At 69.5% G+C, this 57,539-nt stretch carries 52 protein-coding genes, 1 tRNA gene and 1 pseudogene (1 of these 54 running past the window's edge); 25 read left to right on the plus strand and 29 right to left on the minus strand.

Features of this window, described 5'->3' with window-relative positions:
* Positions 1-269: 269 nt before the first annotated feature.
* Positions 270-1,505, plus strand: coding sequence for an aminotransferase class I/II-fold pyridoxal phosphate-dependent enzyme (locus QM591_RS12390; protein ID WP_415132698.1), 1,236 nt, complete (start codon positions 270-272; stop codon positions 1,503-1,505).
* An 18-nt stretch (positions 1,506-1,523) separates the two neighbouring features.
* Here the strand turns inward: QM591_RS12390 and QM591_RS12395 are convergent, their stop codons facing one another.
* Complete coding sequence (locus tag QM591_RS12395; protein ID WP_415132699.1) at positions 1,524-2,351, minus strand: carbon-nitrogen hydrolase family protein; 828 nt, start codon at positions 2,349-2,351, stop codon at positions 1,524-1,526.
* Complete coding sequence (locus QM591_RS12400; protein ID WP_415132700.1) at positions 2,348-2,869, minus strand: DUF6328 family protein; 522 nt, start codon at positions 2,867-2,869, stop codon at positions 2,348-2,350. Before QM591_RS12400 ends, QM591_RS12395 begins: the two co-directional genes overlap by 4 nt.
* 91 nt (positions 2,870-2,960) lie before the next feature.
* Between QM591_RS12400 and QM591_RS12405 the strand changes: the two genes are divergently transcribed.
* Positions 2,961-3,034 (plus strand) — tRNA-Met (locus QM591_RS12405).
* A 79-nt stretch (positions 3,035-3,113) separates the two neighbouring features.
* Here the strand turns inward: QM591_RS12405 and QM591_RS12410 are convergent.
* Complete coding sequence (locus tag QM591_RS12410; RefSeq protein ID WP_415132701.1) at positions 3,114-3,611, minus strand: MarR family winged helix-turn-helix transcriptional regulator; 498 nt, start codon at positions 3,609-3,611, stop codon at positions 3,114-3,116.
* Positions 3,612-3,681: 70 nt separating this feature from the next.
* On the opposite strand from QM591_RS12410, the gene idi reads away from it, so the two are divergent.
* The 7 genes and pseudogenes from idi to QM591_RS12445 all read left to right on the plus strand — a co-directional run.
* Positions 3,682-4,233 carry an isopentenyl-diphosphate Delta-isomerase gene (idi, locus tag QM591_RS12415; protein ID WP_415132702.1) on the plus strand — a complete coding sequence of 184 codons (552 nt, stop codon included), beginning with the start codon at positions 3,682-3,684 and terminating at the stop codon, positions 4,231-4,233.
* Positions 4,230-5,285, plus strand: coding sequence for a polyprenyl synthetase family protein (locus QM591_RS12420; RefSeq protein WP_415132703.1), 1,056 nt, complete (start codon positions 4,230-4,232; stop codon positions 5,283-5,285). Before idi ends, QM591_RS12420 begins: the two co-directional genes overlap by 4 nt.
* Complete coding sequence (locus QM591_RS12425; protein ID WP_415132704.1) at positions 5,282-6,133, plus strand: phytoene/squalene synthase family protein; 852 nt, start codon at positions 5,282-5,284, stop codon at positions 6,131-6,133. Before QM591_RS12420 ends, QM591_RS12425 begins: the two co-directional genes overlap by 4 nt.
* The gene (crtI, locus tag QM591_RS12430) at positions 6,130-7,692 is read left to right on the plus strand and encodes a phytoene desaturase family protein (protein WP_415132705.1); all 1,563 of its coding nucleotides are present in this window, start codon (positions 6,130-6,132) and stop codon (positions 7,690-7,692) included. The genes QM591_RS12425 and crtI overlap by 4 nt, the downstream gene beginning before the upstream one ends.
* 1 nt (position 7,693) lies before the next feature.
* Positions 7,694-8,065, plus strand: a complete 372-nt coding sequence (locus QM591_RS12435; protein WP_415132706.1) for a lycopene cyclase domain-containing protein — start codon at positions 7,694-7,696, stop codon at positions 8,063-8,065.
* Positions 8,062-8,367, plus strand: a complete 306-nt coding sequence (locus QM591_RS12440; protein WP_415132707.1) for a lycopene cyclase domain-containing protein — start codon at positions 8,062-8,064, stop codon at positions 8,365-8,367. Before QM591_RS12435 ends, QM591_RS12440 begins: the two co-directional genes overlap by 4 nt.
* Positions 8,364-9,215 (plus strand): annotated as a pseudogene (locus tag QM591_RS12445) (prenyltransferase); the annotation flags it as partial. The gene QM591_RS12440 and the pseudogene QM591_RS12445, both read left to right, overlap by 4 nt.
* A 47-nt stretch (positions 9,216-9,262) precedes the next feature.
* Here the strand turns inward: QM591_RS12445 and QM591_RS12450 are convergent.
* Together QM591_RS12450 and QM591_RS12455 are read right to left on the minus strand one after the other, a co-directional pair.
* Positions 9,263-12,184, minus strand: coding sequence for a UPF0182 family protein (locus QM591_RS12450; RefSeq protein WP_415132708.1), 2,922 nt, complete (start codon positions 12,182-12,184; stop codon positions 9,263-9,265).
* Between the two features lie 71 nt (positions 12,185-12,255).
* On the minus strand, positions 12,256-13,377 hold the full coding sequence (locus QM591_RS12455) for a PDZ domain-containing protein (RefSeq protein WP_415132709.1): 1,122 nt from the start codon (positions 13,375-13,377) through the stop codon (positions 12,256-12,258).
* Positions 13,378-13,500: 123 nt separating this feature from the next.
* On the opposite strand from QM591_RS12455, the gene QM591_RS12460 reads away from it, so the two are divergent.
* Positions 13,501-14,895 (plus strand): zinc-dependent metalloprotease, encoded by a 1,395-nt coding sequence (locus tag QM591_RS12460; protein ID WP_415132710.1) that lies wholly within the window; start codon positions 13,501-13,503, stop codon positions 14,893-14,895.
* Between the two features lie 760 nt (positions 14,896-15,655).
* Here the strand turns inward: QM591_RS12460 and QM591_RS12465 are convergent.
* Positions 15,656-17,389 (minus strand): ATP-dependent helicase, encoded by a 1,734-nt coding sequence (locus QM591_RS12465; RefSeq protein ID WP_415132711.1) that lies wholly within the window; start codon positions 17,387-17,389, stop codon positions 15,656-15,658.
* Positions 17,386-18,291 carry an NAD(+) diphosphatase gene (nudC, locus tag QM591_RS12470; RefSeq protein WP_415132712.1) on the minus strand — a complete coding sequence of 302 codons (906 nt, stop codon included), beginning with the start codon at positions 18,289-18,291 and terminating at the stop codon, positions 17,386-17,388. Before nudC ends, QM591_RS12465 begins: the two co-directional genes overlap by 4 nt.
* A 63-nt stretch (positions 18,292-18,354) precedes the next feature.
* Here nudC and QM591_RS12475 point away from each other — a divergent pair, with 63 nt between their 5' ends.
* Positions 18,355-19,620, plus strand: coding sequence for an aminoglycoside phosphotransferase (locus QM591_RS12475; RefSeq protein WP_415132713.1), 1,266 nt, complete (start codon positions 18,355-18,357; stop codon positions 19,618-19,620).
* A 1-nt stretch (position 19,621) separates the two neighbouring features.
* On the opposite strand, the gene QM591_RS12480 is transcribed toward QM591_RS12475, so the two are convergent.
* Together QM591_RS12480 and QM591_RS12485 are read right to left on the minus strand one after the other, a co-directional pair.
* Positions 19,622-22,984: an ATP-dependent DNA helicase gene (locus QM591_RS12480; protein ID WP_415132714.1), complete on the minus strand. Its 3,363-nt coding sequence runs from the start codon at positions 22,982-22,984 to the stop codon at positions 19,622-19,624.
* Positions 22,981-26,085: an ATP-dependent helicase gene (locus QM591_RS12485; protein ID WP_415132715.1), complete on the minus strand. Its 3,105-nt coding sequence runs from the start codon at positions 26,083-26,085 to the stop codon at positions 22,981-22,983. The genes QM591_RS12480 and QM591_RS12485 overlap by 4 nt, the downstream gene beginning before the upstream one ends.
* Positions 26,086-26,232: 147 nt before the next feature.
* Between QM591_RS12485 and QM591_RS12490 the strand changes: the two genes are divergently transcribed.
* On the plus strand, positions 26,233-26,457 hold the full coding sequence (locus tag QM591_RS12490) for a DUF3107 domain-containing protein (RefSeq protein WP_415132716.1): 225 nt from the start codon (positions 26,233-26,235) through the stop codon (positions 26,455-26,457).
* Between the two features lies 1 nt (position 26,458).
* Entirely contained in the window at positions 26,459-26,749 is a 291-nt protein-coding gene (locus QM591_RS12495) for a hypothetical protein (protein WP_415132717.1), read from the plus strand.
* Between the two features lie 68 nt (positions 26,750-26,817).
* Here the strand turns inward: QM591_RS12495 and QM591_RS12500 are convergent, their stop codons facing one another.
* Positions 26,818-27,534, minus strand: coding sequence for a ferritin-like fold-containing protein (locus QM591_RS12500; RefSeq protein ID WP_415132718.1), 717 nt, complete (start codon positions 27,532-27,534; stop codon positions 26,818-26,820).
* A gap of 176 nt (positions 27,535-27,710) precedes the next feature.
* Here QM591_RS12500 and QM591_RS12505 point away from each other — a divergent pair, with 176 nt between their 5' ends.
* Positions 27,711-29,222: a DEAD/DEAH box helicase gene (locus tag QM591_RS12505; RefSeq protein ID WP_415132719.1), complete on the plus strand. Its 1,512-nt coding sequence runs from the start codon at positions 27,711-27,713 to the stop codon at positions 29,220-29,222.
* Between the two features lie 5 nt (positions 29,223-29,227).
* Here the strand turns inward: QM591_RS12505 and QM591_RS12510 are convergent, their stop codons facing one another.
* Positions 29,228-30,118, minus strand: coding sequence for a PHP domain-containing protein (locus QM591_RS12510; RefSeq protein ID WP_415132720.1), 891 nt, complete (start codon positions 30,116-30,118; stop codon positions 29,228-29,230).
* 57 nt (positions 30,119-30,175) lie between these two features.
* On the opposite strand from QM591_RS12510, the gene QM591_RS12515 reads away from it, so the two are divergent.
* Genes QM591_RS12515 through QM591_RS12525 form a run of 3 tightly spaced genes read left to right on the plus strand, consistent with a single transcriptional unit; the run spans position 30,176 to position 34,484 of the window.
* Positions 30,176-31,210 (plus strand): endonuclease/exonuclease/phosphatase family protein, encoded by a 1,035-nt coding sequence (locus QM591_RS12515; protein WP_415132721.1) that lies wholly within the window; start codon positions 30,176-30,178, stop codon positions 31,208-31,210.
* Positions 31,211-31,248: 38 nt separating this feature from the next.
* The gene (locus QM591_RS12520) at positions 31,249-32,673 is read left to right on the plus strand and encodes an aminopeptidase P family protein (protein ID WP_415132722.1); all 1,425 of its coding nucleotides are present in this window, start codon (positions 31,249-31,251) and stop codon (positions 32,671-32,673) included.
* Positions 32,670-34,484, plus strand: a complete 1,815-nt coding sequence (locus QM591_RS12525) for a gamma-glutamyltransferase family protein (RefSeq protein WP_415132723.1) — start codon at positions 32,670-32,672, stop codon at positions 34,482-34,484. The genes QM591_RS12520 and QM591_RS12525 overlap by 4 nt, the downstream gene beginning before the upstream one ends.
* Positions 34,485-34,545: 61 nt before the next feature.
* Here QM591_RS12525 and QM591_RS12530 read toward each other — a convergent pair whose 3' ends face one another.
* The gene (locus QM591_RS12530; RefSeq protein WP_415132724.1) at positions 34,546-35,226 is read right to left on the minus strand and encodes an alpha/beta family hydrolase; all 681 of its coding nucleotides are present in this window, start codon (positions 35,224-35,226) and stop codon (positions 34,546-34,548) included.
* A complete protein-coding gene (locus QM591_RS12535; protein ID WP_415132763.1) occupies positions 35,223-35,834 on the minus strand; it encodes a general stress protein in 612 nt (203 codons plus the stop codon). The genes QM591_RS12530 and QM591_RS12535 overlap by 4 nt, the downstream gene beginning before the upstream one ends.
* A 123-nt stretch (positions 35,835-35,957) precedes the next feature.
* Between QM591_RS12535 and QM591_RS12540 the strand changes: the two genes are divergently transcribed.
* Genes QM591_RS12540 through QM591_RS12550 form a run of 3 tightly spaced genes read left to right on the plus strand, consistent with a single transcriptional unit; the run spans position 35,958 to position 38,982 of the window.
* Positions 35,958-37,223, plus strand: coding sequence for a magnesium transporter MgtE N-terminal domain-containing protein (locus tag QM591_RS12540; RefSeq protein WP_415132725.1), 1,266 nt, complete (start codon positions 35,958-35,960; stop codon positions 37,221-37,223).
* On the plus strand, positions 37,223-37,777 hold the full coding sequence (locus QM591_RS12545; protein WP_415132726.1) for a DUF1003 domain-containing protein: 555 nt from the start codon (positions 37,223-37,225) through the stop codon (positions 37,775-37,777). The genes QM591_RS12540 and QM591_RS12545 overlap by 1 nt, the downstream gene beginning before the upstream one ends.
* The gene (locus QM591_RS12550; RefSeq protein ID WP_415132727.1) at positions 37,774-38,982 is read left to right on the plus strand and encodes an Mrp/NBP35 family ATP-binding protein; all 1,209 of its coding nucleotides are present in this window, start codon (positions 37,774-37,776) and stop codon (positions 38,980-38,982) included. Before QM591_RS12545 ends, QM591_RS12550 begins: the two co-directional genes overlap by 4 nt.
* A gap of 65 nt (positions 38,983-39,047) precedes the next feature.
* Here QM591_RS12550 and QM591_RS12555 read toward each other — a convergent pair whose 3' ends face one another.
* Complete coding sequence (locus QM591_RS12555; protein WP_415132728.1) at positions 39,048-39,470, minus strand: Sec-independent protein translocase TatB; 423 nt, start codon at positions 39,468-39,470, stop codon at positions 39,048-39,050.
* A 73-nt stretch (positions 39,471-39,543) separates the two neighbouring features.
* On the opposite strand from QM591_RS12555, the gene QM591_RS12560 reads away from it, so the two are divergent.
* On the plus strand, positions 39,544-40,191 hold the full coding sequence (locus QM591_RS12560; protein WP_415132729.1) for an O-methyltransferase: 648 nt from the start codon (positions 39,544-39,546) through the stop codon (positions 40,189-40,191).
* Positions 40,192-40,278: 87 nt separating this feature from the next.
* Here QM591_RS12560 and QM591_RS12565 read toward each other — a convergent pair whose 3' ends face one another.
* The 3 genes from QM591_RS12565 to dapE form a co-directional block, all read right to left on the minus strand.
* Entirely contained in the window at positions 40,279-40,452 is a 174-nt protein-coding gene (locus QM591_RS12565) for a DUF3117 domain-containing protein (protein ID WP_082406089.1), read from the minus strand.
* A 100-nt stretch (positions 40,453-40,552) separates the two neighbouring features.
* Positions 40,553-41,773 (minus strand): hypothetical protein, encoded by a 1,221-nt coding sequence (locus QM591_RS12570; RefSeq protein ID WP_415132730.1) that lies wholly within the window; start codon positions 41,771-41,773, stop codon positions 40,553-40,555.
* Positions 41,755-42,831: a succinyl-diaminopimelate desuccinylase gene (dapE, locus tag QM591_RS12575; protein ID WP_415132731.1), complete on the minus strand. Its 1,077-nt coding sequence runs from the start codon at positions 42,829-42,831 to the stop codon at positions 41,755-41,757. The genes QM591_RS12570 and dapE overlap by 19 nt, the downstream gene beginning before the upstream one ends.
* Positions 42,832-42,922: 91 nt before the next feature.
* Here dapE and dapD point away from each other — a divergent pair, with 91 nt between their 5' ends.
* On the plus strand, positions 42,923-43,867 hold the full coding sequence (dapD, locus tag QM591_RS12580; RefSeq protein WP_415132732.1) for a 2,3,4,5-tetrahydropyridine-2,6-dicarboxylate N-succinyltransferase: 945 nt from the start codon (positions 42,923-42,925) through the stop codon (positions 43,865-43,867).
* 45 nt (positions 43,868-43,912) lie between these two features.
* Positions 43,913-44,725, plus strand: coding sequence for a polyphosphate kinase 2 (ppk2, locus tag QM591_RS12585; protein WP_415132733.1), 813 nt, complete (start codon positions 43,913-43,915; stop codon positions 44,723-44,725).
* 2 nt (positions 44,726-44,727) lie between these two features.
* Here ppk2 and QM591_RS12590 read toward each other — a convergent pair whose 3' ends face one another.
* The 7 genes from QM591_RS12590 to QM591_RS12620 form a co-directional block, all read right to left on the minus strand.
* The gene (locus QM591_RS12590) at positions 44,728-45,099 is read right to left on the minus strand and encodes an SHOCT domain-containing protein (protein ID WP_415132734.1); all 372 of its coding nucleotides are present in this window, start codon (positions 45,097-45,099) and stop codon (positions 44,728-44,730) included.
* Between the two features lie 106 nt (positions 45,100-45,205).
* The gene (locus QM591_RS12595) at positions 45,206-46,501 is read right to left on the minus strand and encodes a citrate synthase (RefSeq protein WP_415132735.1); all 1,296 of its coding nucleotides are present in this window, start codon (positions 46,499-46,501) and stop codon (positions 45,206-45,208) included.
* Between the two features lie 102 nt (positions 46,502-46,603).
* Positions 46,604-47,707, minus strand: coding sequence for a succinyldiaminopimelate transaminase (dapC, locus tag QM591_RS12600; RefSeq protein WP_415132736.1), 1,104 nt, complete (start codon positions 47,705-47,707; stop codon positions 46,604-46,606).
* Positions 47,707-48,027, minus strand: coding sequence for a ferredoxin (gene fdxA / locus QM591_RS12605; RefSeq protein WP_067161086.1), 321 nt, complete (start codon positions 48,025-48,027; stop codon positions 47,707-47,709). Before fdxA ends, dapC begins: the two co-directional genes overlap by 1 nt.
* A gap of 95 nt (positions 48,028-48,122) precedes the next feature.
* Positions 48,123-48,506 carry a DUF6113 family protein gene (locus QM591_RS12610; RefSeq protein WP_415132737.1) on the minus strand — a complete coding sequence of 128 codons (384 nt, stop codon included), beginning with the start codon at positions 48,504-48,506 and terminating at the stop codon, positions 48,123-48,125.
* A 29-nt stretch (positions 48,507-48,535) separates the two neighbouring features.
* Positions 48,536-48,850, minus strand: coding sequence for an AzlD domain-containing protein (locus QM591_RS12615; protein ID WP_415132738.1), 315 nt, complete (start codon positions 48,848-48,850; stop codon positions 48,536-48,538).
* Complete coding sequence (locus tag QM591_RS12620) at positions 48,847-49,581, minus strand: AzlC family ABC transporter permease (RefSeq protein ID WP_415132739.1); 735 nt, start codon at positions 49,579-49,581, stop codon at positions 48,847-48,849. Before QM591_RS12620 ends, QM591_RS12615 begins: the two co-directional genes overlap by 4 nt.
* Before the next feature lie 65 nt (positions 49,582-49,646).
* Between QM591_RS12620 and QM591_RS12625 the strand changes: the two genes are divergently transcribed.
* A complete protein-coding gene (locus QM591_RS12625; protein WP_415132740.1) occupies positions 49,647-50,234 on the plus strand; it encodes a helix-turn-helix domain-containing protein in 588 nt (195 codons plus the stop codon).
* A gap of 15 nt (positions 50,235-50,249) precedes the next feature.
* Positions 50,250-50,594: a DUF2200 domain-containing protein gene (locus QM591_RS12630; RefSeq protein WP_415132741.1), complete on the plus strand. Its 345-nt coding sequence runs from the start codon at positions 50,250-50,252 to the stop codon at positions 50,592-50,594.
* A 39-nt stretch (positions 50,595-50,633) separates the two neighbouring features.
* Here QM591_RS12630 and typA read toward each other — a convergent pair whose 3' ends face one another.
* The 5 genes from typA to QM591_RS12655 form a co-directional block, all read right to left on the minus strand.
* Entirely contained in the window at positions 50,634-52,544 is a 1,911-nt protein-coding gene (gene typA / locus QM591_RS12635) for a translational GTPase TypA (protein WP_067161102.1), read from the minus strand.
* Positions 52,545-52,737: 193 nt separating this feature from the next.
* Positions 52,738-54,441, minus strand: a complete 1,704-nt coding sequence (locus QM591_RS12640; RefSeq protein ID WP_415132742.1) for an ABC transporter family substrate-binding protein — start codon at positions 54,439-54,441, stop codon at positions 52,738-52,740.
* A 56-nt stretch (positions 54,442-54,497) separates the two neighbouring features.
* On the minus strand, positions 54,498-56,609 hold the full coding sequence (locus tag QM591_RS12645; RefSeq protein WP_415132743.1) for a dipeptide ABC transporter ATP-binding protein: 2,112 nt from the start codon (positions 56,607-56,609) through the stop codon (positions 54,498-54,500).
* On the minus strand, positions 56,572-57,483 hold the full coding sequence (locus QM591_RS12650) for an ABC transporter permease (RefSeq protein WP_082829002.1): 912 nt from the start codon (positions 57,481-57,483) through the stop codon (positions 56,572-56,574). The genes QM591_RS12645 and QM591_RS12650 overlap by 38 nt, the downstream gene beginning before the upstream one ends.
* Position 57,484: 1 nt before the next feature.
* A protein-coding gene (locus tag QM591_RS12655; protein ID WP_415132744.1) for an ABC transporter permease crosses the window boundary here: on the minus strand, positions 57,485-57,539 show its 3' end. 929 nt of this gene lie beyond the right edge of the window; the window shows 55 of its 984 coding nt (coding positions 930-984); its start codon lies beyond the right edge, outside the window — the gene reads right to left on this strand; the stop codon is at positions 57,485-57,487.

Raw genomic sequence — 57,539 nt, forward strand, 5'->3', positions numbered from 1 at the left:
CGGCGGCTCCGGGCGCCGCCGCGGCGGGCTCGGGTGCCGCAGGGGCAGGTTCGGGCGCGGCGGTCGCGGACTCGGTGTGAGAGGCGGCGGTGTCGGATGCCGCGTCGCTCGCACCGTTCGGGAACGACCCGGCGTCGGGGACGGGGGTGTGGTCTTCCGGTGATGAAGTGCTCATGGCGGTTCCTTTCGAGACACCCTCAGCTTGACCCGCGATGCTGTGCGTTCCTTATGGCGAGGCCTCGATCAGCCTATGCGTGTACCCTGACCCGGTGCAGCGCATTCCGTCGACGCCGCCACCGCGCGGAGCCTGGCAGCGGGCCGCGCGGGGAGCGGGGCTCCTGGCGCCTGACGGCACGAGCGCGCCGACGATCTTCGCCGAGATGAGCGCCCTCGCCGTTCAGACCGGCGCGATCAACCTGGGGCAGGGCTTCCCGGACGAAGACGGTCCCGCCGAGGTGCTCGACGCGGCGCGAGAGGCGATCTCGACCGGGCGGAACCAATATCCGCCTGGGCGCGGCGAACCCGATCTCCGCCAGGCGGTGTCGGAACACCAGAGCCGCTTCTACGGGCTCGCGGTCGATCCCGATCGCGAAGTGCTGATCACGGCCGGCGCCACGGAGGCCCTCGCCGCGACCCTCCTCGGGCTCATCGACGGTCCCGGCGACGAGGTCGTCGTCTTCGAGCCGACCTATGACGCTTACGCCGCACTCATCGCCCTCGCCGGCGCGACGCCTGTGCCCGTCCCACTGCGGCCACCTCTCTTTCAGCCGGACGTCGAGGAGCTGCGGCGCGCGGTCACGGATCGAACTCGCCTCATCCTCGTCAACGACCCCCACAATCCCACCGGAACGACCTTCGGTACCGACGTGCGTGACGAGATCGTCCGCCTGGCGGAGAAGCACGACGCGATCATCGTGACCGACGAAGTGTACGAGCACCTCGTCTTCGGCTCCCCTCACGTGCCACTGGCCACCCTGGAGGGCGCGCGCGAGCGTACCCTGTCGATCTCCTCCGCCGGCAAGACGTTCTCGGTCACCGGGTGGAAGGTCGGCTGGATCACCGGCCCGGCGCATCTCATCGACGCCGTCATCGCCGTGAAGCAGTGGCTCACGTACGTCAACGGCGCGCCCTTCCAGCCGGCGGTCGCCGTCGGACTGCGCCTCCCCGACGAGTTCTTCCTCGGCGCGGCGGCGACCCTCCACGACAAGCACGCCCTCTTGTCCACGGGACTCGACGCCGCGGGGTTCTCCGTGATCGCGCCGCAGGCCGGCTACTTCACGGTTGCCGATGCCCGGGAGCTCTGCAAGGCGCACGGACGAAGGGACGCGGACGACCTGTGCCGGTGGCTTCCGGACGCTGCGGGGGTCGTGGCGATCCCCGTGACGGCGTTCGTCACGGCCGAGCACCGCGACGACTACTCCACGCTCGTGCGCTTCGCGGCGTGCAAACGCCTCGACGTCATTGCCGACGCGTCAGAACGGCTGGCTGCGATCGCGCGCCCGTAGCTCGGCGCGCGCCGTGCATCACTCGTGCGAACCCGCGGTCTCGCTCCCCCTCGGGATCACCGCGAACCGTCGCAGGGCAAGTGCAGGGTTGATGCGCCGCACTCGCGGCACGGCTGCAGGATCCAGATGAGCGACGGCGACCTCGGTCGCGGTGCCGACACCGGCGACCTCGACGCCGAGGGGATCGACGATCATGGAGGCGCCGACGCCCAGTGGCGGCGGATGGTCGGCCGCCGCCACGAAGAACGTGTTCTCGATGGCCCGCGCGTGCAGGAGCGTCCGCCACTGATGCTCCTTCAACGGCCCCCTCACCCACTGCGCCGGCACGAGAGCGAGCTCGACTCCGGCATCGGCCAGCAGCCGCCCCACCTCCGGGAAGCGGAGGTCGTAACAGGTCAGCAGGCCGCAGACCACGCCGGCGACCTCGAAGGTCTGCGGCGCCTCCAGATCTCCCGGCTCGATCCAGTCTGACTCGCGCTGTCCGAAGGCGTCGAAGAGATGCAGCTTCCGGTAGCGGGCGCGAAGGCCGTGGGAGTCGACGGCGACGACGGTGTTGCGCACCCTCCCCTGCCCGGCCTGCTCGAGGAGCCCCGCCACGATGGTGAGGCCATACTCGCCGGCGAGACCGGTGAGCGCAGTGACGAAGGGCCCGTCGAGCGGTTCGGCGTTCTCGGCGAGTGACCCATCGAACGGATCCACGAAGTAGCTCGAGTACTCCGGGAGCACGAGAAGGTGGGCTCCGCGCTCGGTCGCGCGCTGGGCGAGATCGCCGATGGTCTCGAGATTGGCTCCGCGGTCGGCCGACGGTGCGAATTGTCCGACCGCCACCCCCACCGACGCGGTCACGGCGCGCCCGCCGATTCGCGAGCCGCCGCCATCAACCCGGGCACGACGATCCACAGTATGCCGATGACCACGCCCAGGGCACCGCCGGAGATCCAGGCGGCGCCCGAGCCCACGACCACGTCGAAGACGAACGCGACGACGCCCATCATCATGAGCGAGACCGTGAAGAGCGCGGTGATCAGCGCCGCGTGTCCGAAGGCGACGATCATGGGTTTCGCGCCACGTCGAAACAGCATGCGATGCAGAGCGACGGGAGCGAGCGCGACGATCGCGCTGAGGGCGGCGAGGACGACAAGGACGAGGTAGAAGACGCGCTGGCGATGGTTCAGATCGGCGAAGGCGGGTTGGAAGGCGAGAGCCAGGAGGAACCCCGTGAGGATCTGGGTGCCCGTCTGCAGGACGCGAAGCTCCTGCAGTACCTCGTTCCAGTTGCGGTCGGCACGCTCGTTGACCGTCTCGGCACGTCCATCACCGGGACGAGCGTCCGCCGCATCGCCTCTGATCGCCGCTTCCGTCATGCCTTCATCCTCCTGCGCCGCGTCTGGCCGAGGCAAGAATCCGCGCCGATTCGCCCCCTGCCCCAGAGCGTGCTAGGCTATCTTCTTGTGCCGCGGGGTGGAGCAGCTCGGTAGCTCGCTGGGCTCATAACCCAGAGGTCGCAGGTTCAAATCCTGTCCCCGCAACAAAGAGAAGAAGGCGTCCCTCCACGGGGCGCCTTCTTCGCGTTCCCGGCGCGCGCGGGGCGGTCACGCCCTCGTCGCGTCAGACCTCTGCGCGATCCCGCGAGGAGGAGTCCCCCACCACGAGTTCCATGTCTCCGAGGAACCGAGCGATCGTCCGGAGTTCGTCGTCGGTGTAGCTCACCATCGCTTCGCGCATCCGCCTCATGCGCTCACCGAAGTGGCGGTAGAAGTCCACTCGCGCACCCTCGGACAGGACCACGACGCGGGAACGGCCGTCGTGCGGATGCGGCTGCCGCACGAGGTGACCGCTGGCGGTCAACCGGTCCAGCAGCTTGGTCGTCGAGGCCGTCGAGATCGCGAGGTGCCGGGCGATGTCGTGGGGCGAGACGAGCTCTCCTCGACCTTCGCGCACGATGAGCATGCGCAGGGCCGCCAAGTCGCTGGCATTCATGTCCATCTCCCCGCGGATGCCGCCGTGCATGTGGTCCATCGCGTCGGAGAAGGCACGCAGGGAGCGCATCACATCGAGGACCAGTTCCTCACGGGGGTTCTGCGGAACCCAGCGCTGGTCAACCATGTGGACACCCTCTCGTCACTTATGTAGTATCGCTGAAAATCGCTAGTTAAACTAGCAATAAGGAGATGACATGACTGTGACCGATCTCGTCGTGCTCCTCGATGACGACGGCCAAGAGATCGGTACCGCTCCTAAATCGAGTGTGCACGGCACCGACACCGCGCTCCATCTCGCTTTCTCGTGCCACGTGTACAACCGCCGCGGAGAGACACTCGTCACACGCAGAGCACTCGACAAGGGTACGTGGCCGGGGGTGTGGAGCAACTCGTTCTGCGGCCATCCGCGCCCCGCCGAACCCGTGATCGCCGCCGTTCATCGTCGCGCGGAGCATGAACTGGGGCTCGTGCTGCGCGACGTTCGGCTGGCCCTCCCCCTCTTCCGTTACCGTGCCGTGGACGCGAGTGGTGTGGTCGAGCACGAGGTCTGCCCCGTCTACCTCGCGGTCACCGATGACGAGCCCGACCTCAACCCGCGCGAGGTCGCGGAGGCGCGCTGGGTGGCGCCGGAAGCGCTGGGCGCGGGGATCGCAGCGACCCCCTGGGCCTTCAGCCCGTGGCTCGTGCTGCAGGCCGAGCAGCTGGGACTGTTCGAGGACGGCGACGCCCGCAAGAGGGCTTCGTGATCGATCTCACCCCCGACCAGCGATCGGCGATCGATGCTGCGATCGACCAGTCCGTCGACAGGCTCCGCGCCCGGACAGCCACACTCGGAGAGGGCGCTCACGCTCTGGGCGAAGCGTTGACCGCCGCGACGGCCGACGGTAAACGATTCCGCCCTGCCCTGGTCGTGGCCGCGTTCAGGGCTTTCGGTGGGGCGGAGTCGGACGTTCCGTCGCTGTGGCAGGTCGCCGCGGCTTTCGAGATCCTGCACACCGCGTTCCTCATCCACGACGACCTCATCGATCGCGACGTCGAACGACGGGGGATGCCGAACGTGGCAGGAAGATTCCACGCCCGCGCGATGTCCGCGGGCGCTGACGAGCGGGGGGCGCGGATCGTCGCCGACGCCGCGTCGGTGCTCGCCGGAGACCTGCTGCTGTTCGAGGCCGCGAGGATCATCGCCGCCGCGCCCGTCGACGAGGCCACCCGCGCGGCGCTCACGGATGTGCTGGACGAGGCGGTACTCGTCTCCGCGGTGGGCGAGCTCGCCGACGCGGAGCACGCGTCGCGTGCGGATTATCCCGACGCCCACGCCCTCCTCGCGGCTGCGCACGACAAGACCGCGGTCTACTCGTTCCGCGCCCCGCTGCGCGCGGGAGCGATTCTCGCCGGCGCGCCCTCCCACGCACCACTCGCAGAAGCGGCCGCCGAGCTCGGCCTGGCCTTCCAACTCGTTGACGACCTCATCGGCACGTTCGGGACTCGGCGGCAGGCGGGGCGCGAACCGGGCGCGGATCTCCGTGAGTCCAAACGCACGCCTCTGATCGCGCTCGCCCGGGAGACGCCCCAGTGGCCGCGGGTCAGCTCGGCCCTGGCGGTCGCCCACACCGGACCGATCGCCGTCAGACGCGCGCAGCAGGCGATCGAGGCCAGCGGCGCACGCGGTGAACTGGAACGCATGGTGTCGGAGAGCCTCGCCCGGGCGAGACTGCACGCGAGTTCGCCGGCGCTCCCCGCGGCAGCGGTCGATCTGCTCGAACGCCTGGCCGTCGCCATCGAGGCACGGATCCCGTGAGCGCCGCCACCCTCTACGACCGCTGCGCGCGGGAGGCCGCCTCGGTCGTGATCGGCGCCTACTCGACCTCGTTCGCTCTGGCCTGCCGCCTGCTGGGCACGCGCACCCGGCAGGACGTCCGCTGCGTCTACGCCCTCGTCCGCATCGCCGATGAGGTCGTCGACGGGACGGCCGACGCGGCCGGAGTGGCTGTTGAGCAGCAACGCGCGATGCTGGATGCCCTGGAGGCAGAAACCCTGCACGCCGTCGCGGACGGGTTCAGCACGAACCTCGTCGTGCACGCGTTCGCCCTCACGGCACGGGCGTGCGGGATCGGCGCGGACCTCATCGTCCCGTTCTTCGCGTCGATGCGCACCGATCTCGACACCTCACTCCACGACGGGGCCTCTCACGATGCGTACGTCTATGGATCGGCGGAAGTCATCGGCCTCATGTGCCTGCAGATCTTCGTGAACGCCGGCTCCCGGCGCCCGGCCGCACCCGCTCCAGAGCTCGTCGACGGCGCCCGCCGACTCGGGGCGGCCTTCCAGGACATCAACTTCCTCCGCGACCGCTCCGACGACGCGGAGCGCCTCGGCCGCGACTATCTGGGACTGTCCACGGGCGAGAACACCCGAGAAGGCGTCCTCGAACGCATTCGCGGTGACCTGGATGCCGCCGCGGCGGTGATCCCCCGTCTCCCCCGCGACTGTCGCCGGGCGGTCACCGTGGCCCACGGCCTGTTCGCCGAGCTCGCCCAGCGACTACAGACCGCCGACCCCGACACCCGCGTGAGCGTCCCCGGGCGCGTCAAGGCGCAGATCGCGGCACGCTCCCTCATTCGCCTCTCCCCTCGGAGCACATCATGAACGACACGGTCGCGGTGGTCGGTGGCGGCATCGCCGGGCTCGCGACCGCCGCGCTCCTCGCTCAGGACGGCGCGACGGTCACGGTGTTCGAGGCCCGAGACGAGGTCGGCGGACGCGCAGGATCGTGGGAGCGCGACGGGTTCCGGTTCGACACCGGTCCGAGTTGGTACCTCATGCCCGAGGTCTTCGAGCACTTCTTCGCTCTCCTCGGAACCACCGTCCAGGAGCAACTCGACCTCGTCCGCCTCGATCCCGCCTACCGCGTGTACGGCGAACCCACAGCCGCGGGGCCTGCGGAGCCCGTCGACGTCGTCTCGGGCAGGGACCATGCGCGAGCGCTCTTCGAGTCGCGGGAGCCGGGCGCCGGCGCCAGACTGGACGCCTACCTCGACTCCGCCGCCGACGCCTACGACCTCGCCGTGTCACGCTTCCTCTACGACACCTACGAGACCACGGAAGGGCTTCGAGACCGTCGTGTGCTGCGGCGCCTCCCCGAGCTCGTCCCGCTTCTGCTGCGCCCGTTGGCCCGGCACGCGGCTCGATCGTTCCGCGATCCGCTGCTTCGTCAGATCCTCGGTTACCCCGCGGTCTTCCTGGGAGCGTCGCCCTACCGTGCTCCGAGTCTTTACCACCTCATGAGTCACCTCGACCTCGACGACGGCGTCCTGTACCCGCAGGGAGGCTTCACCGAGCTCATCCGCGCGATCGAGAGACTCGCGCGGGAACGAGGAGTGGAGGTGCGAACCTCCAGCGCCGTCCAGGAGATCCTCGTCGAGGAGGGCCGGGCCACCGGCGTCCGACTCGCCGACGGCACGGTCCATGCGGCCGACCTCGTGGTGTCGGGTGCCGACCTCCACCACACCGAGACCCGTCTCCTGCCTCCTGCGCTGCGCTCCTATCCGGAACGCTGGTGGCGGCGGAGAACGCCGAGTCCCGGTGCGCTCCTGCTCCTCCTCGGGGTCGACGGAGAACTCCCCCGGCTACCGCACCACACGCTCCTGTTCGCCGAGGACTGGCACGAGAACTTCGGCGCGATCTTCGGCAAGGAGACCCGGGTTCCCGATCCGGCCTCGCTCTACGTCTGCCGCCCGTCGGCGACGGACCCCAGCGTCGCGCCCCCTGGCGCGGAGAACCTCTTCGTCCTGGTGCCGATCCCCGCCGACCCTTCCCTGGGTCGAGGCGGCGAGGATCGATCGGGCGACGCACGCGTCGAGGCGCTGGCCGACCGCGTGATCGCCCAGATCGCAGCGTGGACGGCGACACCCGACCTCGCCGAGCGCATCCGGGTGCGACGGACCATCATGCCCGCCGACTTCGAAGCCGACCTCGGCATCTGGCGCGGAAGCTCCCTGGGCCTTGCCCACACCCTGGGTCAGAGCGCGGTCTTCCGGCCCCGCAACGCCTCCAAGAAGGTGAAGAACCTCCTCTACGCCGGGTGCTCAGTGCTCCCGGGCATCGGACTCCCGATGTGTCTCATCTCGGCCGAGCTCGTCCTGAAGCGTGTGCGCGGGGAACGTGGCGCGGGCCGCATCGCCGCCCCACTGGCACCACGGCGCTGAGATGCCCGGGCTCTACCTCCTCTTCCTCCTGCTCTCCGTCGCGGGCGTCGCGGCGCTCGATGTCCGCTTTCGCCTCGCCTTCCCCGCCGCCCGCGCACGAACGGCGATCACCGTTGCCGTGGGAACCGTGTTCTTCCTCGCGTGGGACGCCGTCGGGATCGCCTCGGGCGTGTTCGTCAAGGGCTCCAGCCCCCTCCTCCTTGGCTGGGACCTCGCCCCGCATCTGCCCGTCGAAGAGCCCGTCTTCCTCGCGTTCCTCTGCTATCTCGGGCTCGTCGTCTGGCACGCAGCTCTCCGGCGCCTCCGTCGTCACCGAGGCATCGACGGGAACACCGCACCTCCGCCGCGCACCGATGACAGGCGCGCGCCGTGAGCTATCCCGTCATCGTCGTGCCGTTCCTGATCGTGACCCTCGCGGTCACCGCGTGGTCGGGGCGGAGACCGGGCGCTCGGCAGCGTCTTCTCGCCTCCGGCATCGCGGCGGCGGTACTCGTCGTGTTGACCGCCGTCTTCGACAACCTGATGATCGCCGCGGGGTTGTTCACCTACCCGGAGGAGCTCATCAGCGGTGTCCGCATCGGACTCGCACCCATCGAGGACTTCGCCTACCCGGTCTGTGCCGCCTTCCTCGTCCCCGCCGTGTTCGCCCTCCTGCCCGAAAGACGACCCGAATGACGCAGATCCTCGTGCAGCTGTTCGTCGCCTCCCGCCCGGTGAGCTGGATCAACACGGCCTACCCCTTCGCTCTGACCTACCTCCTCACCGCTCGGCAGATCGACCTGCCCCTCGTCGTCGGAACGCTCTTCTTCTTGATCCCCTACAACCTCGCGATGTACGGGATCAACGATGTCTTCGACTACGAGTCAGACCTGCGCAATCCGCGTAAGGGCGGGACCCACGGCTCGGTCCTCGATCGACGCTTCCACCGCATCACCCTCTGGGCTTCCGCCGTGAGCCTTGCGCCGTTCGTGGTGCTGCTCGTCGTCTGGGGATCGCCCCTGTCGACGCTCGTCCTTGCGCTGAGCCTGTTCTTCGTCGTCTTCTACTCCGCGCCGCCGCTGCGTCTGAAGGAGCGCCCGTTCGCCGATTCTGTGACCAGCAGCATCCACTTCTTCTCCCCGGCCGTCTTCGGGCTCGTCCTCGCGAACGCGACGTGGACCAGCGGCCTCGTGCTCGTCCTCGTCGCCTTCGCGCTCTGGGGCATCGCCTCACATGCCTTCGGGGCCGTGCAGGACATCATCGCCGATCGGGAGGCCGGGATCGCCTCCATCGCGACCGTCCTGGGCGCCCGGACCACGGTCCGGATCGCTCTGGCAGCCTATGTGCTGGCCGGGGTCGCCCTTCTCGCCACAGCCTGGCCCGGACCCCTTGCGGCCGTGCTCGTCGTCCCCTACATCGTGAACGCGTGGCCATCACGGAGCTTGCGCGATCAAGACTGCACGCAGGCGACAGCAGGGTGGAACCGCTTCCTGTGGCTCAACCAGATCGCCGGCTTCGGAACGACGCTCTTGGCGATCTGGTGGTGGTTCGTGTCGGCCTGCCCGCGGTCGGGCCCACACGAACCACGCGATCAGCCCTGGCTCGGGCTGAGCTCCAGAAGCGTCTCGACGGCCTTCGTGAGTCGCGCGTCCGCCTCGGCGAACTTCGTGAGGTCGCCCGCTTTGAGCGCCGCATCGCGGTCGAGCATCGCCTGTCGGGCATCGTTGAGCGCCGCCTGGTAGGCCACGTTGGTGTCGGTGCCACCGGGGGTACTCCCGCCGGGCGTCTCGGTCGCTCCAGGCGAGGGGCTCGGATTGGGCGTCGGAGTGACGTCGCCGTCGCCGGTGCTGGCCCCTGAATCACCCTGGAAGAGGGAGTCGAGCGCCTCCTGCAGGGTGTCTTCGAAGGCCAGCTCGTCACCGAACGCGACGAGGATCTTCCGGAGGGCCGGGAGCTGTGTCCCACTGGCCGGCTGGACGAACACCGGCTGCACGTACAGGAAGCCACCACCGACGGGGAGTGTCAGCAGGTTACCGTTGAGGACTTCGGACTGGCCGATCTTGAGAACGTTGATCTGCGAGGAGATGGTTTCGTCGGAGTTGAAGCGGCTCTGGACCTGACCGGGCCCGGGGACCGGTTGGTCGGCGCTGATCTCGAGCATGCGGAGCTTGCCGTAGCCCTCCCCGCGCACGCCCTTCTGGTTTCCGGCGTCGGCGTCCACTCCCAGGTATCCCATGAGGACGTTCCGCGCACCCGTGCCCTCGGAGGCAGGGATGAAGGAGCTGAACATCGAGTACGTCGGCTCGTCTTGGCCGGGCATCTGCATCGTGAGGTAGTACGGCGGCTGGAGGACGTCGTTCTTGGAGACCGGGTCGTTGGGGGTCTTCCACGCGTTGTCGCGAGCGTAGAACGACGCGGCGTCGTCAACGTGATACGTGCCGAGCATCGCCCGCTGCACCTTGAACAGGTCGCTCGGGTAGCGCACGTGGCTCATGAGCTGTGCCGACATGTCCGAGATCGGCCGCAGCGTGTTCGGGTAGACCTTCTGCCACGCCTTCAGCAGCGGGTCGGTCTCGTCCCACGCGTACAGCGTGACCGAGCCGTCGTAGGCATCGACGGTGGCCTTGACCGAGTTGCGGATGTAGTTGACGTTGTCCAGCGCAAGCCGGGACACGTTCGTCGTCGAGTCGCTGATCGCCTGACGCAGGCTCACGATCGACGAATACGGATAGTTGGCGCTCAGCGTGTAGCCGTCGACGATCCACACGATGCGCCCGTCCACGACACTCGGGTACGGGTCGTTGTCGAGCTCGAGGTACGGCGCCGCCTTCTGCACGCGCGTGAGCGGGTCACGGTCGTAGAGGATCTGCGACTTCTCGTTGACCGCGTCCGAGAAGAGGATGTCGGTCGACTGGAACTTCAGCGCATAGATGAGCCGGTTGAAGATGTTCCCGATGTCCGGCCCGCCGTCACCCGTGAAGGTGGTCTTGGTCTGTGCCGCGCCGTCCTCGGTGCCGCGGGGGTAGTCCAGCTCGATGTCGTCAGTGCCTTCCGGGGCGCCGACGATCGAGTAGGTCGGCGACGACTCGCCGAAGTACACACGAGGCTCGTACTTCTCCTCGGTGGTCAGCTGTCCCGACGTCGGGATGCCGCGCTCGATGAAGACGGGGTTGCCGTCCGCCGTCCGGTCGTTGCCTTTCGCCGCCACCATGCCGTACCCGTGCGTGTAGACGAGCGTGGTGTTGTACCAGGACGCCGCCTGACCGAGCTGCGGCAGGTCGAGCTCGCGCACCGAGACGACCGCGTCCTGCGTCTTGCCGTCGATCTCGTAGCGGTCGACGTCCAGCGGATCGGCGAACTTGTAGTAGGAGCGGTACTGCTCGAGCTGACGCACCGTGGGCGGAATGATGGCCGGGTCCATGATGCGGATCGACGCCGTGGTCTCGGCGTCGGCGCGCAGCTGCCCGGACTCGGCGGTCGTCACCGCGTTGTAGTCGATCTTCTCCAGGTCGTTGATGCCGTACGCCTTCTTGGTGGCGTCGATGTTGCGCTGGTAGTACGTGCTCTCCAGCCGCTCCTGGTTCGGCACCACCTGGAACTGGTTGACGAACCAGGGATAGGCGACGCCCACGACGAGCGATGAGACGATCAGCAGCGCGGTCGCGATGAGCGGGAAGCGCCAGCGTCCGATCACCGCGGTGACGAAGAACAGGGCCGCCACGATCGCCGCCACGACCGCGAGGATCGTGAGGCCAGGGATGATCGCGTGCACGTCGGTGTAGCCGGCGCCGGTGATGCGGTCGCCCTCCGACAGCAGCGTCTTGTAGCGGTCGAGCCACAGGCTGACCGCCTGCACGGCGAGGTAGAGGCCGGCGATGACGGCGAGCTGGATGCGGGCCGACTTGGAGATCCGCAGCTCGCGCTGGCCGACCCGCATCGCACCGTAGAGGTACGCCACGATCACGGTCACGGCGAGGCACACCAGGAGCACGGCGGAGGCGAACCCGACGACCGAGCCGTAGAAGGGGAGCTCGAACAGATAGAAGCTCGTGTCCAGCCCGAACTGGGGATCGAGGTCACCCGTGGGAACGCGGTTCATCCACAGCCACGCCGTCTCCCACTGTGCGGAGGCGGCGAAGCCTGCGAACGCGCCGAAGAAGACCGGAATGCCCCACATGGCGAGCCGACGCAGCGGCTCCACGACCTCCTGGTAGTGGTCGAGCTGCGAACTCAGACGCGCGTAGACCGGGCGTAGCCGGTAGGCGAGCTGGATGGCGACGAACACCGGAACGGCCATCGCGGCGAATCCGACGAGGAACATGACGACCCGCGCAGTCCACTGCGTGACGAGCACCCCGTCGAAGCCGAGCTGTTCGTACCAGAGCCAATCGGCGAACAGGCTCGCGAAGGTGAAGAAGGCCACCACGAGCGCGGCGATCACCGCGAGCGTGATGCCGATCGCTCGGCGGAGGGGACTGGGCGTGGCCTGGTTCGGCGCTGAGGTCGTGGTCACCCCTCCATCCTAAGCGGGGGCCGTCTGGGTGAGCGCCGTGGATCGGCGGTCACCGTGGCCGCCCCAGGCCGTCAGGAGCGACAGGTGGGGAGCGCGTCCAGGTCGCCGTTATCGCGCAGTGCCGACAACACGGCGAGGGAGTCGTCAAGGGTGGCGACCGAAAAGACCCGCAGTCCGGAGGGCACGTGCCCGACGACCTCGCCGCAGTTCTTCTCGGGGGCCAGGAAGTAGTCGGCTCCCGCTCGCACCGCCCCGTACATCTTCTGGCGGATCCCGCCGATGGGGCCGACGGTACCGGCCGCATCGATCGTGCCGGTGCCCGCGACATCGAGCCCGCCGTTGAGCTCCCCCTCCGTGAGCGTGTCGATGATCCCGAGGGCGAACATCATTCCGGCGCTCGGTCCCCCGACGTTGTCGAGCTGGATCGTGACGTCGATGGGAAAGGTGTAGTCGTGCATCGCGGTGATGCCGACGACCCACGAGGTCTCCCCGTCCACGTTCGCGTGGGCGGGCGTGACCTTCACCGAGACCGCCTTCCCGTCTCGATCCACATCCAAGGCGACGGGAGCACCGGCGGCGTCGTTGATCGCCTTGCGGAGCTCCGAGACGTCGGTGATCTCTTTGCCGTCGGCCCGACGGATCACGTCGTCGGGCTCCAGAAGGCCCTCGGACGGGGAATCGTCGGTGAGGGCGTAGACCCGGACCACGGGCTTCACGTCGTATCCGAGGGACGTCAACGCCGCCGCCGTCGCCTCCTTCTGCGAGTCGACCATCATCGCGGCGCTCTGCTCGTTTCGCTGCTCCGTGGTCTCCCCTGCCGGGAAGACCTGATCGATCGGGATCACCGCGCGAGAGGGATCGAACCACGCGGTGGCGAGTTCGAACCACGAGGGAGTGCGCTCGCGATTGCCGACCACCTGCACGGTGAGGAGATCGAGCGATCCCGCCGTCGGATACGTCTCCGCGCCCTTGATCGAGATGAGCGGGACTTCCTCTTTGTCCGCGTTCTGAGCCGTTCCGAGAGTGTTGAAGACGGGGCCGGCCTGCTGGATCACGAACGAGGTCGGCAGCACGGTCAGCGCGAGAAGGGCCGCCAGGGCGACCGTGACCGCCCAGATACCGGCCACCGCCGAGCGCGGCAGCCGACGACGGGGGGCGGGCGCGACCACGTCGCGGTCTTCGAACAGTGCCACAACGACCTTCCTGGCCGGACGTTCGCGACCGGCGTACACGAGACGGGCTCGCGCCGGACGGGGCGTGAACGCGTGCGACTAGCGTAGAACGCGATGTCATCATCCTGCTGAAAGGCCCCTGACATGAGCGACGACGACCGCCCCGAACCCGAGGACTTCGCCGAGATGCTCCGCAATCTGCTGGGGGGCCAAGGAGGCCTCGCGGGGCTGGATCCGGAGCAGCTGGAGCAGTTGCGAGGGCTCGGTCTCGATCCCGCGATGGTGCAGCAGATGATGCGGCAGCTCCAGGGCGCGTTCGCCGCGGGAGGGGACGGGTCGATCGACTGGTCGGCCGCGCGCACACAAGCGCTCCATCTCGCCAACAAGGACAGTCACGCCATCGACAGCGGAGTCCGTGCAGACTTCGACCGCGCCGTGTCTCTGGCCACCCTCTGGCTGAGCGAGGCGACCGCGATCTCCGAGCTCCCCTCGCCCGCCCGCGCCGTCACGCGCGGGCAATGGGTCGAGTCCACGCTTCCCGTGTGGCAGGAGCTTGCCGAGCCGGTGGCCACCTCGATCGCCGACGCGCTGACAGAGGCGATCGGAACGCAGCTGCCCGACGAGATGCGCGCCGCCGCGGCGAGCGCGGGACGCGTCATGCGGACGGTGGGCGGTTCACTGTTCGCCGCGCAGCTCGGTTCGGTGGTCGGCGCCCTCTCGCTCGAGGTCATCTCGGGGGGCGACGTCGGGATCCCGCTGATGCCCGACGGCGAGGCCGCACTCCTCCCCCAGAACTTCGCCGATTTCGGGAGGGATCTCGAGATCGATGAGGATCAGCTCGCCCTCTACGTCGCGACGCGTGAGCTCGCTCACGCCCGGCTGTTCCGTCATGCTCGCTGGCTGCGCCTGCACGTGATCTCGCAGGTGACGGAGTTCGCACGCGGGCTGCGGGTCGACACCGATGCGCTGGAGGACATGGCGACGCGCTTCGACCCGTCATCCCCCGAGGAGCTCCGCGACGCGCTGCAGAGCGGAGCCCTCCTCGATACACGGTCCGAGGCCCAGGTCGCCGCATTGTCTCGTCTGGAGAACCTGCTGGCGACGATCGAGGGCTGGGTGGATGTCGTCACGGCCGACGCCACTCACCGCCTCCCCGACGCGCCGCGGATCGCCGAGGCCGTGCGTCGCCGGCGCGCCGTGGGCGGCCCCGCCGAGCGCGCCATGGGATCCCTCGTGGGACTCGAGCTGCGCCCCAGGCGTCTGCGGGAAGCGGCGGCGATGTGGCGCGCTGTCACCGACGCGGTGGGCGCGACGGCGCGCGACTCGCTGTGGGACTACCCCGATCTGATGCCCACGGCAGGCGACATCGATGACCCGGCTGCGCTCGTGGAACGCCTGCAGGCGCGACAGCGCGGCGAGACTCCCGAGCGGGATGCGATGGACGACGCGCTGGACGCCTTGCTGGCCGAAGCCACCGACGACCGTCCCGACGCCGGCGCCGACGACGAGCTGCCGCCGGAGGGTCCGCGGCCGGTCTGAGCGGCCGCGGCCCGGCGGCTTGTGGACAGCGCATCACCGGCGCCCCCGCCGCGCACGAGAATCGAGCGCATGCTCCGGCTCGATCCCTCCCATCCGCCCCTGTGGCGAACGCCCTCCGACCTGCAGTTCGGCGTCGACGACGTGGCTCGCCTGCACGACGTCGCACCGTGGCAGGAGCGCGTGCTCGCCGCGCTGGAGAGCGGGGTCCCGGAGGGGAGGCTCGTCGGCCTCGCGAGCAGTTTCGGGGCGTCTCCGTCCGACGCGGAGGAGTTCGTGCGGGCGATTCAGCCGGCCTTGACCCAGGACCGTGGTGAGGATCGACCGGCCAGCTTGGAGCTTCCGCCCGACTTTCCGGCCGGAGATGCGGACCTCTTCCACGAGACACTCGACGGTTGCGGAGTCGACGTCACCGACGTCCGCCGCTGGCCGGACACCAGCCGCGCCCCGCTCGTCATCGTCGCCCACCACCTCGTCGAACCCGGGCACGCCGCGAGGCTGATGGCCGATGGGGTACCGCACCTGCCGATCGTCCTCGCCGGAGCGAGAGCGATCGTCGGCCCCCTCATCCTTCCCGGCCTCACCGCATGCCTGTCGTGCATCGCCGCGCATCATCGCGATCGCGACCCGCAGTGGCCCCTGCTGGTGAGTCAGCTGTTGGGACGCCCCGCACCGCCGACGTCGCGCGCAGTTCTCGTGGATGCTGCCACACTCGCCGGCCGGTTCCTTCGCGGCGCCGTGCGTCCGGGGGTCTCGGTCGCGGTCAGCGCCGCGAGCGTGCGTCGCCGGTGGCGCGCGCATCACCCGCACGCAACGTGTCTGTGCCGATCTCCTGAAGGAAACGCGACCGCTGACGTTCCCGCCCTCCGCTCCCGCCAGCCCAGGACAGAGCGAGGGTTCGCGCGGCCCGCGTGATTCCCACGTAGGCGAGCCGTCGCTCTTCGTCGATCTGCTCCAGCCCCGTCGCGTACGAGATCGGAAGCAGCCCCTCGGCGAGCCCCACGATGTGCACGTGGTCCCACTCGAGACCTTTCGCCGCGTGCAGGGTGGCCAGGGTGACCGTCCGCAGCGACGGCTCGTGCTGATCCTTCGCGCGCGCGTGCAGCTCGTCCGCGAAACGTCGCAGTGTCATGTCCGCCGGCGCTTCCTCGGCCAGACGGAGCAGCGCCGCGCGCGCCTCCCAGGTCTCCCGTAACGCTCCTCCGGCGGGCGGCGCCTCGTCGGTATGCCCGAGCGAGCGCAGCACGTCGCGGACGGCGGGGACGAAACCGGTCTCCATCGGCGCGACGGCGGCGCCCCGCAGCGCCATCAGCGCTTGACGCACCTCGGGGAGATCGAAAAAGCGCGTTCCCCCGAGCACGGTCGCCGGTATCCCCGCCGCGGCCAGCGCCGACAGCAGGGGCGCGGACTGCGCGTTCGCGCGATAGAGCACCGCGATGTCGTGCGGTGCGACGCCGGCCGACAATTGACGAGCGATCCGCTCGGCAACGCCAGATGCCTCCGCGGCATCGTCGGAGTACGCGTACTCCCGGGGCGCAGACGGCTCCGACGACCGCACACCGTCCTGGCCCGCCGCACTCTGCAGGCGAAGGGCCCCGGGCCGGCCGCGCATGAGCGCGTTGGCGACATCGAGAACGGCGGGGGCGGATCGATAGTTGCGCTCCAGCCGCACCAGACGGGCGTCAGGGTGGCGCGCCTCGAAGTCGAGGAGGTAGGACGGGTCCGCACCGGCGAAGGAGTAGATCGTCTGACTCGCATCTCCGACCACGCACAGATCCCGCCGGTCCCCCACCCACAGCTCGAGAAGCCGGTACTGCAGCGGCGAGACGTCCTGGAACTCGTCGACCGTGAAGTGACGGTACTGCTCGCGCACCTGCGCAGCGACGCGTGGCTCCGACTCGAGCATCCCGGCGCAGGCCAGGAGGACGTCTTCGAAGTCGAGCTGCCGACGCTCGTCCTTGAGCTTCTCGTACTCCCGCTGCAGCTCCGCGAGCGCGTCGGGGCCGACACCGCCGATCGATCTCGGCCGCTCGCGCGCGGCCTGCTCGATCGAGCGCATCGTGACCTTCCGCCACTCGATGTAGCCGGCGATGTCCCGGAGCGTCGCACCGTCCAGGCGGAGACGCAGCCCGTCTGCAGCCTGTCCGAGGAGGCGGACCTTGCCGGACACGATCGTCGGCGCGGTGTCGCCGGCGACCTGGGGCCAGAAATGGTTGACCTGCGCCAGAGCGGCGGCGTGGAACGTCCGGGCTGACACCCCGGGCACACCGAGACGCCGCAGACGGCCCCGCATCTCGCCGGCGGCTTTGGCGGTGAATGTGACCGCCATCACTCGGGAGGGCGAGTAGGCGCCCGTGTCCACGCCGTGGGCGATGCGGTGAGTGATGACCCGGGTCTTCCCGGTTCCGGCGCCCGCCAGCACGCACACGGGACCGCGGAGCACACTCGCCGCCTCCCGTTGTGCGTCGTCGAGTCCGGCCAGGGCGTCTTCGCTCACGCCGCGGCCCAATCCGTGATCAGGCGGCGTGCGATCGAGGTCTCCCCGGGCAGGACGAAGTCCGCCCGACCGTCGAGAGCAGAGGCGATCTCGGCGCGCGTGAACCAGCGCACATCGACGATCTCGTCCCCGTCGGGACGCGCCACCGACGCATCGTTGACCGTCGCGTGGAAGCCGATCATGAGCGATCTCGGATAGGGCCAGGGCTGTGATCCGCGGTATCGGATGTCTGAGACGCGGACCCCCGCCTCCTCCTCGATCTCCCGCACGATCGCCGCCTCCAGGGACTCGCCGGCCTCGACGAATCCGGCGAAGGTCGAGTACACGTTTCGACTGCGCCACTGAGCGTTCTGCCCCAGGAGAATCCGGTCACCCCCGGCGTCGGAGACCGCGACGATGACGGCGGGATCGGTACGCGGGAAGTGCTCACGTCCGCACGCGGGGCACGATCTCGCCCAGCCGGAGGCACGCACCACCGTGCGCGCGCCGCAGTGGGAGCAGAACGGTGCGTCGCGCAGCCAGCGCCCGAGCGCGACGGCAGCCACGAGCGCTGCCGCGTCCTCCCCCGGAAGCGCTGCGCCGATCTCGCGCAGCGACGCCCACTCCTGTGCGGGAAGAGCGGCGGCCTCCGGCTCCTCGCACGGGGCGACGAGTAGGGCGCGGCCTGCCGTGTCGCGCCCGAGGAAGGCCCAGTCTGACACCGCCGTCACCTCGGTCGGGCTGAAGGTCCGCAGGCGCAGGTCAGCGGTGACCGGAGTGCGGTCACCGCTGACGACGACGACCCGAGTCTCCGCGTCTGCCCGCAGCCGCGGGACGAGAGTCGGGTCCTCCCGTTCCTCGGCGGCACGGTCGAGGGCCGCGCGCGAGAGAGCGGGCGGCTGAGGTGTGTCCTGAGGCGTCATCGAGGACCTCTCTTGCGGGCGTGGCGCCGTAGCGCCCGGACGTGCCCCGCCTACCCTGGGGGCATGGCACGCTCACCTCTCACTCTAGCCGCGTCGGTGACCTCGGCCCTGCCCGGTGCGGTGGTCGTCGGCGTCGCCGCACTGTCGGAGGGTGCGGGCGGAAGATACGACTCCGCCGTGGCCACTCTGCACGACGGCGCGAAGGTCGTCATCCGAGTACCGGTCGATGCCGGAGCCGAGAACGACCTTCGCAGCGACGCGCGCGCTCTGGGCGCCCTCACGCAGGGCGTTCGCAGCGTCCTGCCGTTCCACGCCCCCTTCGTCGTGGGTGAGACCTCGGTCGGCGGACGCAACGCTGTCGTCCAGACCTGGTCCCCCGGGTACCGCGTCGATGCAGCACACGTGCCATCCGGTCCAGGCGTCGCATCTGCCCTCGGCACCGCGATCGCCGCCGTCCACGCGTTGCCCGCGTCGATCGTGCGGGATGCGGGCCTTCCGCTGCTGACGGCGGCTCAGGTGCGCGACGAGGCGGAGCGCCTCCTCGACCGCTGCGAGGCGACCGGACTCCTCCCGTTCGGGCTTCTCCGCCGCTGGAGCACGGCGCTGGGCTCCGACGCCCTCTGGCGCTTCGAGAGCACCGTGACCGCCGGCGGCGTCGACCCCGCATCATTCCTCTTCGAGGACGACGCGGAGGGAGTACCCCGGGTCACCGGGCTCCTTCACTGGGGTGGACTGAGCGTGGGCGACCCGGCGAAGGATCTGCGCTGGCTGGCTTCCGCGCCCGACGCGCGGACTGCGGTGCTCGACGCCTACACCGACGCCGCGTCGCACGCGCCCGATGCCGCACTGTGGGAACGGGCCCGGCTGCACGCCGAGCTCGAGTTCGCGGCGTGGCTCGTCCAAGGGCACGAAGCCGGCGCCGAATCGGTCGTCGCCGACGCGGTCGGGCTGTTGCACGCTCTCGACGAGAGCGTGCGGGATGCCCCGCCGCTGGCACAGGACTCGATCACGGTCGACGACGCGATCGCCGCCCTCGGGCGCGTCGCCTCCGACACCGCAGCCGTCGACACCTCGATGCAGACCGACACCTACGACGCAGAGGCGCTCGGCGAGTACACGGCGGACGACGCAGAGCCTGCCGCACGCACCTCTGCCGACGAAGAGACCGCTCCCCTCGAGTGGGAAGGGTGGGCAGATGCCGGCACGAGCAGTGCTGGCGCGACCGCCGGCGGCGACACGCACCCATCCGTACACGACGTCGAGCCGCGAGACGAGGACATCGACGAGGCAGCTCGGAACGCCCTTCGCCGGTGGACGGAGAGCGCCTGACTCACCCGCGGAGGACGACCCCGTCCGCGACGTAGAACAGGACGACGTCGATCTGGTCCAGCGGCGTTCCGAACTTCGCGTGATAGGCCCGCCGGTACAGTTCCACCTGGAACATCCGTTCCCGACGCTCCCGCGGTGTCCCCGGCGGTCGGCCGGTCTTCCAATCGACGATCTCGATGCGACCGTCACGTTCGTACACGGCGTCCAGTTTGCAGATCACGACGTGCGGCCGGCCGCTGCCTGCCTCCTCGGGGAACAGGTCGTCAGCGGTGAAGTCGATCTCCGTCTCCACGGCGATCGGCTGCAACGGCGCCCACTCGGAGGCGAGGAAGCGTTGCTTGAGCTCGTCGAGAGTGCGCTGATCCGCACCCGCATCCTCCGCCGGATCGCTCGCCTCCTCCCACAGGCCGTCATCTGTCGAGGGACCGAGCCCACTGACCCCCGAACGCTGCTCCACCCAGGCGTGGAACAGCGTGCCCACGCGCGTCTGCCGGTAGGGCCGTTCCGGGAGAGGACGCGCCGCGGCTGCGGCCGCCGCGGCGTAGTCGATGGCGAAGTCCTTGAAGCGCGACGCGGGGATCCGGGTGGGCGCGCGCGGTGACGTTCGTCGCGAACGCTCCTCGCGCTCGGCAAGGAGCAAGCGCAGGTCGCGCGAGGGCTCTGCTCGTCGCGCCTCGGCCGCCCTCCGCACGCGGGCGGCGGCCTCCTCCACTCGGGTACGACGGATGCCGAGGGGATCCAGCGGCCACGCCAAGAGCCGGCGGACGTCCTGATAGGGGTTCTCGCCCGGTTCGATCTCCCCCATCGGCTCACCGAGCGCCTCCGCCGCTTCGCGCAGGAACGTGCTGGGATCGCGCGGCCCAAGGGTTCCCGACCACGACGAACCACTCAGGAGAAGGTGCTCCCGCGCTCGGGTGACGGCGACGTAGGCGAGACGGCGTTCCTCGTCGAGCTGGCGGCGTGCGACATCGGTGCGGAACGCCCCCAGCGCGTCACGCAGGTCCTGCTGCGCCGGAGCGTCTTCGCGCCGCCATCGCAGGCGGGGCAACCACTCCCGATCTCCGCGGAAGTCATAGGGAAGGACGCCGAAGCGTACCCAGCCCAGGCCGTCGCGAGGCTTGGCGGGCAGCTCGTCGGTGACCATCCGCACGACGGCGACGGCGTCCCATTCCAGTCCCTTGGACCCGTGGACCGTCAACAGCTGCACGACGTCGGGCTCGGGCGGTTCGGTCCGCGGCGCGAACTCGTCGATCCGCTCGGCGCGGTCGAGCCACGCGAGCAGCGCCGGAAGGGAGCCGCTCTCCTCGGTCTGGAGGAAGCTCTGTACTTCGTCCACGAACGCGCGCAGTTGATCGCCGGCGGTGCGCGCCCGGCCGCGGGCCTCGTTCGCTGCGAGCTCGATGTCCAGACGCAACTCCGACTCGATCAGGCGCACGAGTTCGGGGACGGGGAGCGTCGATGCGCGGCGCAAGCCTTCGAACACCGCGCCCGCCTCGCGCAGGCGACCCAGGCCCTCGGGTGTGAAGCCGCTCAGCCAGCCGTGGTCGGGTTTCTGGCGGGCGAGGAAGTCGAGCGCATCGACGAGCGACCCCGCCTCTCCGCCCGATAGGCGGAGGTGATCGACCACATGCGGCTCCAGCGCCTGGAGCGATGCGTCGTGACGCGTGAGCCGCCGCGCGAGCGCGGCGAGCGCGCGAAGATCGGCAAGTCCCAGCTCCCATCGCGGGCCAGCGAGGAGCCGCAACAAGGAAGAGCCCGCCTGTGGATCGCTGATCACCCGGAGGGCGGCCACGACGTCCACGACTTCGGGCGTGCTGAGCAGCCCCCCGAGGCCGAGGATCCGATGCGGGATGCCGCGCCGGGCGAGCGCGTCGGCAAAGCGGACCATGTGCTTCTTGGCGCGAAAGAGCAGGGCCCCGGAGGTCGTCTCACCGCGCGCTGCACGCGCGTCACGCACGCCCGCGAACCAGCCCGCCACACGGTCGGCCTCGGCGTCGATGTCCGGATCGAATGCGATCTCCACCGCCCCCTCGGGGGCACCCGGCCGCACGCGCAGTCGGCCGACCGGAACCGGCGCGGTCTCGGCGAGCGGGGCGAGGATCGCGTTGGCCGCCTCCAGCACTCGCGCACTGTTGCGCCAGCTCGTGAGGAGGCTGTACTCGGCGGCCGAGGCGCCGTCACCGGGCCCCCCTCCCGCGAAGGCGCGAGCGAAACCGCCGAGGTTGCCCGCGCTGGCGCCGCGCCACCCGTAGATCGACTGATGCGGATCACCGACCGCCATCACCGGCGTGCCGGCGAAGAGAGCAGCGAGCAGGTCGGTCTGCACGACCGAGGTGTCCTGGTACTCGTCGAGGAGCACGACCCGGAAGCGGTCGCGCATCGACGCGCCGATGCCAGGATGAGCACGAACGGCCCGCAGTGCTCCCGCGACCTGGTCGGAGAAGTCGATGAGGCCCGCGCGCCGCTTCTGCTCGTCGTAGCGACGGGCGAGGTCGCTCAGCACATCGAGGCCCCCCACCCGCGCCGCCGCGGTTCGCACCTCGGCGTAGACCGTGGTCCGCTTGTCACGCGAAGGCCGCTCCAGCACATCGGAGAAGTCCGCGGCGAACGCCGCAAGCTCATCGAGGTCGACGAGGTTGTCGACGGCGTCGCGTGCCAGTTGGAGAGCGGCGTCGATGATGGTGCTCGGTCGGTACTCCACCGTCTCCAGGCGGGGGTCGTCGCTCTCGTGCACGACCCGACGCATGAGGAGCCACGCGGCCGACTCGGTCAGCACAGCCGCGTCCGCATCACGGCCGAGCAGGATCGCGTTCTCCCGCACGATGCCGTCGGCGAACGCGTTGTAGGTGGCGATCGTCGGACGATGGAGGATCACATCGCCCGGCAACGATGAGGGGCCGCTTTCCCCGCCGAGAGCCCGCAGGGCGGCACGTCGCTCGGCTGAGGACGCCCCGCGCTGCTGGAGCACGCGGAAGGTGTCGAGCGCGCCGGCGCGGTGCAGCTCCTCCAACCGATCCAGAAGACCATGCGCCTCGAACTCGGCCAACCGCTCCAGGCGGTTCTGGATGCGCTCGGCAAGCTCGCCCGCGGCTTTGCGGGTGAAGGTCAGCCCCAGTACCTGGTCACGGCGGACGAGCCCGTTCGCCACCAGCCAGACCACCCGGCCCGCCATCGTCTCGGTCTTTCCGCTTCCGGCTCCGGCCACCACGAGCGTCGGCGTGAGCGGCGCGGCGATCACTGCGGCCTGCTCGTCGGTCGGCGGGAACTGCCCCAGCGCTGCCGCGAGGGCGTGCGGTCCGATCAGCCTCCGGGAGGGCGCGGACGAGGACTCGGGAACCCCGAGCAGTTCGTCGGCGGTCGTCATGAGGCGCTCACCGCGCCGACGGTGTGGATACGGCACAGTCCGAAGGTGTGGTCGTCGCGACAGTGCGCTTCGTAGGGAGCCAGGAACTGCGATCCCCCCACCACCTCCACCGCGTCGCGGACACGGGCGAGGAACGCCGCGCGGGTCTCCTCGTCGAAGGGTGGCTGCGTCGGCGTGGCGTAGGGAGCTCCCCGCGTCGGCTTGAGGACCAGCAGCTTCGCGCCGCCGGAGGGCCGTCCGGACACCGCTGCGATGGCTCCCGACTCCACCGCGAGCTGGTAGGCGCTCAACTGCGGATTGGCGATCGCCGCACGCGGACCCGTCGACTCACTGCGACCCGTCTTGAGATCCACGATCACCACCGACCCGTCGCGGGCGAGCTCGACACGGTCGATCGTGCCGCTGAGGATGGCCGGGCGGGCGAGGCCTTCGACGGGAACCTCGCACTCGAATCGCGGTTCGGCGCTGACCAGCTGCACGCCGTCGGACTCGACATCACGCAGATAGCGGGCCAGGCGGGAGATGAGGTCACGCGCACGCGACCGCTCTGTGCGTTCGATCCAGTCGGCGTCGAACTCCAGCTCCCCCCACCGGCGCTCCACGGCGGTCCACAGCGACTCTTCGTCATGTCCGTCGGCGGTCTCGAGCGCCGCATGGATGAGCGTCCCCACCCCGGCGACCACCCCACCACCGTCGCCACCGAGCTCACCGATCACCCAGTTGAGCTGGCAGTCCTCGATCGACTGGAGCTTGGAGGGCGAGAGGCGGGCCTGCTCGACCTCCAGATCGAACAGAGGACTCGTCGAGGAGGGCCCGGCCATGCCGTACCAGGATGAGGGATCCGCGCCCGGGACCCCGGCTTCCGCGAGGAGCACGAGCTGGGCTGCGGCATGCGCCTTGTCCGCCTCTGCGGCGTGGAGCGCCGTGAGTGTCCGTCGATGCTCGGCCACGAGACCCCGCAAGGACAGCGGGTGATCGGCCGACGCCGGCACGGGCGAGGGCGAAGGAAGAAGCTCGAACAGGACGCTCGGTCCGTTGTCGTCGTCGTCGACCGCCGTGATCACGAGGTGGGAACGCGCTCGCGAGATCGCGCGTGCGAAGAGACGCAACTCATCGTGGAGCACGTCGCGCCGACGGTCGAGCGTGTCGGCCGTCACGCCCTCGACCGCCCCGAGTCGCCACGTCTCCAGGAGCCCCCCGCGAACGCGGAGATTGGGCCAGACGCCGTCCTGCAGCCCGGCGACCACGACGGTGTCGAACTCGGTCGCAAGCGCCCCCGCGGGCGTCATGACGCGCACGACACCGTCGCGCGCTGCAACGCTCAGCCGGTCCTCGGCCACGTCGGAGTGGAGTACCCCCCGGATGAAGTCGATCGGAGAGGTGCCGTCGGCGCGCTCCCCGTGCCGCTTCGCGGACTGGAACAGATCGACGACCGAGTCGAGGTCGCGACCGGCCTGATCGGCCAGAACGCCGCTGCCGCGCGCCGCTTCGACCAGATGCCGCTCGCGCCCCGAGCGTTCCCATGCCGTCCACAACAGCTCATGCGCCGTGGCCCCGTCCCGCAGTCCCGCGCCGAGCTGGACCAGAGTGTCGGCGACGCGTGCCGCGCGGCGACCCTCTCGTGTGTCGATGAGTTCGAACTCCAGGGGGTGCCGCAGGGCGGACACCAGCAGTACCGCCGCCGTCGCCGCGTCCTCTCCGTCACGGCGGACGGCGGCGTGACGCAGCGCCGAGCGCAGCCGTCGTGCCTCGACGATGTCCATCCCGGCCGCGCGCAGAGCGTCGTGCACCGTATCGAGATCCCACGTGTCGGGGTCGGTCGCGGCGATGTCCACCATGCGCAGCAGGTCCCGCACGGTGGCCGAAGACGCCAGTGTTCGCGCGGGGCCCGTGACACCGGTCGGCACGTCGCGCGCCGCGAGCTCGTCTTCGAGCGCCGCCACCTGACGAGTGTCATGCGCGATGACCGCGCACTCTCCCCACGGGACGCCGTCGTAGACGTGACGCTCCCGCAGCAGCCGCGCGATCGTGTCGTACTCCTCGGCGACCGAGCGCAACGTGAAGACAGCGACGGAACCATCAGGGTCAGCGCCGGTGGGCCGCTGTCGATGCGCGACCACACCACCCGCGCCGATGCGCGAGGTGACCTCGGCCACGAGGTCGCGCTGCGGCGGCGTCCCCCGGTGCGGTCGCCCGAGCACATAGACCGGGCCCGACGCGGAGAGGCGGGCGAAGTTCTGCGGCGTCGCGCCGCGGAACGCTCCCGAGCCGACGTCGGGATCGCCGAAGGCGAGCACGGACACTCCTCGCCGACGCAGGGCCTCGAGAACCTCGATCCCGCCGGCCGTCAGCTCCTGCGCGTCGTCGACCATCACGACCTCGAGATCGGACAGCGCACCCCACTCCGGCGCACCGACGGGGATGTCGGCGAGGAGCTCCGCAGCTTCGCGCACGAGACCGGCCGCATCACGGTGCGCGCCCCGCATCCGCGACCGGACGTCGTGATACTCCCGCGCGAACGACGCCATGGACCCCCACACCTCGACGTCGTCGCGTCGGGCGCGGCGGGAGAGCTCCGCCGCGGTCAGTCCGAGGCTCGTCATCTCGGCGAGGAAGGCGCGCACCTCGGCGCGGAAACCGCGGGTCGCCCTGACCTCGGCCGGGAGCGAGGCAGGCCACCGATGGATGCCGTCGCGCTCGTCCTCGGCGTCGCCCGCCAGGAGATCCTCGATCAGTCGGTCCTCGTCCGGCCCCGTCAACAGCTGGGGCGTCTCGGCCCGTCGATGCACCGACACGGCGCGGACCACCTGATAGGCGAAGGCGGCGACCGACCTGACGAGCGCACCTGTGGTGGCCGCCCCGACCGCCACCGCGACCTGGTCGCGAAGCGCCGTCGCGGCCGGTCGCGTCGGCGTGAGGACGAGGATGCGGTCCGGCGACGTGCCCGAGGCGACCAGCGTCGCGGCGCGCGCAACGATCGTCGCCGTCTTGCCGGTGCCGGGAGCTCCCCCGACGACACCCGATGCGCCGGCAGGCAATGAGATGATCTCGCTCTGCACCGCGTCCGCCTCTTCTGCACGCAGAGACGGAGCGATCGACATGTCCCCCACGCTAATGCTCTGCGCCGACATCGCGGCACGCTCGACGCAGCCGTCGGCAGGGCGTCGCGGCCGCCGGGCCGTCGACCCCTTCGCGTGTCGTAAAGTCGAAGCAGGTATCCGGAAGCCCGGGCCGGAAAGGCAATCATCGTGGAGATCCGCATCGGCCTCGCGAACACCGCGCGCGAGCTCAGCTTTGAGTCCGACGAGACGGCGGAGGCCGTCAAGAAGACCGTCACCGACGCGCTCGAGGCGGGCACCGGCCACTTGAGCTTCACCGACGCCAAGGGCAACTCCTACGTCGTGCCCACCACCGCGATCACCTTCGTCGAGGTCGGCACCGACCAGTCGCGTCGCGTCGGCTTCGTCGCCTGACATGCAGATCGTCATCGCCCTGGTCTTCGGGGCCGCGGTGGGTGGGCTGCTCCACTTCCTTCAGACCGGACGCGCCCTGCGCGGCGTCGCTCTCGCTCCGATCCTGGGGGCGTTCACCGGCGGAATCGTGTGGCTCGCGCTCACGTGGGTGGGCCAGACGACGCTCGACCCGTGGCTGTGGCTCGTCTCCCTCGCCGCGCCCCTCGTCGTCGTGCCGCTGGCGCTTGTGGCGCTCACCCGCGCACGAGCCGCTCACGATGACCGTGAGCGCGTCCGACTCGGTATCGCCTGACGCCCCGACCCGCGGGCTCACCGACCGCCCGGGCTCCTCCCGAGCCCCGTCCTGAGTCCCGATGCGCCTCAGGCGTCGAGGCCCAGCTGGGTCATCCGCCGCGAGTGCGCACCGAGGAGTTCGGTGAACACCGGCTCGACGCGCTTCTCCTCCGCGGCGTCGAGCGATTGGGGCCGCAGCGCGCCTCGCGCGATCAGCAGCGTGTCACCGACCAGTCGTCGTCCCCACAGCGCCAGCAGCGAGCGCCACTCGGAGTCGCTCGCGATGGCCGACGTGATGATCCCGACGAGGGCGTCTCGGTCATCGTCGCGGTCGAGGATGTCGGCGACGCGTCGACCCGTCGATGCGTAACTGGCCGACAGTGACCGATAGAAGTCGTCCAGCATCCCGGCCGTGATGTGCACCGAGAGCATCGTCTCCAGAGGACGCGCACCGTGTGTGGCGCGGCGAAAGGCGTCGAGCGGCTCGCGGAACGGCAGCATGAGGTCGAGCGGATCGTCGCCGCGCTCACGGATCACGCTGACCAGCTCGCGGTGCTTGAGGAGCGCGGCGCCGGCGGCGAGCGACAGCGACTCCTTCTGATTGAGGTCGGGCGTCGGCGCGATCAGCTCGCTGAGCGTCTCGAAGTAGCCGAGCTGGAGGTAGGCGGCCTGCCCGAGGAAGGTGTCGATATCGGGAGCGAGCTCCTCGAAATCCACGCGGGAGACGTCGCCCAGTTCACCGCGCGACCGCAGGCGCAACGTCCGTTCGGGCGTGCGCCCGCGCTGCCAGAACCACCTCACCACGGGCACCAGCCTAGAGGCACGGCGCGTGACGACACGGCCCATCACCCCGAGCGGCGACGGCGGCTCCGGTAGGCTGGTCGGGTCCCGGCGACGGATCGGGACCCCGCGCCTGTGGCTGAGTGAAGGGCGTGGACCTCAACACCGGCGGCTTCTCACCGCCAGACAGGCATGGAAAAGTGACGACATTCGTCGAACTCGGGGTGGACAGCGACATCGTCGACGCGCTCTCGGCGCGCGGCATCGTGGACGCCTTCCCGATCCAGGAGCAGACGATCCCGCTGGGGCTTCCCGGCCAGGACATCATCGGGCAGGCCAAGACCGGAACCGGCAAGACCTTCGGCTTCGGCATCCCGGTGGTCCAGCGTCTCGGCCTCGACCCGGCTCCCGGCGTCAAGGCCCTCATCGTCGTCCCGACGCGCGAGCTCGCAGTGCAGGTGTACGAGGACATGGACATGCTCACCTCGAACCGCTCCACGAGCGTCGTGGCGATCTACGGCGGAAAGGCCTACGAAGGTCAGATCGATCAGCTCAAGGCCGGCGCGCAGATCGTCGTGGGCACCCCTGGGCGCCTCATCGACCTCAACAATCAGCGACTGCTGGACCTCTCTCACGCCACCGAGGTCGTCCTCGACGAGGCCGACAAGATGCTCGACCTCGGCTTCCTCGCCGACATCGAGAAGATCTTCTCGAAGGTCCCCGCGATCCGCCACACGCAGCTGTTCTCGGCCACGATGCCGGGTCCGATCGTCGCTCTCGCGCGGCGGTTCATGTCCAACCCCATCCACATCCGCGCCACCGATCCCGACGAGGGCCTGACGCAGGCGAACATCCGTCACCTGGTTTACCGCGCCCACGCGCTGGACAAGGACGAGGTCATCGCCCGCATCCTGCAGGCGGAGGGACGTGGCAAGACGGTCGTCTTCACCCGGACCAAGCGCGCCGCGCAGCGCCTCGTCGACGAGCTCAACGACCGCGGATTCAACGCGGGTGCCGTCCACGGCGACATGAGCCAGGAGGCGCGCGAGCGTTCCATGGCGGGGTTCAAGGCGGGCAAGAAGGACATCCTCATCGCGACCGATGTCGCTGCCCGCGGGATCGACGTCGACGATGTCACCCACGTCATCAACCACACGATCCCCGACGACGAGAAGACTTACCTGCACCGCGCCGGCCGCACCGGTCGCGCCGGCAAGACGGGGATCGCGATCACCTTCGTCGACTGGGAAGACCTGCACAAGTGGGCGCTCATCAACCGGGCGCTCGAGTTCGGGCAGCCGGAGCCCGTCGAGACCTACTCGTCGAGCCCCCACCTCTACGAGGAGCTCGACATCCCCGCCGGCACCAAGGGACGGATCACGACGGCGCCCAAGACTCAGCCCGTCCGGACGGCTGCCCCTGCTCGCGCCGCGGACGCCGCCGCGGAGGGAACGGCCGAAGGCGGCACTCGTCGCCGTCGTCGTCGGCGCAGCGGCGCGAACGAAGGCCGCGTCGGCTCCACCTTCGCTGACGGATCCAGTGTCGACGGGGATTCCGCCGCATCGGAGGCGTCGACGTCCGCCGCCCGGTCCGAAGACGGCGCCGGGACGCACGACGGGGCCGGCAAGGAGCACCATGACGGCAAGCCCGCTCCGGCCCGGCGGCGTCGTCGGCGGCGCGGCGGATCGGGTGCGCCGGTCGCCGGAGCCTGAGCCGATCAGGACGGGAAGACCGGCGAGCTGCCGCGTCCCTGTTGGATGATCCGCGCGATCATCTCGACGCTCGTGGTGTTCTCGCCGGGCACATTCGGCTTACCGACGCCGTGGTAGTCGCTCGAGCCCGTGACGATCAGGTCCTCACGCTCGACGAGGCGTCGGAGTCGGCCCAGCGCCGGCTCGACGTTCTCCCGATGGCCCAGTTCGAACCCGGCCAGGCCCGCCTCGAGCATCTGCGCGGTCAGGTCGGCCGGCAACAGACCGGCCCGGCCCGCGGGGTGCGCGATGATCGGCACGCCACCCGCGCCCGTGATCGCGGCGACGGCGGTCACCGGGTCAGGCGCGTACAGATCGACGTAGTAGTCGCTGCTGGGGTGGAGGATGCCGGCGAACGCCTCGCCGCGGTCGCGTACGAGCCCCTTCGCCACGAGCGCATCGGCGATGTGCGGGCGCCCCACCGTCGCGCCGTCAACGGTCTGGGCCACGATGTCGGCCCACTCCACGTCGTAGTCGCGGGCGATCCGGTCGGTCATGGTGCGGGCACGCGTGAGGCGAGAGTCCCGGATCCGGCTCGTCAGGGCCCGGATGCGCTCGTCGTCGGGATCGAACAAGTACCCGAGCACGTGGACGCTGCGCCACTCGTGACGCGCGGACAGCTCCATCCCCGGAAGGAACGTCATCCCGAGCGAGGTGGCGGCTTCCGCCGCTTCGGCCCATCCCTCGGTCGTGTCGTGGTCGGTCAGGGCGACACAGCGCAGTCCCTCGCGGTGAGCGGCAAGCATCACGTCGGCCGGCGGCTCGGTGCCGTCGGACCAGTCGGAGTGCAGGTGCAGGTCTCCCGGACCGGCGAACGGGAGGCCTGTTTCCCCGCGCCCCTCGCCGTGCCACTGCATCCTCAGAGGGTATCGCGATGCCGAGAACTCCCAGCCTGCTGACATAGAGTCGGGCGCGTGGTGCGTGCGTTCGGAGTCCTGGTGACAGTGCTGTTCGCCATCGCCGCCGCGATCATCACCTGGCCGCAGTTCTTCCGCCTCGAGCGCACGTTCCCGGTCGCCCAGATCGTCTCGCTGCGCGGCGTCCTCGTCGCCGCATTCGCGGTGATCGCGCTGCTCTCGCTCCTGCTCCTGCTCGCCCGCTCCGCGAGGGCGTTCGCCGCATCCCTCCTGGTCATCGCGGTGGCCGCCGGCGGCGCCAACGCCGCCATCCTGATCTCGCGCGGCATCGGCACGACCTCGCTTCCGGACAAGACGGCGGACTCCCTGCGGGTGATGACCTGGAACACCGCGGGCTCGGCGACCGATCCCGCGATCATCGCGCAGACCGCCGTCGCCATGCGCGCCGATATCGTCGCGCTCCCCGAGACCACGATCGAGTCGGGCAAGGAGGTCGCCGTCGCGATGCGGGAGATGGGGCACCCGATGTGGGCCCACCACGAGAACTTCGGTGACCGTGACGACTACCCCGATTGGGATGCGAACTCCACGACGCTCCTCATCTCCCCCGACCTCGGAGACTACGCGCTGGTGGAGTCGACGGCGGGCGGCGCCAGCAACACCTCGGCAGTCCCGAGCGTCGTCGCGATGCCCGTCGACGGAGACGGCCCGATCGTGGTCGCCGTCCACGCCGTCGCCCCTCGGGAGGACGCGATGGAGGCCTGGCGCAGCGATCTGCAATGGATCGCCGATCAATGCGCCGCCGACAACGTCATCCTCGCCGGCGACTTCAACGCGACGGTCGATCACATGGACCGTCTCGGCGCCGACGGCGGCACGCTCGGCAAGTGCCTCGATGCGACCTCCGCCACCGGCACCGGCGGTATCGGCACCTGGTCCACCGACTGGCCGGGACTGCTGGGGGCCCCGATCGATCACATCATGGCGACAGACGCCTGGACGCCCCGCGCGTCCGTGGTGATCGGCTCGCTCGACGGAGCCGGCAGCGACCATCGTCCCGTCGTCGTGCAGTTCGAGCGCTCCGCGGGCTGAACACCCCGCTGCACGACACGGGGTGGGAGACTGGTGCGATGAGCACGAGCGACAGCGACACGATCGCGGACACCCCCGTCGACACCGAGACGGCGCCGGCGGAGAACACCAACCGCAAGCAGCCCTTCCCGCGAGGCTTCCTGGAGACGATCTCGGAGGGATGGGCGGACCGCGAGACGGTTCCCTCGCCCGCCCGCGCACAGTCTGCCTTCACCGCTGCCCGGCGTGCCGCCGTGTCCGCGGCGTTCGCGGGCCGTCGACTGGTCATCCCGGCCGGATCGGCCAAGCAGCGCTCGAACGACACCGATTATCCGTTCCGTGCGCATTCCGCGTTCTCTCACCTCACGGGGTGGGCCGCCGACACGGTTCCCGACTCGGTCCTCGTGTTCGACCCCACCGACGACGGCCATCGGGTCACGCTGTATCTTCGCGAGCGCGCCGATCGGACGACCGCGGAGTTCTACGCCGATGCCTCCGTCGGCGAGTTCTGGATCGGTCCGCGACCGTCGCTGGCCGGCGTCGCCGCGGACCTCGGCATCGACACCGACCACCTTGCGTCCTTCGAGCCCAGCGACGATGATGTGCGACTGGAAGACGATGCAGATCTGACGAGGTTCCTCTCCGAACTCCGTCTCGTCAAAGACGACTACGAGCTCGGCCAGCTCCGCGAGGCCGTCGCCGCGACGGCTCGAGGCTTCGATGACATCGTCGCCGACCTGCCCCGCATCATCGCGACCGAGCGCGGCGAACGCGTCGTGGAAGGCGTGTTCCACCTGCGGGCCCGGACCGACGGGAACGGAGAGGGATACGACACCATCGCGGCGTCGGGCCCCCACGCCTGCTACCTCCACTGGACTCGCAACGACGGACCGGTCGTGCCCGGGGATCTCATCCTGATCGATGCCGGCGTCGAGGTCGACAGCCTCTACACCGCCGACATCACCCGGACGCTCCCGGTCTCCGGGACCTTCACGCCGATTCAGCGCCGCATCTACGAGACGGTGCGCGAAGCAGCCGACGCCGCATTCGCGGCTGCCCGCCCCGGAGTGAAGTTCCGTGCCGTCCACGAGGCGGCGATGTCGGTCATCGCGCAGCGCGTCGCGGAGTGGGGGCTGCTCCCGGTCAGCGCGGAGGAGGCCTTGGACGCGGATCTCGGCGGCCAGCACCGCCGGTACATGGTCCACGGCACCAGCCACCACCTCGGGATCGACGTCCACGACTGCGCGCAGGCGCGTCGCGAGATGTACTACGACGGCGTCCTGGAGCCCGGGATGGTGTTCACGATCGAACCGGGCCTCTACTTCCAGATCGATGACCTCACCGTTCCGGAGGAGTACCGCGGAATCGGGGTCCGGATCGAAGACGACATCGTCATGACGGCCGACGGCCCGGTGAACCTGTCGGCGGGAATCCCACGGACGGCCGACGAGGTCGAGGCCTGGATCGCGCGCCTGTCGTCGTGACCTTCACGCCGCCGCCGGCCGTCACCACCCGGCCGCTTCTCCAGGGATCGTTCGGTTTCAGCGCCTCCACCCACTGGCTCGCCACGGGCGCCGCTCAATCGGTGCTGGAGCGCGGGGGGAACGCGTTCGACGCGGTCGTGGCGGGAGGATTCGTGCTCCACGTGGTCGAGCCGCACCTCAACGGTCCCGGAGGGGACCTGGTGGGGCTGTTCACGGCCGCGGACTCGGGCGCGACGCGCGTGCTCATGGGGCAGGGCCCGGCGCCGGCGGGTGCGACCATCACGCGCTTCCGCGCGGAGGGTCTGGACCTCGTACCGGGCGCGGGAGGCCTGGCGGCAGCCGTCCCCGGCGCCGTTGATGCCTGGCTCCTCCTTCTTCGCGATCACGGCACGTGGGAGATCGCCGACGTCCTGGCGCCGGCGATCGCCTACGCACGCGACGGACACCCGCTCCTGCCCTCCGCCGCGGAGACGATCGGCCGAGTGCGCGAGCTGTTCCAGCATCATTGGCCGACCTCCGCCACGCAGTGGCTCACGGACGGTCACTCTCCGGCGCCCGGCGAGATCATCCGGAATCCCGCCTATGCCGACGTTCTCGACCACCTCGGCGCAGCCGCGTCCTCCACGGCCCGGGGAGAGGAAGGCGGTGCGGCGCGGCGCGCCGATCGCATCGACGCAGCCCGGCGCGCCTGGCGAGAACTGCTCGGGCATGCCGTCGACCTGGTCGCGCAGCCGCATCGGCACTCCACGGGAAGCGACCACGCGGGCGTTCTCAGCCGGGACGACATCGAGGCCTTCCGGGCCGGGTACGAGGATCCCGTCAGTTCCTCGTTCCGCGGCGCGAGGGTTTTCAAGGCGGGGAGCTGGACGCAGGGGCCCGCGCTCCTGCAGGCGCTGAAGATCCTCGAACCCTTCCCCGACGACGCGCTCGATCCGGCCACGCCCGACGGCGCCCATAGGATCGTCGAGGCCCTCAAACTCGCGCTGGCCGACCGCGACGCGCACTTCGGCGACGGAGTCGATGTCGCTCCGCTGCTCGACGACGACTACGTCGCACAGCGGCGGGAGCTCATCGGCGACCGCGCCTCACGGCAATGGCGGCCCGGCTCCCCCGCAGGGTTCACACCGTTTCGTCCACCCCTAACGCCGACCGCGGCGACGCGAGCGACACCGGGAGCCGGCGAGCCGACCGTCGACGCGTCGGGATCGACCCGCGGCGACACCTGCCACATCGACGTGGTCGACCGGTGGGGGAACATCGTCTCGGTCACGCCGTCCGGTGGATGGCTGCAGTCCTCCCCCGCGGTGCCCGAGCTCGGCTTCTGCCTCGGGACGCGGCTCCAGATGTGCTGGCTCGATGAGTCGTCACCCTCGGCACTGCGCCCCGGAAGGCGCCCCCGCACCACTCTGACCCCCACGCTCGTGCTCTCCGACCGGGGGGCGGTCATCGCGATGGGTACCCCGGGAGGTGATCAGCAGGAGCAGTGGCAGCTTCCGATGCTTCTCAGAATGCTGGTCGGCGGATACCAGGCCCAGGAGGCGATCGACGCGCCGACCCTTCACACGACCGCGCTCGTGGACTCGTTCTGGCCCCGGCAGTGGGAACCGGCCGGGGTGATGCTCGAAGAGCGAACCGGCACCGATGTGATCGAGGGACTCCGGGCGCGCGGCCATGACGTGACCGTGGTCGACGGATGGAGCCTCGGCCGACTCAGCGCCGTCGGTCGTGAACCCGGGTCGGCCGACGACGCACCGCGGCTCTGGGGCGCCGCGAACCCGCGAGGTCAGGCCGGCTACGCCGCCGGACGGTGACGAGGCTGCCCTCTCGACGTCCCGCCCGAGGGGACCGTGACCCAGGCCAGATCGCGGCCTTCTACACGCCCAGCGCCTCGGCGAGCCACGGGTCGACCTGCCGGGCGATGTCCGCACCGATCACCGCGGACTCGCGCTTCGTGCCCCTCACCTCGAAGGAGTGCCGCGCACCCTCCACCCAGAGGATGCTCGCCCGCGGCAGTCCGCCGACGACGGCAGTGAACTGTTCGAGCGGTTGGAGGAAGGGATCCACGGTTCCCGAGACGAAGAGCTGCGGCGCCGCGATGGCAGGGAGGTGGTCGGCGCGAACCTTCTCGGGTGCTCCCGGGGGATGCAGCGGGTACCCGAGGTAGACCAGTGCGGCCGGAGCGATCACCCCTTCCGCGGCGGCCATCGACGCCATGCGTCCCCCGTAAGAGCGACCTGCCGCGATCACCGGGACATCGGGCCGACGCCGCACCACGTCAGCGAACACGGCGCCCCAGGCGGCGACCGCGTGAGCGGCCGGCCCCGGCATCCGTCGTCCCCGCTGCGCGTAGGGGAACGCGAACCGGACGACATCGAAGCCTGCACCGGCGAAGGTGTCGGCGACGCCCGCCAGGAAGGGATGATCCATGCCTGCCCCGGCCCCGTGAGCGAGGACGATGGTCCCCCGCGGGCTCCCGTCACGACCGCGAGCGAGGTCGGCCACGGTGCGGACCTCGACGTCTCCCGAGGGCAGCTCGACGAGGACCGAGGTCACGTCGCGGGTTTCTGCTCCGGCGCGGGGTCGGTTCCGGTGTCGTCGGTCCCGGACGCCGGGGCGTCGGACGTCGGCGCCGGCAGATCGATGCGTTCTCCGTACTTCGGCGGAGGAAGCGGAGCGTCCGCGGGCGGTGACACCGGCGCGGCGGAACGGGCCCGTGCTCCGAGGATCTCACGCGACCGCGGCAACGAACGGGGCAGCACCGTGACCTCGTAGTGATCAGCGACGACCTGCGTGATCGATGTGAAGTCGCGCCGACGCCGCAGCAGCGAGTAGGTGACGATGCTCATGAGCATGCCGATCGCGATGCCGACGAACATCACTCCGACGAACAGCTGGATCGCGGCGTTGGGCGTCCCCAGGACGAAGATCGCCGAGAACAGCAGACCCAGGAGGATGCCGTTGATCGCGCCGGTGCGGGCGGCAGCCGCGTACCCGAGCCGGCCCGTCACGGTCTCCACCGAACGAAGACCTCGGCCGACGATCGCGATGTCCTTCGCGGGAACGTCGCTCGCGATGAGCTGCGACACCGCTTTCTGCGCGCCCTCATAGGAGGAGAACTCGGCGATCGTCTCGCCGTGCTCCTGCGGCGCGCCACCCATCATGCTCACACCACCCATCTTCGCACGCCACGCCGCCGGAGGAGCGGGACCACACACCCCCGCGTCCCTCGCCCGCGGCCGGCGCGGGACCGGCCGCTCACCGTGGGCGCGGGCTACGCTGGACGGGTGAGTACGCAGCGGGTTTTTGTCGCGCGCCTGGTCGGGTGCGCCGTCTTCGACCCCGCCGGCGACCGGCTCGGCAAGGTCCGGGATGTCGTCGTCATCTTCCGAAAAGACGATCCGCCTCGAGTCGTCGGGCTCGTGGTGGAGATCCCCGGACGCCGTCACGTCTTCCTCTCGATCGGACGGGTCACCTCGATCGCGACCGGTCAGGTGATCACGACGGGACTCATCAACGTGCGTCGGTTCCAGCAGCGCGGCGGCGAGGTGCGCGTGATGGCGGAGCTCCTCGGGCGCAAGGTGTACTTCCGCGACGGTTCCGGCGAGGGCGTCATCGAAGACGTCGCCATCGAACGCAATCGCCTCGGCGAGTGGGACATCGGTCAGCTGTTCCTCCGCAGGCCGAAGACCAGCGCGTCCCCCTTCGCGAAGGGCCCGACGACGTTCGCACAGTGGCGAGACGTGCGCGAGCAGCAGACGCCCGGCGAGGCCCAGTCAGCGGAGCAGCTCGTGGCGAGCTACTCGGAGCTGAAGCCCGCCGATCTCGCGAACACACTCCTCGACCTGCCGGAGGAGCGTCTCCTCGAAGTGGCCGAAGAGCTACCGGACGGACGTCTCGCCGACGCCCTCGAGGAGATGCCCGAGGACGATCAGGTGCACATCCTCGAAGCGCTCGGCGATGAGCGCGCGGCCGACATCCTCGATCAGATGGAGCCCGACGACGCCGCCGACGTCCTGGCCCAGCTGCCCGAGCAGCAGCGCGAAGAGCTGCTGGAGCTGATGGAGCCCGAGGAGGCCGAGGACGTCCGCGAACTGCTGAAGTACGGGCCCGACACCGCTGGTGGACTCATGACGAGCGAGCCGATCGTTCTGTCGGCAGACGCGACCGTCGCCGAGGCCCTGGCACTCATCCGGCGGCACGAGTTGCATCCCGCCCTGGCCGCCGCCGTCTTCGTCACGCTCCCGCCGTACGAGACACCGACGGGCAGGCTCCTCGGAACCGTCCACTTCCAGCGGATGCTCCGCTATCCCCCGCACGAGCGGCTCGGTGCGATCATCGACGACACCGCCGACGCGGTGCCGGTGACCGGTTCCGCCGCCGAGGTCGCGCGACTCCTCGCCAGCTACAACCTCGTGTCACTGCCCGTGGTCGACGCGGCACACCGGCTCGTCGGCGTGGTGAGCGTCGACGACGTGCTGGACTACCTGTTGCCGGAGGACTGGCGCTCGAACGACGGTGAGCAGGCACCGGCGACGGCGGGGAGGCGATGATGGCTCGCACGACACGCCAGGCCTCCCTCGACGCCCCGTTGGGCCGCACCACCCTGCGGGCTCGGCCGCCGCAGCCCTCCCGTGACCGATTCGGCCGATTCACGGAGTGGATCGCGCGCGCGATGGGAACCCCGACGTTCCTCCTGCTGCTCACCCTGTTCTGCGCGCTGTGGATGACCTACACCGTGGTCGCCGAAGCCAACGGCTGGTGGAGGTTCGATTCGGCAGCGCTGGGGTTCACGGCTCTGACGCTCATCCTGTCGCTGCAGGCGTCGTACGCCGCCCCGCTGATCCTGTTGGCGCAGAACCGACAGGACGACCGCGACCGTGTTCAGATCGAGCAGGACCGGCAGCGCGCGGAGCGGAACCTCGCCGACACCGAGTATCTGGCACGCGAGGTCGTCGCGCTGCGGATGAGCCTGACCCACCTGACCGACGAACTCGTCAGCAAAGACACCCTCCGCCAGGAGCTCGCTCGGCTCATCGAGCACCTCGACGCCCGGGCGGCGGCCGACGCGCAAATCGACGCGCCGACCGGTGACGCGCGGGCATGAGCACCGACCCGACGTCCACCTCTCCGCACGACCAGCAGGTCGCCGCGGTACGCGCCGCTGTCGCCGCCGTGATGGATCCGGAGTTGCGCCGGCCGATCGGCGAGCTGGACATGGTCCGAGCGGTCGCCGTGTCGGCGGAACGGGCGACCGTCTCGATCGCCCTGACGATCGTCGGTTGCCCGGCCGCCGACCGCATCGAACGCGAGGTGCGCGCCGCGGCCTCCAGCATTCCGGGCATCGAAGAGGTCGATGTCGAGGTCGGTGTGATGAGCCCCGCGGAGCGCACGGCCCTCGTCGAGCGCCTGCGCGGCGGCACCCGACGGATGCCGTTCGGACCCGACTCGCTCACGCGGGTGATCGCGATCACCAGCGGCAAGGGCGGCGTCGGAAAGTCCACCGTGACAGCGAACCTGGCAGTGGCCCTGGCCGCGCGTGGGCTCGCCGTCGGAGTGATCGACGCGGACGTGCACGGGTTCTCGATCCCCGCGCTCCTCGGCCTCGTGGGCGACGATGGCCTCCCTCCGCAGCCCACCCGCGTGGGGGACCTCATGCTCCCGCCGGTCGCGTTCGGTGTCAAAGCCATCTCGATCGGCATGTTCCTTCCTCCCGGCGCCCCCGCCGCCGTCGCCTGGCGCGGACCGATGCTCCACCGCACGATCCAGCAGTTCCTCACCGAGGTCTTCTTCGGCGACCTCGACGTGCTGTTGATCGACATGCCACCCGGGACGGGGGACATCGCGATCACCGTGGGACAGCTGCTGCCGCACGCCGAGGTGGTGGTCGTCACCACGCCGCAGGCCGCCGCTGCCGAGGTCGCGGTGCGCAGCGGGCTGCTCGCCCGCCAGACCGGCCAGCGAGTTGTCGGCGTGATCGAGAACATGGGCCCGCTCACCCTCCCCGACGGCACGAGACTGGACCTCTTCGGGCACGGAGGCGGGGAGACGGTCGCCAGGGCACTCAACGCCTCCTCCGCGGAGCGCTCCCCGAATGCCGACGCACCGGCGGGGGCGATCCCGGGGCCCGTGGAGGTATGGGGATCTGTCCCCCTGAGCGCTGCTGTGCGATCAGGGGGCGACAGCGGCGTTCCCCTTGTCGTGAGCGATCCCGACGACCCGGCGGCACGCGTCCTCGAGGACATCGCGACGCGCCTCTCCTCTCGACCCCGAGGCCTGGGCGCGCGGCAGCTTCCCCTCACCGTGACCTGAGCGCGCATACGCGGCGAAGCCGTTCCCCCCGGTGAAGCGCCCTGGGGCTCCGCTCAGGGCTCCGCTCAGGTCGCCTCCGAGTCGAACGGAACACGGCTCGCCGAGCCCGGCTGGAACGTGCGTGCCGGGTCACGCGCGGTATCCGCCGGCGACGGCACATCGACGGCGGGTGTCGACGCGGAGCTGACGGGGGCGGCCACAGCGGTCGAGGTCGCCGCAGGGGCGGCCGGAGAGTCTTCCAGGAGTGCATCGCGGATGATCCGGCGCGGATCGTACTGCCGCGGGTCGAGCTTTCGCCACTCGATCTCGTCGAAGTCCTCGCCCATCTCGTCGCGGACGCGCGAGCGGGCTCCGTTGAGCCAGTCGCGTGCACGGACCGTGAACTTCGCGAGCAACTCGGCGTAATGCGGCAGCTTCTCGGGACCGAGAAGAAGGGCAGCCACCACCGCGATGATGACGATCTTCTCCATGTCGATCCCGAAGAACATGGGTCAAGGTTACCCGTGCGCCTCGCCGCCCCGCGCCGCCCCGGACCGTACGCTTGCAGTGGAGGTGCAGGCAATGCGCGACAACGATGCTGAAGCGGTCCGACGGTTCTCGGACGAGGTGACGATGGAGCCCGAGACCATCGCCCGCGCGCGCTCGCACGCCCTCGAACTCGGTGCCGACCCCGTGAGCGCCGCCGTCGGGGCGCAGTGCGCCGTCATCTCGGCCGCCACGGCCGCCTTGAACATCGTCGAGATCGGGACCGGAGGCGGCGTCTCGGGCCTCTGGCTCCTGCGCGGGTCGCCACGAGCGACGCTGACGACGATCGACGTCGAGCCCGAGCATCTCGCCGCGGCGCGCTCCGCCTTCTCTGACGCCAAGATCCCGCCTGCGCGTGCCCGCTTCATCGCGGGTCGCGCTGCTGACGTCCTCCCCCGCATGAACGAGGCGTCGTACGACATCGTTCTGGTCGACGCAGACCCCGACGGGGTGATCGAGTACGTGGAGCACGGGCTCCGGCTCGTCCGTGCCGGTGGCACCGTGCTCGTGCCCCGCGTTCTCAACGGCGGCGCAGTCGCCGACCCCGTGCGTCGCGACAGCGTCACCGGCGCGTATCGGTCATTGATCCAAGAGACGCAATCGTCGCCTGCGGTGCTCGGCGCACTGTCGATCGTCGGGGAGGGTCTGTTGCAGCTGACGACGACCTCCGCCGAGGCCCGCTAGCCTGAGCAGCCGCGCCGGTTCCCGGAAACGCGGCGGAGACACGACGAGAGGCCGGTCCGAAGACCGGCCTCTCGTCTGCGGGGGAGGTCAGGCGGCGCCGACGACCTCACCGAGAACGCTGTGGAGTTCCTTCGCCTCGTCGTCGTTCACCGAGACGACGAGACGTCCGCCGCCTTCGAGAGGAACGCGCACGATGATCAGGCGTCCCTCCTTCACGGCCTCCATAGGTCCGTCACCGGTTCGCGGCTTCATGGCTGCCATTGCGGCTCCTTTTCGTCGTGTACCCGACAAGTTTACCCGTCCCGACCGACACCTCGGTTCGGGCGGTCATCGACACGCGAATTGTCCCGCTTCCGCGTGTTCACGGAATCTGGTAATACGTGGACGCGATGGCATACATGTTGTAGATCCACCACCACTGGCCGCACAGGCAGGCACCGAGAACACCCACACGCCACAGTCGCGACGGGGGAACAGCGAGGGCGCCCAGCAGCGGAGACAGCGGCAGGAGGAGCCGGAAAATGCTCGACTGCGGAAAGAACACGGCCAGGAGATAGACGACGTAGCTCGCCGACCACAGGCGTAGCTCGACACCCAGCCGCCTCACGTGCGGCGCGAACATCAACAGCGCCGCGACCGCCACGACTCCGAGCCCGAGAGCGACGTAGCCCCACTCCGCCGGGAGACCCCACAGCGGGAACCAGATCCCGGCGGCCCGGACGAACCCGTCGAACGGGACGAACCCGCCCGACTCCCCCGTCCACGCGCGCCGCCAGCTCAGCTCCGTCTCCAGGTATCCGTTGGGGTCGCCGGTCACCGCCCCCACGATCCACTGCCACGAGAACCCGATGACAGCGGCCCAGAGGCCCAGCGTCACGATGTGGATGATCTCCCGCACGGCAAGCGGCTCTGTGCGCCGCCGCCACCATCTCCAGATTCCGAAAAGCGCCAGGAAGAGCGAGAAGGCGAGGACCCCGGGGCGCGTGTATCCCATGAGGGGAATGAGCAGATAGAGCCATCCGAACCGGCGCTGCTGGATGCACCACAATGCACAGAACAGCCAGAGCAGAAAGAGCGACTCGGCGTATCCGACCTGGAAGAGCGCCGCAAGGGGGCCGCTGACGAAGAACACGACGGCCCACATCGAGGCGCCTTCACCGATTCGTTCCCGGAGGGTCGCGTGGAGCACCAGCGCCGCGAGGTAGCCCGCGACGAGCGCGACGATGAGGGCACCCGCTCCGTAGTTGCCGAAGGGAGCACCCACGATCCGGGCGATCAAGGGGAACAGCGGCATGAACGCCCACTGGTTGGTGGCCACGTTCCCACCGTCGTCGCGGGGCAGATCGCTCGGGTACCCGTGGGCGGCGATGAAGCCGTACCACTCTGCGTCCCAGCCCATGACGAACGATCCGAGCGTGGCCTGCTCGCCGAAGCGGGAGCCGGGGCCGGAGAGTTCCGCCGCCAGCAGCAGGAAGCCGGTGGTGATCAGCCGCGCGGCGAGGTAGACCAGCGCGATGCGCGCGGCCGCGGGCGCAGCGCGCAGCCGTCCCCACGCGAGCGCGCTCAGCGCGCCGTCAGCCACGCCCGAAGGCCCTCTTCGACGGCCAGGATCTGCGCCACCGCAACGCGCTCGTTGTCGTGATGGGCGAGGTGAGGATCGCCCGGTCCGAAGTTCACGGCGGGCACGCCGAGCTCGGAGAACCGCGCCACGTCGGTCCACCCGTACTTGGGCCGCGGCTCGGCGCCGACGGCCGCGAGGAACTCTTGGGCCAACGGCGCGTCAAGGCCCGGGCGAGCTCCGGGCGCGATGTCGACGATCTCCACGTCGAATCCCGCGAAGACCTCCCGCACGTGGGCGGCGGCCTCCTCGCCGGAGCGCTTGGGGGCGAACCGGTAGTTGACCTCGACCGCGCAGAGATCCGGGATGACATTGCCCGCGACGCCTCCGCGGATGGCGACCGCGTTGAGCCCCTCGCGGTAGACGAGGCCGTCGACCTCGATGTTGCGGGGGCGGTACTCCGCGAGGCGGGTCAGGATCGGAGCGGCCTTGTGGATCGCGTTCTCTCCGATCCAGGAACGCGCGCTGTGCGCCCTCACCCCGTGGGTGCGAACGACCGCGCGGAGTGTGCCGTTGCACCCGCCCTCTATGTGGCCGTTGGAGGGCTCACCGAGGATGGCGAAGTCGGCCTGGAACACCTCCGGCCGGCTCGCGACGAGACGCGTCAGAGCGTTGCGCGCGGAATCCACTTCTTCGTGGTCGTACCAGATCCAGGTGAGGTCGACGCGGGGGTCGTTCAGTTCGGCGGCGAGCTTGAGCTGCACGGCCACTCCCCCCTTCATGTCGACCGTGCCTCGGCCCCACAGGTACGCCTGGCCGTCCTCCTCGACTTCTCGAGTGGGCAGGTTGTCGTTGATCGGGACGGTGTCGATGTGACCGGCGATCGCCACCCGCTGCGCACGCCCGAGTGACGTGCGCGCGATGATGGTGTCGCCGTCGCGCTCGACGTCGAGATGGGGGTAGGCAGACACCGCCGCGTAGATCGCATCCGCCAGCGAGGTCTCGTCATCGGACACGCTCGGAATGTCGCAAAGAGCGCGGGTGAGCTCCACCGAGGAGGCGGTCAGATCGAGCGTGGGCATGACGACGAGTCTAGTGAGTGCGTTCCACGTCACACCCTCCTCACGCCCGCCGCCGACGGGATCCTCGGCGCGCTGCCGATACGCTGGAACGATGAGTGACGCGCGTTGGGTGTGGGGTGCCGGTCTTGCCACGAGGAGTGGAGATGGAACAGTGCTGGACACCTGGTTCCCGTCACCCGCGCGCGGACGGGCGCCCGAGAACCCCGACCTCGACGCGGTCGTCGGCGGTGCCGGAGCAGATGAGCGGCGTGGGGTGACGATCGAGGTCGTCGTCGTCGAGATCGACCTGGACGCACCCCCGGCAGGAACCTCCGACGCCTACCTCCGCCTGCACGCTCTGTCGCATCTGCTCGTGGCACCCAACGACCTCGACCTCACCGGCATCTTCGGACACCTTCCGAACGTCGCGTGGACCAACGCCGGGCCGGTGCATCCCGACGACGTCACCCGCCTGCGGCCGGGCTTCGTGCGCTCCGGAATCCAGCTGCAGAGCCTCGACAAGTTTCCGCGTCTGACCGACTACGTGGTGCCGGCCGGCGTACGCATCGCCGACGCCTCCCGAGTGCGCTTGGGCGCTCACCTCGCGCCGGGGACGACGGTGATGCACGAGGGCTTCGTCAATTTCAACGCGGGGACGCTCGGCAGTTCCATGGTGGAGGGGCGCATCTCGCAGGGCGTCGTCGTGGGCGACGGCAGCGACATCGGCGGCGGTGCGTCGATCATGGGGACACTCTCCGGCGGTGGGAGCCACCGCGTGTCCATCGGAGCACGGACGCTGCTGGGCGCCAACGCCGGGATCGGCATCTCGCTGGGAGACGACTGCGTCGTCGAGGCCGGTCTCTACGTGACCGCGGGCTCGAAGATCACGCTCGCCGGTGAGCCGCCGCGCGCCGACGGCAGCAGACCCATCGTCAAGGGGGCCGAGCTCTCGGGTCGGAACGGCCTCCTCTTCCGCCGCAACTCGGTCACCGGAGCCATCGAGGCCGTACAGCGCGCGGGCGTCGGCGTCACGCTCAACGAGGCGCTCCACGCCTGACCACTCCGAACCCCACGCGGTGACGCGACGGCCTAGGCTCGTGCCATGACGACACGGGTGCCGAAGAAGATCTACGAACGCGAGCTCAAGGCGCTTCAAGCACAGCTGGTCGACGTGCAGGCGTGGGTGCAGGCGACCGGCGCCCGCATCGTGGTGATCTTCGAGGGCCGCGACGCCGCGGGCAAGGGCTCGACGATCAGCCGGGTCTCCCAGTACCTCAATCCCCGCGTCACGCGTGTGGTCGCCCTTCCGACGCCCACCGAGCGGGAGAAGTCGCAGTGGTACTTCCAGCGCTACATCGCTCATCTGCCGGCGGCAGGAGAGATCGTCCTGATGGACCGGTCGTGGTACAACCGCGCCGGCGTGGAGCACGTCATGGGGTACTGCACGAACGCGGAATATCACCGCTTCCTCCACCAGACGCCGATCTTCGAGCGCATGCTGGTCGAAGACGGGATCCTCCTGTTGAAGTACTGGTTCAGTGTGTCCGACGTCGAGCAGGAGGCGCGATTCCGTTCGCGCAACGAAGACCCGATGCGCCGCTGGAAGCTCTCCCCCAACGACGTCCTGTCGATCACGAAGTGGGAGGACTACTCGCGTGCGAAGGACACGATGTTCGTGCACACCGACATTCCCGAGTCCCCCTGGCACGAGGTCGACAACGAGGACAAGCGTCGGGGCCGGCTCAACATGATCCACCACCTGCTCTCCCAGATCCCCTACCGGCAGGTGGAGCGCGACCCCATCGAGATCCCGGAGCGTCCCGCGCCGGGAGGCTACGAACGTCCGCCGCGCGAGCTCCAGAACTACGTGCCCGACTACGCGGCCGAGGTCATGACGCGCGCGACGTCGAGCTGAGCTCAGCCTCGAAGCGCGGCGGCGCGGGCGTCACGATGCTCGGCCTCGGTGATCACACCGCGAGCGAGCAGGTCGTCGAGTTCGCGCAGCCGCTCCTCCAGGGTCTTGATCGGCGCGGCCGCGGGCGACGGGGCCAACGCGCCGCTCTTGATCACCTTCGCCGCGATCTCCGCATCCACGGCGAGCGGGTCGATGCCCGCATCCTTGAGGATGCGGTACTTTCGCACGGCGACGAAGACGCCGAACACGATGACGACGACGGCGATGAAGGCGAACAGGCCCATGAGCCCGGCCATTCCGCCGGCGACTCCGGCGACGGGATCCCCTACGCCCGGGTCGATGACGTCGACATCGGGGAGATCGTCGGGGCCCATGCGCTCACCCTACCGCGCCGCTGAGGCCACCGTCACTCGCGTCATCCGACTGTGCGTGCGGCGCCGGCCACGACCGCCCATCCCTCCCCGCCTGCGCGAGGCGGTCTCAGCCGAGTCCGGGATAGTTCCTCGCGGCGGAGCCGGTGTACAGCTGCTGCGGGCGACCGATCTTGGTCTGCGGATCCAGCTGCATCTCACGCCAGTGTGCGAGCCAACCCGGGAGCCGACCGATCGCGAACAAGACGGTGAACATCCGGGTGGGGAATCCCATCGCCTTGTAGATGACACCCGTGTAGAAGTCCACGTTCGGGTAGAGGCGGCGCTCTTTGAAGTAGTCGTCGTTGAGCGCGATCTCCTCGAGCTCCTTCGCCAGATCCAGCAACGGATCGTGCACGCCGAGTTCGGCCAGCACCTCGTCGGCCGACTCCTTGACGAGCTTCGCGCGCGGATCGTAGTTCTTGTAGACGCGGTGTCCGAAGCCCATGAGCTTCACCCCGTCTTCCTTGTTCTTGACCCGCTCAACGAAACGCTGCACGGTCTCGCCCGAATCGCGGATGCGCGCCAGCATGTCGAGCACGGCTTCGTTCGCGCCGCCGTGGAGGGGGCCGTACAACGCGTTGATGCCGGCCGACACCGAGGAGAACTGATTGGCGCCCGTCGACCCCACCAATCGCACCGTCGAGGTGGAGGCGTTCTGCTCGTGGTCCTCGTGCAGGATCAGCAGACGCTCGAGCGCACGGGAGGTGACCGGGTTGACGTCGTAGATCTCGGCAAGGACCCCGAAGTTCAGCTTGAGGAAGTTGTCGACGAAGCTCAACGAGTTGTCCGGGTACAGGAAGGCCTGACCGATGCTCTTCTTGTGCGCGTAGGCGGCGATCACCGGGAGCTTGGCGAGCAGCCGGATCGTGTTGAGCTCGACGTGGTCGGGATCGTTCGGGTCGGACTGGCCTTCGTAGTAGGTCGAGAGGGCCGCCGTGGCCGCCGAGAGCATCGACATGGGGTGAGCGGTGTGCGGGAGCGCCGAGAAGAACCGCTTGAGGTCTTCGTGAAGCAGTGTGTGCCGACGGATCTTCTCGTCCCACTCGGCGAGCTGGTCGGCCGTGGGGAGATCGCCGTAGAGGAGGAGCCACGCCACTTCGAGGTACGTGCTGTTCTGAGCGAGCTGCTCGATCGGGTAGCCGCGGTAGCGCAGGATCCCCTCGTCGCCGTCGATGAAGGTGATCGCCGACTTGGTGGCGGCCGTGTTGACGAACCCGTAGTCCAGGGCTGTATGGCCGGTCTGTCTCGTGAACGTCGAGAAGTCGACGGCGGGAGTGCCCTCGGTCCCCGTCAGGACGGGAAGTTCGGCGGTGCGGTCACCGATGGTGACGGTGGCCTGCTGGGGGGTTCCCGACTCGCTCACGAAGCCTCCTTGCGGTCGAACTGGGCGTCATTACAGCCTAGTGGGCTCTGCGGCCTACTCAGATCGTCACCAAAGGAACGGCCCCAGCACGGGAGGATTCCTCTAAGCGCGCAGGCGCCGCGCCGCAGCCTCGATCCGCTCGTCGCTCGCGGTGAGCGAGAAGCGCACGTGATCGGGGAAGTGGGTTCCGTAGAAGTGACCGGGGCCGGCCAGGATCCCTCGATCGGCGAGAGCACCGAGCGACTCCCATGCGTCCTCGCCCGCCGTCGCCCAGAGGTAGAGACCGCCCTCGCTGTGATCGATCCGGAATCCTGCCGCTTCCAGGGCGGGCCTCAGCACGCTCCGTCGCGCTCGGTACAGCTCCTTCTGCCGGGCGACGTGCACGTCGTCGGCCAGTGCAGCCGTCATCGCCGCCTGCACCGGCGCCGGAAGCATGAGGCCGAGGTGTTTGCGCGCGGTGAGCAAACGGGACACCAGGGACTCGTCGCCGCCGAGGAACGCGGCACGGTAACCGGCGAGGTTCGACTGCTTGCTGAGGGAGTAGACCGACAGCAGGCCGGTGAGGTCACCATCCGTGACGGCCGGATCGAGCACGCTCGGCACCCGCTCCCGCGCCCACGGGCCGTCCCAGCCCAGCTCGGCGTAGCACTCATCCGATGCAAGGACGGCACCGAGGTCGCGCGCACGCGCGACAGCGACACGCAGTTCGTCGACCCCGAGGACGCGCCCGTCGGGGTTTCCGGGTGAGTTGATCCAGACGAGTCTCGTTCCCTCCGGCCACTCGCCCGGATCATCGGACGCGACGGCACGCGCCCCCACGAGCTTCGCTCCGACCGCGTAGGTCGGATAGGCGGCACGGGGATGCACGACGGTGTCACCGGACTCGAGGCCGAGCAGGAGCGGCAGCAGCGCGACGAGTTCCTTCGAGCCGACGGTGGGGAGAACGTGCGCGGGCGTCAGTCCGGGAACGCCCCGGCGTCGGGCGTACCAGTCGACGATCGCCTCGCGAAGAGCCGGGGTGCCGGTCGTCTGCGGGTAGGCGTGGGCGTCGGTGGCCTCTCGTAGCGCGCGGGCGACCAGTTCCGGCGTGGGATCGACGGGCGAGCCGATCGACAGGTCGACGATGCCGTCCGGGTGTGAACGGGCACGTGCGGCGAAAGGGGCGACAGCGTCCCAGGGATACTCGTCGAGATCTGCGACGCCCATCAGTGCGACTGGGGCGGGAGGGCAGAGATGACGGGATGGTCCTTGGCGATCACGCCCACCTTGGCCGCGCCGCCGGGAGACCCGATGTCCTCGAAGAACTCGACGTTGGCGGTGTAGTAGTCCTGCCACTCCTCGGGCAGATCGTCCTCGTAGTAGATCGCCTCGACGGGACACACCGGCTCGCAGGCGCCGCAATCCACGCACTCGTCGGGGTGGATGTACAGGGAACGCTCACCCTCGTAGATGCAGTCGACGGGACACTCGTCGATGCACGCACGGTCCTTCACATCCACGCAGGGCAGGGCGATCACATACGTCACGCCTCAAGTCTAGTTCGTCAGCATCGACGGTCGGCCCATGCCACGGGTGCGCGTCCGCCTCCGCCACCGCTCTCGATGCGCGGCACTGACAGAGGTCAGTCGCGCCGGTGCAGCCTCGCAGGCGACGGCCAGGCGACGACCAGGGCGACGATGATCGGCACCCCGATCGTCCAGATGATGCCGGTGGACAGGGCGCCCTCGGCCGGCGCCGGAACCACCACGGATCCCCCGGGGCCCCGGCCCGAGAAGACGAGCGTCGCGATCATCGCGCCCATTCCGGTCGCCAGCGCGGCCCATCGGTCACCGGTGAGCAGCCGAACCCCGAGGAGGATGGCCGTCGTGCCGATGAGGGCGACGATGAGGCCGATCGGCACGCTGCCCCACATCGAGCCTTGCCCAATCGTCCCGGCGACGCCGAAGACGACGCCGACGACGAGGGCCACGATCCAGGACCCCCAGCGGGACAGACGCGTACTCACCCGGTCAGTCTAGGCGTCGGCGCGGACGATCACGCCGCCCAGCCCATGGCACGCAGTCCTGCCGCCACGGCCGCGGCCGCCACCACGACGACCAGGAAGGGAGCCCGCATCGCGAGCAGCCCTCCGGCCACGAGGAGTGCCGGCACCCGCGCATCCACCACGATGCTCTGTCCGAGGCCGAGGGCCTGCACGACCACCAGCGCCGACAGCAACGCGACGGTGAGGAGGTCGGTGATCCGGGAGGGAGCGGGAGCATCGAACCACCGGGCGGGCACCAGGTACCCGACGCCCTTCAGCGTCACGCACAGGATCGCGGCCACGAGAACGGCCGTCCACATCGTCACGAGGCCCTCCCACGGGTCGGGACCTCTTCGGCACGGCCGTTGCTGAACCAGTTGAACCAGCCGACGACGACGGCGACCCCCGCAGCCACGAGCACGGGCAGGCCCGGCATCACGATGGGCGTCAGCGCCGCGGCCACGACCGCGGCGGCGACGCCGACGGCAACGGCCTGACGTCGCCGGAGTCGCGGCCACAGGAGAGCGAGGAATGCCGCCGCAGCGGCGGCATCCAGTCCATAGGTCCGGGGATCCCCGAGCACGTCCCCCAGAAGGGCCCCCGCGAGGGTCGACAGATTCCAGCCGATCCAGATGCCGATGCCCGTCACCCAGAAACCGACGACGCGGGCACGCGGCGTCGGCTGGGCCAAGGCAACCGCGGTGGACTCGTCGATCGTGAGCTGGGCGGCGACTGTGCGACGCGCGGCGCCCGGCCCGATCACCGGCGACATCCGCAGCCCATACGCGATGTTGCGCGCGCCGAGGAGGCCCGCGGAGGCGATCGCCGCCGGTGCCGCGGCGAGTCCACCCGCAGAGATCACACCGACGAAGGCGAACTGCGATCCGCCCGTGAACATCAGAAGACTGAGAACGCAGGTCTGCCAGACATCGAGTCCCGACGCGACCGACAGCGCTCCGAACGAGACCCCGTACGCGCTCGTCGCGATCGCGACGCCGGCACCCTCCCGCCGGGCGCGGCGCACGTCGGAGTCGGCCGGTGGGGAGGACGAAGGCATGGTCAGCATGATGCTCGGTCGAGCATTGTTCGTCAAATCATCCGATCGTTCGCCATAATGAACGAATGGATGAGACAGCCCCGGAGGACACCAACGGGAACTCGGCAGTCACGCTCGGCGCGCGGATCGCTCGCGCCCTCCGGCGGGAACGGGAGCGCGCCGGGCTGGGTGCCGCAGAGCTCGCGCGCCGGGCAGGGGTGGCGAAGGCCACCGTGTCGCAGCTGGAGTCCGGCGCCGGGAACCCCAGTGTCGAGACCCTCTGGGCGATCGCCACGGCGCTCGACGTGCCCTTTTCCGTCTTCGTCGATGCCCCGAGCGCGCAGACTCACGTCGTGCGGGCAGCGGACCGACCGGGTATCCGCGCGAGCGACGCCCCCTACGAGGCGTTCCTCCTCGCTGCCGGCGCTCCGCACGCGCGCAGCGACCTCTACTTCCTTCGAGCACAGCCGGGAGAGCCCCGCCGTTCACTCCCCCACTCATCGGGAACCACGGAACACGTCGTCTTGATCAGCGGCAGCGCCTCGGTGGGCCCCGCCGGCGAACCCGTCGTGCTCCATCCGGGCGACTACATGCGATATCGCGGTGATGCCCCGCACGTGTTCGAAGCGTGGGAGCACGACACCACGGCGGTGTTGGTGTCCGAAGTGCGCTGACGGCAGACTGCCCTCATGAACAGTCGCATCGAACGTATGACCTTCGCGTCGGTGTATCCGCTCTATGTGTCCAAGGTCGAACGGAAGGGACGCACCCGCGACGAGCTGGATGAGGTGATCCGCTGGATCACCGGCCTCGACGATGACGAGATCCACCGGCACCTCGACGCGCAGTCGACGTTCCGGGTCTTCTTCGATGACGCGAGGCCGCCGGCGACGATCGCGTCGATCACCGGGGTCGTGTGCGGCGTGCGCGTCGAGGAGGTCGAAGACCCGCTCCTGCGGAACATCCGCCTGCTGGACAAGGTCGTCGATGAACTCGCCCGCGGCAAGGCCGTCGATCGGATCATCCGGCGCTGAGCGACGGTGCCATGGCGACGGCGGGCGCCGCCCGCGGGATCAGGCGTTCGCGTCCTGGCGCTTGAGCCGCGCGGCGGCGCGACCACGCTCGGTCGCATCGAGCACGACCTTTCGGATTCGCACCTTCTCCGGCGTCACCTCGACGCACTCGTCGTCTCGGGCGAACTCCAACGACTCCTCCAGCGACAGCGTTCGCGGCGGCGTCATCGACTCGAAGGAGTCGGCCGTCGACGAGCGCATGTTCGTCAGCTTCTTCTCCTTCGTGATGTTCACATCCATGTCGTCGGCGCGGGAGTTCTCGCCGATGACCATGCCCTCGTAGACCTCTTCGGTCGGCTGGACGAAGAACGACATGCGCTCTTGCAGGGCGATGATCGCGAACGGAGTGACGACGCCGGATCGGTCGGCGACGATCGACCCGTTCTGACGGGTGGAGATGTGACCGGCCCACGGTTCGTAGCCGTGCGAGATCGCGTTGGCGATGCCGGTGCCGCGGGTCGTGGTGAGGAACTCGGTGCGGAAGCCGATCAGCCCACGCGAGGGGACGACGAACTCCATCCGGACCCAACCGGTGCCGTGGTTCGTCATCGTCTCCATGCGACCCTTACGCGTCGCCAGGAGCTGCGTGATCGCGCCGAGGTACTCCTCCGGAGCATCGATCGTCAGGTGCTCGAAGGGCTCGTAGGTCTTTCCGTCGATCTTCTTGGTGACCACCTGCGGCTTGCCGACGGTGAGCTCGAAGCCCTCGCGCCGCATGTTCTCGACGAGGATCGCGAGCGCGAGCTCGCCGCGACCCTGCACCTCCCACGCGTCCGGACGTCCGATGTCGACGACCTTGAGCGACACGTTTCCGATCAGCTCGCGGTCGAGGCGGTCCTTCACCATTCGCGCCGTGAGCTTGTGACCCTTGACCTTGCCCACGAGCGGCGAGGTGTTGGTGCCGATCGTCATCGAGATGGCCGGGTCGTCGACCGTGATCGCGGGAAGCGGGCGGACATCCTCGGGATCGGCGATCGTCTCACCGATCGTGATCTCCTCGATGCCGGCGATGGCGACGATGTCGCCGGGGCCGGCGGACTCGGCTGGGTAACGCTCGAGCGCGCGGGTCTTCAAGAGCTCGGTGATCCGCGCGGTGGTGTGCGACCCGTCGTGACGCACCCACGCGACCGTCTGGCCCTTCTTGAGGGTGCCGTTGAAGACGCGCAGGAGCGCGAGACGACCCAGGAACGGTGAGGAGTCGAGGTTGGTCACCCACGCCTGCAGCGGGGCCTCGTCGTCATAGGAGGGAGCCGGGACGTGGGCGAGGATCGCCTCGAACAGCGGCTCGAGATCGTCGTTGTCGGGCAGCGACCCGTTCTCGGGGCGATTGCGCGACGCGGCGCCGGCGCGGCCGGAGGCGTAGACGATCGGCACGTCCAGGAGGGCGTCGACGTCGAGGTCGGGAACGTCATCGACGAGGTCGGACGCGAGACCGAGCAGGAGATCGTGCGCCTCTTCCTCGACCTCGGCGATCCGCGCGTCGGGGCGGTCGGTCTTGTTGACGAGCAGGATGACGGGGAGCTTCGCCTCCAGCGCCTTGCGGAGAACGAAGCGCGTCTGCGGCAGCGGCCCCTCGCTGGCGTCGACGAGAAGGACGACACCGTCGACCATCGACAGCCCGCGCTCGACCTCGCCACCGAAGTCGGCGTGGCCCGGGGTGTCGATCACGTTGATCGTGACGGGCACGTCGGTGTGCGCGCCGTTGTAGGTGATCGCGGTGTTCTTGGCGAGGATCGTGATCCCCTTCTCACGCTCCAGGTCGTTCGAGTCCATCGCCCGCTCCTCGACGTGCGCGTGCTCGCCGAAGGAGCCTGTCTGGCGCAGCATCGCATCGACGAGCGTCGTCTTGCCGTGGTCGACGTGTGCGACGATCGCGACGTTTCGGAGATCCGGACGGAGGGCATGCGCCATAGAGGTGGTCCTTGCGGAGGGTGTCGATGAGGTCGATGTCGGAGAGCCCGCGCAGCAGATCTGTGCGCGGCCGACGTTCCAGGATACCCTGTGCGGCGCCCCGGACCGCGCGATCCGCCGATCGTGAGCCCGGACGGGACGCGGAACGGGGCGGGATTCCGTAGAATCCCGCCCCGTTCGGGCGCGAAGGGCGTCAGCCCTTGTAGCCCACGATCGACCAGTCGGTCGACTTGAACGTCGCCTTGCCGAAGTTGACCAGACCCTCGTCGGTCGCAGCGACCTCCGGGTAGGGGTAGATCGGGATGCTCGGCAGGTAGTCAGCGATCACGCCGCTGATCTCGTTCGCGATCTTGATGCGCGCGGCCGGGTCGAGCTCGGCGTTCGCCTTGTCGAACAGCGGCTTGAGGCGGTCGTCCGTGAAGAAGGAGTAGTTCTGACCGTTCTGGTCACCGAACTCCTGCTCCGGGTAGTAGATCGTCTCGGACGACGAGATCGGGAACGGCGTACCCTGCCAGCCGAACGTGGCGGCCTGGTACTTGCCCTCGGAGATGTTGACGAAGTAGTCCTCGGCGGGCGACTCGTCGATCGTGACCTCGATGCCGAACTCCTTCAGCGCGTCCTGGATGCCCAGAGCGCGGTTGATGTTCGACTGCGTGCCGGCGGGAACGATGATCGCGAAGGTCAGCTTCTGACCGTCCTTCTCCCAGTTCTGGCCGTTCTTGGTGTAGCCCGAGGCCTCGAGGTACTCCTTGACCTTCTCCTCGCTGCGCTGGTACTTCTCACCGAACGCGTCGATGTAGCCGTCCTGACCGGGCATGAAGATCCAGTCACCCAGCGTCGCGGCCGGCGCGCCGAGCGGCGTGTTGGCCACCTGCGCGATGAGCTCGCGGTCGATCGCCGAGGCGACGGCCTTGCGGACGTTGGCGTCGTCGAACGGAGCCGACTTGCCGTTGAACGTGAGGTGCGACCAGGTCAGACCACCCGAGCGCTGGATGACCGCGCCCGACTTCGACTCGGCCGTGGCCAGAGCGTCCGGGGTCTGGATCTCGAGGTAGTCGATCTCATCGTTCGCGAACGACTGGGGCAGAGCCTCCTGCGCGATGCGCTTCCACGTGATCGAGTCGAGCTTCGGCTTGTCCTCGCCCCACCAGTTGGGGTTCGGGACCATCGTGTAGATGGCGGCGTCGTTGTCGACCTTGTCGACCTTGTACGGGCCCGCCGTGGGGATGGGCTTGTTGGTGTAGCCCGTGTTGAACGCGTCCTTGTCGTTGGCGATCGAGGCCGGGATGACGGGGACGAGCATGAGGTTCGCCCAGTCGGCGAAGGTCGCCTTGAAGCTCACCGTGAACTCGGCGTCGCTGACGACCTCGACCTTGTCGATCTGCGCGAAGACGGAGGACGGGATGACCTCGTAGCCGTCGTCGGTGTTACCGGCGGAGTCGAGCGTGGCCTTCCAGTCGTCTGCCGTGATCGGCGAGCCGTCTTCCCAGACCGCCTTGTCGTTCAGTTTGACCGTGACGACCTGCGGCGACTCACTGGTGAGCTCGACCGACGTGGCGTAGTTCGGGTTCGCGACGACCTTGCCGTCCTCGGTCACCTCACCGAGGTTGCCGAGCGTCGGGGCGAGGAGGTTCTGCACCTCGACGTTGGCGGCCTTGGCGTGGTTGGGGTTCCAGTTTCCTTCGTCGGTCGGCGTGCTCAGGATCGACAGGTTGAGCGTGCCGCCCTGCTTCACGTCCGAACCCGGCACCTGCTCGTAAGCGACGGTCGCCAACGTGGGCTGCTCGGACGGCGCAGGAGACGTGTTGGTCGGCGTCCCTCCGCCGGCGCAGGCCGAGAGCAAGAGCGCTCCGGCACTGAGCACGGCGAGGGCCGCAACTGCTGTCTTGCGGTTCATGTGCGTTTTTCCTCTCTGGTGTCCCGTCGCACGCGACGGAAGTCTGTGAATCCTCGTCAGACCGCGACGAGGGTGTTCTTGTCGACGTGGTGGCAGGCTATCTCGACATCGCCGCGCACGTCGAAAGCGGGGTACTCGGTACGACACTTCTGCTGCGACGCCTCATCCAGGATCTTGTAGAGGGGGCATCGCGTGCGGAAGCGGCAACCGTCGATCTGAACGGCGGGGCTGGGGAGGTCCCCGTCGAGCAGGACCCGCTCGCGAGTGCGCTCGATCCGGGGGTCCGGGATCGGTGCCGCCGACATGAGGGCCTGCGTGTAGGGGTGCCGCGGGTTCATGAAGACCTCCGCGATCGGCCCGGCCTCGATCACGCGTCCGAGATACATGACCGCCACGTCATCGGCCAGCTGACGCACGACGGCGAGGTCGTGCGCGACGAAGATCATCGAGAGCCCCAGCCGGTCGCGCAGGTCCTGCAGGAGGTTAATGATGCCTGCCTGGATCGAAACGTCCAGAGCGGAGACGGGTTCGTCGAGGACGAGCACCTTCGGGTTGGTCGCGAGCGCACGCGCGATGCCGATCCGCTGCCGCTGGCCTCCGGAGAACTCGTGCGGGTAGCGGTCTGCCATCGCCGGGTCGAGCCCCACGAGGTTCAACAGCTCCATCACTCGGGCCTCGCGCTGACGCGGCGGGACCTTGTGGGCCAGCAGCGGCTCGGCGATCACTTCACTGACGGGCAGTCGCGGATCGACGGCGGCGGCGGGGTCCTGGAAGACGATCTGGATGTCCTTGCGCAGCGCGCGACGGCTGGATGCGGTGAGGCTGCCCACGTCGCGTCCCTCGAAGCGGATGTTGCCGCCCTGCGGCGCCATCAGCTCCATGAGCTCGAGGATCGTCGTGGTCTTCCCGCACCCGGACTCTCCGACGAGCGCGAGCACCCGACCGGGCTTGAGGTCGAAGGACACACCGTCGACGGCGCGGACGGTTCCGACCTGCCGCCGGAAGACCCCTCCCCGCGTGAGCGGAAAGTGCTTCACGAGATCATCCACCTCGACGATGGGCTCGTCGCTCGTCTCCGCCTTCACGGCCTCCGGCAGCGCCGGCGGTCGCGGGAAGATCTCGGCACGGGGCAGTGTGCCCGCCGCGATCTCGCCCGCCCGGTGGCACGCGGCCTGGTGACCTTCGACGCCGGTGGGGTGCACGAGCTCGGGCTCGATCTCGCGGCACACGGCGATGGCGGCAGGACAGCGGTCGGCGAACGGACATCCCTGCGGGAGGGCGGACAACTGCGGCGGACGACCCTCCAGCGGCACGAGGCGTTCGGTCCCGGCGGTGCGGATGTTGGGCACGGAGCGCAGGAGGCCCACGGTGTAGGGCATCGCCGGCTGGCTGAAGAGGGTGTCGACGTCGGCGATCTCGACGAGCTTCCCCGCGTACATGACGCCCACCCGGTCGGCGTGACCCGCCACGACACCGAGGTCGTGCGTGATCAGCGACACCGCGGCGCCGGTGAGGCGCTTGGCCTCCTCGAGCACTTCCATGATCTGCGCCTGGATCGTGACGTCGAGCGCCGTCGTCGGCTCGTCGGCGATGATGAGGCGCGGGTTGTTCGCGATCGCGATGGCGATCATGGCGCGCTGGCGCATTCCCCCGGAGAACTCGTGCGGGAAGGCCCGGACGCGACGTTCGGGGTCGGGGATCCCGACGATCTTCAGCAGTTCGATCGCCCGCTTCTGCGCCGCCTGCGCGCTCAGGCGCCGGTCGTGCAGCCGCAGGCCCTCCGCGATCTGGTCGCCGACCGTGTACACCGGAGTGAGGGCGGAGAGCGGATCCTGGAAGATGATGGCGAGCTCGGAACCGCGGATCTTCGAGAACCGGCGATCGTCGAGATCGAGCAGGTTCCTGCCGCGGAAGAGGATCTCGCCCTCGATCTGGGCGGTGTCGGGAAGAAGGCCCATGATGGCCAGCGACGAGACCGACTTGCCCGAGCCGGACTCGCCGACGATGCCGAGGAACTCGCCCTCGTGGATCGTGTAGCTGACGTCGCGCACGGCGCGCACGGGGGACCCGTCTCGTTGCGGGAAGGTCACCGTGAGGTTCTTGACCTCCAGGAGCGGAGCGTTGAGGTTTTCAGCCACGGTTGACTCCCGAGGTCGGATCGATGGCATCGCGAAGGGCGTCGCCGAGCAGGCTCAGGCTCAGCAGCAGCAGCACGAGGACGCTGGCAGGGAACGCGAACAGCCACGGACGGGTCGCTGCCGCGGTGTTGCCGTCGGCGATGAGCACACCGAGCGACACGTCAGGTGCCGGAACACCGAAGCCGAAGTAGCTGAGGCTCGTCTCGGCGAGAATCATGGCACCGACCCCGAGGGCCGCGTCGATGATGAGGAGCGACGCGACGTTGGGGACGATGTGCCGCGTGACGACCGACCACGACCCGAAGCCCATGTAGCGGGCCGCCTTGACGAACTCGCGCTCGCGCAGCGACCGCGTCTGTGAACGGATGACCTGGCCCATGATCATCCAGCCGAACAGCGCGAGGAAGAAGGTCATGACGATCCAGCTGGCGCTGCGGAAGAACGGCCACAGCAGCACGAGGATGAAGAACGACGGCAGCACCAGCAGCAGGTCGATGAACCAGGCGATGACCTTGTCCGCCCAGCCGCCCAGGTAGCCGGCGATCGACCCGACGATCGCCGCGATCGCCGTGGCGAGCAGACCCGCGACGAACCCCACGATGAGGGAGATGCGAAGACCCGCCATCACTCGGGCGAAGATGTCGTATCCCAGCGTGTCGGTGCCGAACGGGTGGGCCAGGCTCGGCGCCTGGTTGAGGGCGAAGTAGTCGCGCTCGGTGTGGCTGATCGGCCACAGCATGGGTCCGAAGATCGCCCAGAGGACGATCGCGGTGAGGACCACGCCGCCGATCCAGAACTGCTTGGACGAGCGCAGTCGGCGCCACACCACGCGGGCGCGGGAAAGCGGACGCCGGACCTCGATGAGTTCCTGGCTCTGCTCGACCTGTTGGGGGGAGAACGACACGTCAGCGCCTCACTCTCGGGTCCAGGGCTGCGTACAGCACTTCGGACAGCGTCGAC

The sequence above is a fragment of the Microbacterium sp. genome, assembly GCF_047607225.1.
Taxonomy (GTDB): Bacteria; Actinomycetota; Actinomycetes; order Actinomycetales; family Microbacteriaceae; genus Microbacterium.

Coding starts and splice junctions, on each gene's coding strand:
- QM591_RS12400 (WP_415132700.1), bottom strand. CDS start 2,869: ATGACGGAAGCGGCGATCAGAGGCGATGCGGCGGACGCTCGTCCCGGT.
- QM591_RS12410 (WP_415132701.1), bottom strand. CDS start 3,611: ATGGTTGACCAGCGCTGGGTTCCGCAGAACCCCCGTGAGGAACTGGTC.
- idi (WP_415132702.1), top strand. CDS start 3,682: ATGACTGTGACCGATCTCGTCGTGCTCCTCGATGACGACGGCCAAGAG.
- crtI (WP_415132705.1), top strand. CDS start 6,130: ATGAACGACACGGTCGCGGTGGTCGGTGGCGGCATCGCCGGGCTCGCG.
- QM591_RS12435 (WP_415132706.1), top strand. CDS start 7,694: ATGCCCGGGCTCTACCTCCTCTTCCTCCTGCTCTCCGTCGCGGGCGTC.
- QM591_RS12460 (WP_415132710.1), top strand. CDS start 13,501: ATGAGCGACGACGACCGCCCCGAACCCGAGGACTTCGCCGAGATGCTC.
- nudC (WP_415132712.1), bottom strand. CDS start 18,291: ATGACGCCTCAGGACACACCTCAGCCGCCCGCTCTCTCGCGCGCGGCC.
- QM591_RS12475 (WP_415132713.1), top strand. CDS start 18,355: ATGGCACGCTCACCTCTCACTCTAGCCGCGTCGGTGACCTCGGCCCTG.
- QM591_RS12480 (WP_415132714.1), bottom strand. CDS start 22,984: ATGACGACCGCCGACGAACTGCTCGGGGTTCCCGAGTCCTCGTCCGCG.
- QM591_RS12485 (WP_415132715.1), bottom strand. CDS start 26,085: ATGTCGATCGCTCCGTCTCTGCGTGCAGAAGAGGCGGACGCGGTGCAG.
- QM591_RS12495 (WP_415132717.1), top strand. CDS start 26,459: ATGCAGATCGTCATCGCCCTGGTCTTCGGGGCCGCGGTGGGTGGGCTG.
- QM591_RS12510 (WP_415132720.1), bottom strand. CDS start 30,118: ATGCAGTGGCACGGCGAGGGGCGCGGGGAAACAGGCCTCCCGTTCGCC.
- QM591_RS12520 (WP_415132722.1), top strand. CDS start 31,249: ATGAGCACGAGCGACAGCGACACGATCGCGGACACCCCCGTCGACACC.
- QM591_RS12535 (WP_415132763.1), bottom strand. CDS start 35,834: ATGATGGGTGGCGCGCCGCAGGAGCACGGCGAGACGATCGCCGAGTTC.
- QM591_RS12545 (WP_415132726.1), top strand. CDS start 37,223: ATGGCTCGCACGACACGCCAGGCCTCCCTCGACGCCCCGTTGGGCCGC.
- QM591_RS12550 (WP_415132727.1), top strand. CDS start 37,774: ATGAGCACCGACCCGACGTCCACCTCTCCGCACGACCAGCAGGTCGCC.
- QM591_RS12555 (WP_415132728.1), bottom strand. CDS start 39,470: ATGTTCTTCGGGATCGACATGGAGAAGATCGTCATCATCGCGGTGGTG.
- QM591_RS12560 (WP_415132729.1), top strand. CDS start 39,544: ATGCGCGACAACGATGCTGAAGCGGTCCGACGGTTCTCGGACGAGGTG.
- QM591_RS12565 (WP_082406089.1), bottom strand. CDS start 40,452: ATGGCAGCCATGAAGCCGCGAACCGGTGACGGACCTATGGAGGCCGTG.
- dapE (WP_415132731.1), bottom strand. CDS start 42,831: ATGCCCACGCTCGATCTGACCGCCTCCTCGGTGGAGCTCACCCGCGCT.
- dapD (WP_415132732.1), top strand. CDS start 42,923: ATGAGTGACGCGCGTTGGGTGTGGGGTGCCGGTCTTGCCACGAGGAGT.
- ppk2 (WP_415132733.1), top strand. CDS start 43,913: ATGACGACACGGGTGCCGAAGAAGATCTACGAACGCGAGCTCAAGGCG.
- QM591_RS12590 (WP_415132734.1), bottom strand. CDS start 45,099: ATGGGCCCCGACGATCTCCCCGATGTCGACGTCATCGACCCGGGCGTA.
- dapC (WP_415132736.1), bottom strand. CDS start 47,707: ATGGGCGTCGCAGATCTCGACGAGTATCCCTGGGACGCTGTCGCCCCT.
- QM591_RS12620 (WP_415132739.1), bottom strand. CDS start 49,581: ATGCCTTCGTCCTCCCCACCGGCCGACTCCGACGTGCGCCGCGCCCGG.
- QM591_RS12625 (WP_415132740.1), top strand. CDS start 49,647: ATGGATGAGACAGCCCCGGAGGACACCAACGGGAACTCGGCAGTCACG.
- QM591_RS12630 (WP_415132741.1), top strand. CDS start 50,250: ATGAACAGTCGCATCGAACGTATGACCTTCGCGTCGGTGTATCCGCTC.
- typA (WP_067161102.1), bottom strand. CDS start 52,544: ATGGCGCATGCCCTCCGTCCGGATCTCCGAAACGTCGCGATCGTCGCA.
- QM591_RS12640 (WP_415132742.1), bottom strand. CDS start 54,441: ATGAACCGCAAGACAGCAGTTGCGGCCCTCGCCGTGCTCAGTGCCGGA.
- QM591_RS12645 (WP_415132743.1), bottom strand. CDS start 56,609: ATGCCATCGATCCGACCTCGGGAGTCAACCGTGGCTGAAAACCTCAAC.